Genomic DNA, 57671 nt, shown 5'->3' on the forward strand with positions numbered 1-57671 from the left:
ATTCAAGTTTCCGCAAGGTAACAAAACAGGGAGCATTTCCGAACGAGAACGCATTGCTAAAACTGCTGTATCTGCGAATAACAGAGCTATATAAGAAATGGGAAGGAGGTCATGTACATAGCTGGGCACTGGTGAGAAACCAGTTGGATGTAGATCCGAAAATCCAGCCAAGAATTCGAAAATATGAAAGAGTCTAAGAATCTAACAACCACCATCATATACGGATGGTCTGATTGTGGTACCCTAAAATGGGCCGCCCCCGTTGACGGGGAGAAAGCAAGGCTGAACTCATGAAAATACCGGTGCATGAACACCGGTATTATAAAAAATCAAAATTTACACATTTTACTTGACAAACCCCTTAACGATAAAAAGCCGATTATAATTAAACGTCCAGGGGGCACCTTTGATACAGCGCAATCATGGTGTTGCCCCCACCTATGATTGCAGCTGTGGATAAGATTACTACTATTCGCTTTGATAATAACAGGCGTCTTCAAGTATCATTAATATTATTCTTTACACGGCTTGTTAGCTTTCCAGGCCTCAATCAGTTTTACAGCCTCCGCTTTAGGATCATCGGCTTCGGATATGGCGGATACGACAAAGAATCCGCCCACTCCTGTTCGGGCGAGTTCCGGAATATCGCAAAGCGTTACCCCGCCGCCTATCACAACCGGCACAGGACTAAGCCTGGCAAGCTTCGAAATATCGGAAAAGCTTCTCGTAATCACTTTCCCATCGGGCCCAAGACCGCAATCCGGTTTTGTCTGCGTTTCGTGCAGCGGACCTGCCCCGAAATAGTCGATTTGGCCGACATCGGTCGTTTTGATGTAATCAAATAATTCATGGGTTCTGGCCGACAGCCCGATGATAGAATCCTCACCCAAATATTCCCGGCAGACTTCCACAGGGATATCCGACTGGCCGACGTGTATCCCGTCAACCTTGATCCCCTGTTTTCTGGCTGCTAAAACAACATCCAGACGGTCATCCACAAGAAGAGTCACTTGATCTGACCTGCCAAATTTGGCAAGTATAGCAGCTGCCTCTCGGGTCAGCTCAATCATTTCGCTGGCTGAAGCCGTCTTGGAACGAATCTGCAAGCAGGTAAACCCGGCTTCGACCACGTCTGTGATAATCTGACCGACAGGTCTTCCCTTTGTATTCTCCGGCCCTACTACAAAATAGGCCGATATATCTAACTTTTTTCTGTTTCTCATTTTTGTTCCCCCAATATGTCGTTGACTTTGTTAACTTTTGTATTGATGGTGTTCGTAAACCCGGGGCGTATATCAGCTTTTAGAACAACCTCGGTGCGAATCCCCTTATTAGCAAGTACGAATGTTGCATCTTTTACAACTTTCATCACGGCATCCCATTCACCCTCAATTTCCGTAAACATTGCTGTTGTGCGGTTCGGGAGCCCAGACTCACGAATAACTTTCACAACTTCTGCAACCTCAGATACAAGTTCCTCGCCCACACCAAAGGGCGCAATTGCAATTGCAACTAATACGTTCATACTTTAAACCTCCTCGACATCAAATGGGTTGCCGGCTATATCAGCCGCAGTGGCTTTATATAATTCATTGAGAAACTCAAGTTGAAAGCCTGCCGGCCCATCTGTTTTGCTTTCAGCACGTTTTCCCGCCAAATTATATACAGCAGTGCCGGTGACTGCTGCAATAAACGGCGAAGTCACAGCTGCGTACACCCCCACTACTCCGCCCAAAGAACAGCCCGCCCCGGTGATTTTCTCCATAAAATGAGATCCTCCATGAGAAAAGACCACTGCAAAACCATCCGTAATTAAATCCGTTTTGCCTGAGACGGCAACAGCCCCGCCCGTCCACCGGGCCAGCGCGACCGCTGCATTCTTTGCAGCGATAACAGAATCTGTAGAATCAACACCACGAACATTGGATGCCTTTGTCCCGCCATCCAATCCCCATAAACCAGCTAATGCGATGATTTCCGACGCATTGCCGCGGATTACACTCGGCTTATACGCTTTAAATTGTCTGAGCAGCTCGGTTCTGAGTGAACCGATACCAACGGCTACCGGATCCAGAACCCATGGCTTCCCGTTTTCATACAGAGTTTTAGCCGTCAAAGGCAACGTCTGCCCGTAAATCGGCGTAAGTGTACCGACATTGATATATGTAGCCCCACCAGCTTTCGCCAGAAATTCACCTTCATCGGGCAGATAGACCATGGCGGCGGACCCGCCCACGGCAAGCTGCGCATTGGCCACAAAATTGATGGTCACACTGTTGGTAATTGACCCCGCCATGGGATTAGTCTTTTTCACCTCGTCAACTGCCTGGATGATTTGTTTTTGAATATCCGCTTTCGTTCTCATTTTTTGTAATTCCTTTCTAACTAAATTTCCTTTTTAACTTCGGTTATTTTTAAACATGTTTACTTCTGAACCTTATTCATCAAAAATGGATACAATCTCCCCATCAAGAATACGGTTCATATTCTTAACGGCGCAGAAGTTACCGCACATACTGCAGGTGTCTTCTTTTTGCGGCTGTGAAGATTCTCTGTAGGTTTTGGCCTTTTGGGGATCGATTGCAAGCTCAAACATTCTGTTCCAGTCCAGCTTGTGGCGCGCCTTGCTCATTTCATTGTCCCAGTCTGCTGCGCCGGGCAGTCCCTTGGCAATATCGGCGGCATGGGCAGCAATCCGCACCGCAATGATTCCCTCCTTTACATCGTTTACATCGGGCAGACGCAAATGCTCAGCAGGAGTCACGTAGCACAAAAACGCCGCGCCGTGCTGAGCGGCGATTGCCCCGCCGATTGCTGAGGTGATATGGTCGTAGCCAGGGGCAATGTCGGTAACAATCGGACCAAGAACATAAAATGGGGCTCCGTAGCATAATGTTTTCTGAATCTCCATATTCGCCGCAATCTGGTTCATAGGCATATGTCCCGGCCCTTCAATCATAACCTGAACATCCTTTGCCCACGCTCTTTTAGTAAGCTCCCCGAGTGTAATTAGTTCCTCAATCTGTGCGGCGTCAGTGCCGTCGGCAAGACATCCCGGGCGGCAGGCATCCCCAAGACTCAGAGTAACGTCGTGCTCACGGCAGATTTTGAGAACATCGTCGAAGTGCTCGTAGAAGGGGTTTTCCTTTCCCGTCATTTCCATCCACGCATAGATAATAGAACCGCCGCGGGAAACGATATTCATCATCCGTTTGTTACGCTTGAACTTTTCGGCGGTTTCTTTGTTGATTCCACAATGAATGGTCATAAAATCAACGCCGTCCTCGGCATGCATCCTGACAATATCAAGCCATTCCTCGGTTGTGATTTGCATGAGGGGCTTATGGTAATACACCACCGCGTCATAAATCGGAACCGTTCCGATCATGGCGGGGCAGCTTTTTGTGAGCATTCTGCGGAACTTTCTCGTATCCCCGAATGAGCTCAAATCCATAATTGCCTCAGCTCCCATATCAATCGCACTGTTTACTTTTTCAAGCTCCATTTCCAGGCTTTCCATATCTCTGGATGTTCCGAGATTGACATTGATTTTTGTTTTCAACGCCGCACCCACGCCGTTGGGAGATATGGATTTGTGCCGTTTATTGCACGGAATAATCACCTTTCCCTCCCCCATCAGCTTTACAAGCGCTTGCTCGGAAATTTGTTCCTTTTCGGCCACCACCTTCATTTCCTCGGTAACATAGTTGTTTCTGGCTGCTTCCATTTGTGTTGCAAATTTCATACTTTCCTTCTTTCCCAGAGGAGCGCAAAAGCGGAGAGTTACCGAAATAGGCAGCTCTCCGCATTAAGCAATTTTCTATGCTCCCTACGGCGGCATTACCCGCATCAGGTAAAGGGTCGAAGCACTACAGCTTCCTCTCAGCCTGCTTTTGCAAGCTCCCCTGAATATTTAGTTTATTTACACGCAGATCATAACCCGCAGGAACAACCTGCCGGCCTAATCTGTTATGTATCTTTTCATAATGACTTTTAGATAAAAAAACAGGAGACACCTGATTTGGTGTCTCCGAAAAAAATCACTCTTTGACTTCCTACGGCGGCATTATCCGCATCAGGTTAAAGGGTCGAAGTTCGATGACTTCCTCTCAGCCTGCTTCACAAGCTCCCCTGTTATTTAATAAGTTATAGCACATATAAAAGGAAATGTCAATTCGCTTTCACTTAACTCCGTACTTACCATGTTTTAAGCTTTATTTTCATATCCTCTAAATATGCTTCTACCTCCTCTGGATTTTCTCTGGAAAGCGGTATACCGGGAATGACGGTCCGTTTCTTGATTTCTTTCCCGCGGATGGTATTTATAATGCTCTGCATTGCGACTTTTCCCATAGTATCCGGGTCCTGACCGGTTACAAACTGGAGGATATTATCATCTGCCAGCAGCATTTTGGCAATCTGTTCCCCGGAGTCAGTTCCGAACACAACAATCTTTCCCGCATTTCCGGTGTTCTTAACCGCCAGGGTTGCACTGATCGTACCGCCCTCGTTTGCCGCCCAGATAATATCAATCTCCGGGTTTGCGGAAATCATCTCCGTGGCAGTTGACACACCGCTGGATACCATCCACGCATCCATATCTGCCACTACTTCTACCCTGGGCATTTCTTTTATGGCGCTTAAAAAACCTTTAGTTCTTCTGGCACTCATATCAGCGAGCTGGCTTTTAAACTGCAGGATACCGATTCTGGCCTTACCGCCGAGCTTCTTTTCAATATAGGCCCTACAGGCTTCTCCCGTAATTTTCCCCAGGCCCTCCTGGTCCATCTCGATATAACCCGATTGGAAATCATCCTCCATAGACATATGTACCGAATATATTTTTACGCCTTCCTCGTACGCCTTTTTCAAAGCTGGCATTGATGCCTCCACGCTTACCGGAGATATACAGAGACCATCCACCCTCTTTTCCACATAGGATTCTATTGCATCTACTTCCCTGGCCAACTGACTTCCGCTGTTTGTCATCATCACTTCTGCTCCCTGCCGGTCTGCTTCCCGCTTCATGGCAAGCTGCAAAAGCCTCTGAAATTGATCATCCTGAAGCGCTATGACTCCTATTGTTAATCTATCTCCCTGGCTTTGACTAACCGTATGCGGATTTGAATCTCTATACGCAGATACTGCAAGTATCATCAAGCACACGATGACTGCGCTGATTTCAGCAAACTTCCGTTTCATAACGCATCTCCTCTTATGTGTTCTTAGGTGATTTTATTTGTTTTTCCTTCTTACGTCAATATATACTGCCAATAAAATAATTGCCCCCTGAGCAATCAGCTGATAATACGCCGGTACTTTCATCAGGTTCATTCCATTTGATAAAGTACCTATAATAATCGCTCCAATCAGCACACCCCCAATTTTACCTTCACCGCCGGACATGCTCACTCCGCCTAATACAGTTGCAGAAATTGCATCCAGTTCGCCTCCCTGAGATACTGTAGGCTGACCGGAATACAATCGGGAGGCAGTGATAATTCCTGCAATTGAAGCCATCAGCGCTACCAATATGTATACAATCCAGATGATATTTTTGGTATTAATTCCTGAAAATTTTGCTGCTTCACGGTTCCCGCCGATTGCATATACCGCGCGGCCAAATTTACTTTTGGATAATGTCAGACTCATAATCGCCAGCATAATAAACATGATAATAACCGGAATAGGAATTCCTGCAATATATCCATTTCCCAGTATGCCAAAGCTGTCCGGAGTCCGGACCGGCCGGCCTTGTGAGTAGATATAGGAAAATCCCCTCGCCATTGTCATCATTGCCAGAGTTACAATGAATGGTGGAATCTGTGTTCTGGAAATTACAAACCCGGAGAATGCGCCGCACAACGTACCGGCAGCAACTCCGCATAAGATAGCCACGGCATAAGGCATTCCCGATTGAATCAAGCCGGCGCACAGGGTACCTGACAGCGCTACCACCGAACCTACCGAGAGGTCGATTCCCGCTGTAATAATTGCAAATGCCATCCCAAACGCAATAATTGCATTGGGTGCAATTTGGCGGAGAATGGTAATCAGATTATCTTTCTGCAGAAACTTTCCTGGTGCCACAAACGAAATAATAATAATCATGATAACAAGGCCGATTAATATCCCTGCATTATCTATCAAATATCCCATTCCAGGGACTTTCCTTAATTGTTCATTTTTCAGCCATCTTTCTTCCCTGGTCTGTTTATTTGTTTTTGCCATTTCTATCCCTCCAATGCATATTTGATAATCTTATCCTGTGTGATGTCATCCTGCTCCAGAATGCCTGCCTGTTTCATCTCCCGCATCACTACAACCCTGTGGCTTAAATTTACCACTTCAGGAAGTTCCGAAGATACCAGGATGATACCCACACCGTTTTGTGCCAGTTCGGTAATCAACTGATAAATTTCCTGTTTTGCACCAACATCAATTCCTCTGGTTGGTTCATCAAGTATCAGCACCTTGGGCTCGGTTGCCAGCCATTTTGCCAGCACCACCTTTTGCTGGTTTCCTCCGCTCAAATTGATTACCCGCTGTTTATAGGAAGGTGTCTTAATCCGCAGTCTCTTTCCATAATCCTCTATCAGTTTGTCATGTACTTTCCTGTTTAACTTAATTCCATGAATTATATGCTTTAATATGGCCAGCGTGATATTGTACTCTATGTCCTGAATAAGTACCAGCCCTTCATCCTTTCTGCTCTCGGGGGCCAACACAATCCCGGCGTCAATTGCATCCCTGGGAGTCTTAATTATAACTTCTTTTCCCTCCAAGAATACTCTCCCGTCTGCAATTGCATCTATGCCAAACAACATTCTCATGATTTCTGTGCGTCCGCTGCCCACCAGGCCATAAAATCCGAGTATTTCTTTCTCTCTCACTTCAAAATTTATTCCACTCAGCCTGTCACCCCGTGACAGGTTTTCTACACGCAGCAACTCTTTACCTATATTAAAATTCTTAGGCGGAAAAATACTTTTGAACTCCCGCCCAACCATCATACTCATCAGCCGTTCATTATCCACCTCCAAAACAGGTACTGTTGCAACATACTGTCCGTCTCTGATTACGGTAATCGTATCACACATCTGGAAGATTTCTTCCAATCGATGGGATATGTATATGATAGAGATGTTTTGTTTCTTTAGCCCCTTTATAAAATCAAATAATTTCTTTACCTCTTTTTCTGCCAATGAAGAGGTTGGTTCATCCATAACGATAATCCTGGCATTTAAGGACAGTGCTTTCGCGATTTCCACCATCTGCTGCTGGGCAGTAGTCAGCTCCGACACTTTCATGGTCGGCAGTATGCCTTCCATTCCAAATCTCTCCATAATCTCCCTGGCTTTCCGAATCATTTCGCGGTCATTGACCAGGCCAATTTTGTTCGCTTCCATTCTGCCCAAGAAGATATTCTCAGCCACAGTCATGTTAGCTGCCAGGCACAGCTCCTGATGAATTACACTGATCTTATATTTTTTTGCATCCTGTACCCCTCTGATATCCACTTTCTGACCGTTGATAAAGATTTCCCCCTGATCAGGTGAATGAATGCCGGCAAGAATTTTAATCAATGTGGATTTACCGGCACCATTCTCCCCTAATAAGGCATGTGTTTCGCCCTCCCGTAATTCTAAGGAAATGTCATCTAAGGCCACAACACCTGGAAATTCTTTGCGAATATGTTCCATTTTTAAGATAATGTTTTCTTTCATCCGCCTCTCCTCTTCCCGTCTGTCTTTAGAAAAGCTCCTCGCTGAAAGCAACTAAACTCGAAAGTACCTGGCTAAGTTGCTTTCGGTCAAGGAGCTTCTTTCTAAAGTTCATATCTTGAACGTCAGCCGTTCAAGAAGTATGCTTTGTTAGAATTGTTTTCCGTCATAGTCTGCTGCATTGTCCGCATTGATTTCTTCTACTGGAATAACATAAAGGGAATCGTGCTTTTCTCCCGCAAATATCGCTTTCGCCACTTCTACGGCCTTGGCACCAATCTGATCCGGAAATTGTGCTGCGGTACAGAGCAGATCACCTGCCTTAATCATGTCAATGGCATCCTGGGAACCATCAATTGCTACTACTTTGATATCTTTATTATTTGCTCCTTTGAGAGCGGCAATTGCTCCTGATGCAGTGGGGTCGTTAATGGCAAAAACTCCTGCCAGATCCGGGTCGCCCTGCAAGGAAGTCTCTGTCTGGGTCTGAGCCTCAGTTACATTGCCATTCGCATCCTGGCGGAATACCACTTTTACATCCGGATAGTCTTCCATAATCTCTTCCAGGCCGGCAGTTCTTTCCTGAACACATGCCACAGTTGAATGGTCCAGAATGGCGATTTTTCCTTTGCCGCCGATGGCTTCCATCAGGGCTTTTCCTGCAATACGTCCTGCATCGGTGTTGTCAGATACAATCGTACATGCCACCAGATCTTCATCTGTTACTCTTGTATCTATTGCAATTACCGGAATACCTGCCTTGTCAGCAGCTTCCAGTGCAGGCTTGATACCATCTGAATCAATGGAATCCACCATAATAACATCCACACCTGAACTGACCATATCGCAAATCTGGTCTACCTGTGTGGCAGCGTCAAGTGCCGGGTCGGGAGCGATTACTTCATCATCCGGCCCAATGTTGGCTTTGATTCCTTCTACCTCAGCCACGAAGAATGAATTGTTCATGGTCATAACTGACACCCCATATGTCTTCCCCTTAGAACTGTCATCCTTTTTGGCAGAACCTCCTGAAGTTTCCTCTTTTCCGGAGGAGCACCCCAGTGTCATTGCTGCAACCATAGCTGCACATACCATAATGCTGAGTAATTTTCTTTTCATACTTTTATCTCCTTTTCGTTTATGATAATATTACTATATTACAATATATCCTTTTTCTAAATCATGGATTTTTGTATTTTGTTTGCTGTTTTTGTTTCTTGAAAAGGAGTCTTGTTATGAAGCTCGGACAATTTCGAACGAAGATATTTTTTATAGCTATTATCTGCCTTATCGTGCCCGTAATTATCACCAGTATCTTTCTTTTTTATCAGGAGCAGTCCATTCTCAAAAAGGAAAGTAAACTTTTGCTGCAGGAATCCCTTAAATCTTCTTCCACCAATATTGACACAAATCTCTCGGCAATAAAATCAATCTCCCTTTCATTACAATATACCTTGAACAGAACTCTGTCCTCGTATGATGTCCCCAGTGATGCCCAGGAGCGGCGCCTCTATTATCTAAATCTTCTGGATAAAATGGACACCAGCGCAAAACTCCTTCAGTTTACCTATTCCACTCCAAACTTTGAAAACTATTATCTGTATTTGGACGAGCCGGATGACTTGTTAGTATCCCGGATTTCCTATTTTGAAGACTTGGAGGGGGTTCATTTTAACTTTCTAAATCACCCCAACTATACATTCAAGATATCAGAACCTTATGATTTAGCATTGAATAATATTGTGGGAAGTACAATGGAACGCAGAAGTATTACATATTCCGTACCGATTATGAACTCGGCCGGTTCCAACAAGAACTCCCTCATTGCCTGTCTGCCCGAGAGTTATTTATGTGAACAACTGCAAAATTCACTTAAGTCCACAAAGTCTGACGGCGTGATTATGGATTCCAGCGGCATCATCATATCCTCATTATCCAAGGAACTGTTAGGCACCAATAATGCTTTTTACCGGGGCATTTATAATCGGATTATTAAAGACCGCAACATCACTTACCTGGAAATGACTTATAACGATGTAAAATATTGCATAAACCTTTACCGTTCAGATGTTACAAGCTGGTACTATATTTCTTCCATCGAGGAAGAAACACTGGTTTCCTCTGTCAATATCCTGAAGAAGTCTGTATATACGATTGTAGGCATACTGGCATTAATGGCAATTCTGGTCACCATTATTATTGTCAGATACATATCTAAACCGCTGAATACACTCCAGTCTGCAATGCACTTTGTAAAAAACCGTGATTTTCATTTTCAGATTGAAGAAAAGCGTACAGATGAATTCAGCGATGTATACAAGGGTTTTAACACCATGGTAAATGAAATTGACAACCTGGTGAACAATCTGACAAATGAAAAGATTCTGCGGCGCGATGCTAAAATCATGCTGCTGCAGTCCCAAATCAACCCTCACATGCTGTACAACACGCTGGAGACAATTTATAGTATGGCCAAAATAGAAGGTGCTGAGGAGATTGCAACTTTAGTAATGGCCCTCTCTCATTTCTTTCGGATCAGTTTAAGTGACGGCAAGCAGCAGGTGCCGCTAAGCGAGGCAGTAGAACTTGCCCAGCAATACCTCACAATTCAAAACACCCGGTTCTACCACCGCATTCATGCTGTTTTTGACATTCCTCAGGCACTAATGACAAACAGTGTTCCTAAATTTCTGCTGCAGCCGGTTGTGGAGAATTCCATCAAACACGGCTTTAAAGATCAGTCCGGAGACTGCCGCATTACTACTGCCGCCTTTCAAAGGGAGGGGCTTTTATACATTACAGTATTAGATAACGGCTGCGGTATCACGCCTGATGATCTGAAGGCTGTCCGGAATAAGATTGAAGACTTTAATTTTGAGGAAAACAGTTATAAAAGCTATGCTCTGCGAAACATCAACTACCAGATCAAACTCAGATATGGAAAGCAGTATGGAGTAAAGATTGACAGTCTGGACGGGGAATACACCAAAGTAACCCTGACCCTCCCGGCTGTTGCAGATGAAAGGAGTTCATAATGTACAAATTATTGATTGCAGATGATGAATATTGGGTCCGCAAACGGCTTCTGACCACCATTCCCTGGGATAATTACGGAATCAGTACGGTAAAAGTGGCCCAGAACGGACAGGAAGCTCTGAATCTGGCGCTTGAATTGGAGCCGGATATTATGATAACCGACATCAACATGCCTATACTGACGGGCTTAGAACTGATGCAGGCCCTGAACGAAAGCGGACTTTTTCCCAAAACTATCCTAATCAGCGGATACAATGAATTTAAGTACGCCCAAAAGGCTGTAAAACTTGGTGCAAAGGATTATATACTAAAACCAGTAGATGAAACCAGCCTTATTCAAAAAATCCAGGAGTGTGTTGCCGAGGTGGAGCATGAGCAAATACAAAAGAATCTTTTCTCTTATATAGAAAAAACAATGCCTAAACTACAGACCCAGCTTATGTATGCCTTGCTTCACAACCGTCTGACTTCACCGGAAGACTTTATCCAGGAACTGACATCCTGCGGAATTCAGCTTCCATATACGTCAGGCATTTGTTTTGCCGCCCGGTTCTCAGCACCCTCTGCGACAGCCGAGTACACTACCTGTGAAACTCTGGTAATGCAGACTGCCCGGCAGATAATGGAACGCTCTTTTGACTGCTTCTACCTTCTGCCTACACCACCATTTCTGACAGGCATCCTCTTTTGTCCCGAAAATGCTGATGGGGTGAATCAGGCTCTCTATTATGCATGTGAGGAAATTATGGAACAGACTCTTGCTGCCGGCAAATGTGAAATTTCTATAGGAGTGGGAAGTTTTGCCTCAGGACTTGACCAATTTTCACACTCCTACAATCAGGCTCTTCAAGCCGCAGGTAAATGCGAACAACTGGGGTGGAATGATATTTACACAATCTCCGAATCCGGCAATAAAATCCATCCCCTGATTCAGCAGGCGGAACACTACATACGGAAACATTATTCTCAAAAAATTACACTCTCTAATATATCATCCTATTTTTACATGAATCCTTCTTATTTTAGTAAGCTGTTCAAACAGGAAACAGGTCAAACCTTTACACAATATCTGGCAAATGTACGTATCACTGAAGCAAAAAAGCTATTAAAGAATCCTTCTTTTAAAGTCTATGATGTAGCCTTTGCAGTGGGATATCAGAACGAGCAGTATTTTTCCACACTATTTAAAGAAATCTGTGGAATTTCACCCACACAATTTAAAAATTCATTGTGTGGATAAAGAAGTACGCTTCAACTGTAAGTAAGATTGTGCTGAATTGTAAAACTATTCTGAAAACGAAGAGCAAGGGGGACAGTCCCTTTTGAAAAGGGACTGTCCCCCTTGCTCCTCGTTTCCTCTGCTCTTCCGAATTTCGTATTGACAAAAATGATACTATGTTATAACATAGGAACAAATAATAAAAGGTTAATTTTGCAGAAAAGGAGAGAAGAAAATGAGCACATTGGAAAAGTTATTTTCATTAGAAGGCAAAACTGTTGTTGTTACAGGCGGAGCCCAGGGGATTGGGAAAGTGGTTGCAACAAAAATGGCTGAGGTTGGGGCAGATATTGTAATTTTCGACTTGCAGGAAGAAAAGGCAAAGGAAGCTGCAAAGGAAATTCACGAGTCTACAGGAAAGAGGACAGCAGCATATGGCCTTGATGTCACAAACCCGGCTCAGGTAAAAGAGATGATTGCCAAAGCGGACGAAGACATGCAGGGGCTTGATTTGTTGTTTAATAATGCTGGTATTGTTATTCAGAAATCGGCATATGATGTGACTCCTGAAGAATGGACAAAGGTTATTAATGTAAATCTGAACGGTGAATATTATGTTGCGGCAGAGTTTGCGAGATATCTGAAGGGAAAAGGGAAAAAAGGAGCGATCTGCAATACAGCATCTATGTCCGGCCATATTGTAAACTGGCCTCAGGAGCAAGCTTCTTATAATGCTTCTAAAGCAGGTGTGATTCAAATGACCAAGTCACTTGCAGTGGAATATTGTAAAGACGGGATACGTGTAAACTGTATTAGTCCAGGATATATGTATACTGATTTGACATGCCACGTGAATCCGGAATGGCAGGAAAGATGGATGGATATGACTCCTTACGGAAGATATGGACAGCCGGAAGAATTATGCGGAGCAGTGATTTATCTTTTATCTGATTCCGCATCCTTTACATCAGGAACAGATCTTGTAATTGATGGCTGCTTTACAGCGGTATAAATATTTGATTTTTGAACATAGTTGGTTAAGAAAGAATCTTGCTTGCAAGATTCTCCGCCTGGGTTAGGTTGCCATAGCAACACCTTCTTTACCAACCCAGTGCAATCCCCCGGAGGGTTTTTATGTAATAGGAAACTGCAGTTTCCTATTACATAAAAAGCCTTACTGATTTTCAGAAGTGAAATTCAGTAAGGCTCTTTTTATATTTTGTCTGAACTTTAGTTATTTCTTATCTCATTATTATAGAAAATCAAGTCTTCTATTAAAGCAATAGTCTCTAGCTCCTCCCAGTATTGCTGCACAAACGCATTTGATTTCTAACCGCCTCTGCAAGTGCAGGAGAAACTTGCTCCAAATGCCATAAGACGATGCGCTGGGTATTATGCTGGGCTTCCACAAGTCCCGATGCAATATTACTTGCAAGATTCTTTTTCTCTACCGCAGAAAAAGATTCATACCTCTGGGTCGCTTGTGTATAATCATCAGGATTCGGGATTCCGGCACGCATAATTTCACCGGAGACACATCTGCCGTTTCCACTGGACACCATACATGAAGGGGACCAGTTTGGCTGTTTGTTGACGGGAATATTACGAAAATCCGGGCCAAGTCTATGCCGCTGTGCATCTGGATAAATAAAGGTACGTCCCTGCAGTACCTTGTCATCTGAAAATTCAATGCCAGGAACTAAATTTGCAGGATTAAAGGCCAATTTGTCTACCTGTTCAGCATAATTTTCCGGATTACGGGTTAAAACCATCCGTCCAACGGGTAAGAGCGGATATTGGGTTTCATCCCATAATTTGGTAGGATCTAAAGGATCAAAAGGAAGTGTCTTTGCATCTTCAGGATTCATCAGCTGCACACGCAACTCATATTCTACCGCCCTCCCTTTTGCTATACTGTCATACAGGTCACGTCCGGCAATATCAGGGTCTTTGCATGCAAGCCGCTCTGCCTCCTCCTGGTCAATGTGTCTTGCCCCTGCTACAGGGAACCAGTGGTATTTCACATAGCGGCGGACACCCTGTGCATTCCTCCAGACATAGGCATTCACACTATATCCCTTGATATGGCGGAGGCTCTTTACCGTTCCCAAATCCGAATAAAGCCACATCAGCATATTCGTTGCCTCCGGATACTTGGCAAACAGGCTCCAAAGCCTCTCCGGGTCATTCAGATTATTCACTGGTGAGGGCGACATACGGCTGATTATATCCGGTATATTAATGGCATCCCGTATGAAAAAGACAGGGAGATGATTGCAGAGCAAATCAAAAAATCCTTCATCGGTACAAAATCTGGTACTGAATCCCCGCACATTTCTCAAAGTGTCCGGTGTTCCCAGATTGCTTGAGGCCAAAGAAAAACGTACCGATACCGGAACCTGTTGATTGGGGGTTTGCAAAAATCCGGCTTTTGTATATTGCCTCATTGAGTGGGTAGTGCGGAAATATCCGAAAGCACCGTACCCTTTTGTATGGAGACGCCTTGGCAAAGTAGTAGAGAATACAAAATCTTCTAAAGTTTCATGCAGAACGGTATCCTGCACAAGGACAGGGCCCTGAACCCCCACAGTCTGGGAATGGGATATATCTGAATTCCTTGTTTTTTCGCGCATTACATTTGAGCGGGGTGCCGGGGCATTCATTTGTTTATTGTTTTTATAAGCACCTTGAACAGGTGCTCGGGATTGATTGCAATTATTCTGTTCGTTTTGTCTGCCTGCCGTACTCCGGGTATTTTCTTTTGCTGATTGAGACCATTCGTTATTGTTGTACATTTATAATCCCTCCAAGAGCGTTAAAACTCAAAATAATATAATAGAGTGTATTCTTCACTTTTATAAATTATGTTTATTGAACTACTGGAGTTCAATAAGTGTAACTTCTTACCGTAACGTATTTATATATTGACAACACATGAATGAAGCATTACAATGTTACTATGTAATAACATAATATCTATAGACAAATTACAATAACAATTTATGAAAGGATGGTTTTTACAAATGTCAAATGTATATGAGAAAGCCACTGCTCCGACTTTATACTTCATTGGAGTAACAACAGGGCAGTCCTCTATTATGAAGGTCTTTCCAAAGTGGGCGGAGGCACTTGGTTTAAAGGATGCCGTCATCAAAGGAATTGACTTTGCCCCCCATTCTTCTGCTGAGGAGTACCGTGAAGCAGTTACATTTATTAAGAATGATCCGCTTTCCATGGGAGCACTTGTCACTACGCACAAAATTGATTTATTCAACACCTGTAAGGATTTATTTGAATATGTGGACCCGTATGCTGAAAAGCTGGGAGAGGTTTCCTCCATTTCAAAAAAAGACGGTAAACTGTGTGCACACGCAAAAGACCCAATTTCCAGCGGACTCGCACTGGAAAACTTTGTACCTGAAAACTATTGGACAGATTACGACGGTGATGTACTGCTTCTTGGAGCAGGCGGAAGTACACTTGCAATGTCCGTGTATTTTGCCCAGGAGAAATTTGGTGATAATGTTCCTAAGAAAATCATCATTGCAAACAGAAGTGTTCCCCGCCTGGAGTCTGCAAAAGAAATCCTGGATGGCATTCATCCTGACATTAAATTTGAGTATATACACAACCCTTCACCGGAAGATAACGATAAGACACTGGCTTCTTTAAAGCCTCATTCTCTCATTGTAAATGCCACCGGACTGGGAAAAGACGGCCCGGGGTCCCCTCTTACGAACGACTGTATTTTCCCAAAAGACAGTCTTGTATGGGAAATCAATTACCGCGGAGACTTATTATTTAAACATCAGGCAGAGGCTCAGGCAGCAGAGAAAAACCTTCACGTGGAAGATGGCTGGATTTATTTCATTCACGGCTGGACACAAGTCATTTCCGAAGTCTTCCATATTGATATTCAGGATGACTTACTAAATAAATTGAGCGACATCGCTAAATCATAAGGAGGACAGATTCATGAACAACTTTAACTGGGATACCAGCTTTCTGGTAGACTTTGATTTACAGACAGGACAGTCCAAAACATCCGAGGTTACCAAACGATATCTTTCTCAAATGAAAAATATGTTCAGTGACACAGAAGCCGCCGAAAAAATTTTAGAAAACGACGACCCTGTCATTTATGAATTTCATGAACTTGGATTTCCTGAAGAGGCCGGACATATTGCATTCGGAACCTCTATTGTCCATCCTGGAACGATTGGAAAAGAATATTACATGACAAAGGGACATTTTCACACCATTTTGGAGACCGCTGAAGTGTACTACACATTAAGCGGAGAAGGCTATATGATCATGGAAAATCCCGAGGGAGACACCCTGGAAGTTCCGCTTAGAAAAGGTGAAGCCATCTATGTTCCAAAGCGCTATGCACACAGATCTGTCAACACCGGCAATGCCCCTCTTGTCATGTTCTTTAGTTTCGGTGCTGAGGCAGGACATGATTATGGAACAATTGAAACAAAGGGCTATCACAAACTCATTGTTGAAGAGGACGGAAAGCCGGCAATTATTGACAATCCACACTGGAAATAGGCGGACAGCATATGAAAGAAATTATAACAGTAACAGGTCCCATTACATCAGAAGAATTAGGCTTTTGCCAATGTCATGAACATATTGCATTAAGTAAAGGAAAACCTTATGACATAAATCCGGCCCTGTGTATTGATGATATGTGGAAAAGCCTGGAAGAAATGAAACGTTATAAATCTGCCGGGGGAGATTCTTTCATAGAGGCTCAGCCATGCGGCTGCAACCGTATGACTGAAGAGCTTAAAACTCTCTCAAAAAAATCCGGCGTGCACATTATTGCTTCCACTGGCTTTCATAAGTTCTCCTTTTATCCCGATAAACATTGGATACACTCCATCTCCACACCGGAACTGGAAGAAATATTTGTCCAGGAAGTGACCAATGGGATGTATACAGATGCCGACCGTACATATCCGACCGTACAATGCGAGTCAAAAGCCGGAATCATTAAGACAGCTTACGATGCCGAGGAGTTAAGCCCCCGGTATAAGAAACTATTTCTGGCTGCCGCCGGGGCTTCTTTGAGGACCGGGCGGGCCCTTATGATTCACGTGGAGCAGGATACCTCTCCGGCACTGCTGCTGGATTTCCTTCTCAGCCTGGGAGTAAAACCGGAAAATCTAATATTTTGCCATATGGACAGGGCGTGCAAAGATATTAAAGCCCATGAGGATATCTTAAAAAAGGGCTCTTACCTGGAATTTGATACGATTGGGCGCTTCAAGTATCACAGTGACGAACATGAAATACAGCTTATACAATCCCTTATCCGGCTGGGATTCCAGGAGCAGCTTTTATATTCCCTGGATACCACAAGGGAAAGGCTCAAGTCTTACAATCCCGATGGGACCGGATTAGATTATATATTAACTACATTCAACAATTCCTTAAGACTTTCCGGAATTTCTGAAGATACCATCCATAAGATTTCCGTGGAAAACCCAGCACGTATACTGACCGGAAGTGCTTTTGGAACTTAGAGAAAAGGAGTGAACCGATTATGAGTGAAACAAACTTATTAGCACAAGTTGCAGAAAAGAAGATTGTACCTGTTGTCAAATTAGACCGTACTTCTGATGCGAAGCCCCTTGGCGAAGCTTTATGTGCAGGAGGCCTTCCTGTGGCCGAGGTGACCTTCCGTACAGATGCAGCCGAGGAATCTATCCGAATTATGAAAAATGAATTTCCTGAAATGATGGTCGGCGCAGGTACGGTGGTAAATGTAGAACAGGCAAAACGGGCACTGGATGCAGGTGCCTCATTTCTGGTATCCCCCGGAATCAGCCGCACTGTAGTAGAATTTGCCCTGGACAACAAACTTCCTGTTTTCCCGGGCACCTGCACCCCTTCTGAAGTCATGATTGCAATGGAGTATGGACTCTCCCTTGTAAAATTCTTCCCGGCTGAACAATACGGCGGCCTGAATACAATTAAAGCCCTTGCCGCTCCATTTCCGGCTATGAAATTTATGCCCACAGGCGGAATCAACGCTTCTAATATTCTAAACTACCTGGCTTTTGACAGGATTATTGCCTGCGGCGGAAGCTGGATGGTAAAGGACAGCCTTATTAATGCAGGAAACTTTGCAGAAATCACCCGTCTGACCGCGGAAGCAATTGCACTTGTATCGTAACTGTTCATGGTTCTGAACAGATACCTTGTATCAAAGTAAAATACCTCACGGGCAGCCGCCAAATGGATATGCTGGCATATCCGCCTGACCTGCTGCCTTCGTGAGAATTAACAGGAGGTATTTATTCTTATGAAAATATTAGTAACACCAACTTCCTTACAGCCAAATAAGGGCGGTGAGGCATTAAAAGTGCTGCAGGAATTTTCAAATGACCTTGTATTCAATGAATTGGGCCGACCTTTAACAGAAGACGAGTTAATCCCTCTATTAAAAGACTGCGACGGATATGTGGCAGGCCTGGACTATGTTACAGAAAAAGTCATCAGCTCCTGCCCGAATCTCAAAGTCATCTCCCGCTACGGTGCAGGATATGACCGGGTTGACATTGCTGCTGCCAAAGCCAATGGAATCCCGGTAACGAACACCCCCGGAGTAAATGCAGAAGCAGTGGGGGAACTTGCCTTCTCCCTGATTCTGTCTCTGGCCAGAAGGATCCCCTATCTGAATCAATCCACGCGCAGCGGGGAGTGGGTCCGCTCTACAGGTATGGAGTTAAAAGGAAAAACCATCGGAATCATGGGGCTTGGTGCGATTGGAAAGGTAGTTGCAAGATGCGCCCGAGGATTTGAAATGAACATTCTGGCCTACGACCCCTATATAGATAAGACTTACTGTGCTGAGCACAATATTGGAATCCGCACTTTTGATGAAATGATAGAGGAGGCAGATGTAATCAGCCTTCATCTGCCGCTTACAGATTCCACCAGACATCTTATCAACAGTGATACCATTGCCCGGATGAAGCCATCCGCAATACTTATCAATACTTCAAGGGGTGGAATCATTGATGAAGATGCTGCCTGCCATGCATTAAGGGAAACCAGGCTGGGAGGACTTGGCCTCGACGCGTTCGAGATTGAACCGCCCACGGAATCCAAACTGTTCGAACTGGACAATGTGGTGGTAACCCCCCACACCGGTGCCCACACAAAAGAGGCCACTGAAAACATGGCTTACGGTTCTATCAAGAACCTCATTGATGTTTTAAGCGGAAAAGAATGTCCGTTTATTGTCAACAGATAACTAAAAAGAAGGGCTATTGCTTTCGTAGATTTTTCATCTATCTTTGCAGTAGCCCTTCTTCATACCGTTTATTTCTTCGGATCTTTTTGCAGTAATACTAATATAAGTGCAATCACGCAAGTCACGGCAGCCAGCACGAAAGATGCCGTGTAAACACCGTTTTTGATAAGCTGGTTAGAAATAACCGGGAAGACCAGAGCTGAAGTCCCAAACCCTACCATAACACATCCATAATTAAGCCCTATATGTTTTGTACCAAAATTATCCGCAGTAATTGCCGGGTAAACACCCGCTGCTCCTCCGAAACCAAAGGCAATTGCAGCGATACATATCAAAAACAGCACACCCTGAGCAATAATCATTGTCAAAATTGATGCTATCGTAATAAGAATAATCCCACATACCGCCCGCTTACGGCCAATCAAGTCCGAAATCCAGGATGTAAGCAATCTTCCCGCAGCACTTGCAATTCCTGTAATCATAACCCCCAGAACAGCCAGTTGGCTTGACAGCCCGCGCTCTGCACCAAGGGTAATAAACAGAGGATTCAGTATGAAATAGGCCGGAAGAATACAAAACAATGATAATGCAATCAAATAAAACTGACCAGTTTTCAACATTTCTGATGTTTTATATTGTCTTTTAGTTGCCTGTACCTTTGCTGCAACAAAGCCAGGCGGAACATAACCTATAGGAGGATTGTCAATACGTAATGCGCACAGCACACAAAGAACTAAGAAAATGATTCCATAAGTTCTAAAAGTAAACGGGACACCCGAATTAGCAAGCATGGAGCTTGTAGTCGGTGCAAAGATTACAAGTGAAAATCCAAAAGCTGCGACCATAAATCCTGTGGCAAATCCACGCTTGTCAGGAAACCATTTTTGAATAACGGAAACAGTCGCCGTATACACGGTTCCCACGCCAAAGCCGCCTACGACACCATATGTAATATAAACAAGCCAGGGACTTTCCTGAGTAACAAATGAGGTGAGAATCATTCCGAGGCTGAGCAGCACACTTCCCGCTACTGTGACAATCTTAGGCCCCACCTTATCCTGGGCTTTCCCGCCTATAATAATTCCGAGAACAAATACCGACAGCATAATAGATGATGTTAAAGCTGCCTTGGCCGGATCCCATGCAAGGTACTCTGCTACAGGACCTTTAAAAACACTCCACATATAAATAATACCGGCACAAAGCTGAATCAGCATACCGAATACCAACACTCCATATCGATTCTTAACAGATTTCATATTCCTTTACCCTCTCTTCCTGTGTATTGTTTTGATTATATACTAGACCCCATACCCCGTAAAGCAGTATTTACAGGCATGCAACAATATATCAAGGCTTCTTGACAGGTTTTCCTCCCTCACCTTCATACTGGCGTCCCCATCCGGTCATCACGGATATTAAAAGCACCAGAAACAAAATCTTACAATAGAACATCCCGGCTCCCACTTCTGTCAGTGAAACAGGTTCAACAAAATCATAACCTTTTGTAAGCAAGGCGCCAATGAACACAAAAACACTTAAAAACGGCACGGTTACCACAATTGCATTGGCAAAACCATCAAGCAGATTTGCCCGCCGGTACGGATGTAAGCCTACACGTTTCCCGATCTCATTCTGCACCTTACCAAAGGTAGTCATTGATGCACTGGTCACGCCGCCGAAAAGCAGAGTTGTAAGAGAAATACCAAACATCATAGCAAGTTCTGCACCGCGGACAGTCCTGCCCCACTTACTGTTAAGGATACCATTTGTGATTTTCTCAAGTGTACCCGCACCATTGAGTACACCCATAATGCCATAAACTGAAATAACCAGTGTAACTGTGGACATCATGCCCTGAATACCATCTGTCAGAAATCCCACAGGCGTGCCGTCTGCAACAGAGATAATATCCTTAAATGTGAGCAGATGAAATCCCAAACCTATGCCCGTCCCTAAAATGATACCTATAGTAATGGCCTTATAAATATCACGGGTCTTAATTGAAACAGCGAGCATCACCGCTACAGGAATGAGCATAACCAGAGTGGTTGGATTCATATTGTTTACAAGAATCTCTTCCGCCCCTTCTCCCACGGTTCCGCCCCCGCCAAAAATCCAGAACAGAATGAAAGAAATGGAACCTGCGGCAATGGAATATTTCAGCCTGCTGGAAACACAGCCCCCAACATCGGCAAGCCCGTCCCGCTTTGTATATTCCTGAGTTCCCGCAGAAATAATCGTAGTGTCCGATATTGGTGCCAGGTTGTCACCAAAAACCGCTGCACTTACAAGTGCACCTGCCAGGACAGCAGGATTACATCCGAGCAAAACACCTGCAGGGTAGAAAATTGGGAAACAGGTAAACATAGTTCCAATAGATGATCCGGTGGCAGTAGAAATAATGCAGACAGTTAAAAATGTAAACGCGGTAAACAGCCCACCATTCACGCCCAACAGGTCTGCAAGCCATACAAAGCCTGCTGAAATATTAGTAGATTTGATAAGCTGCGCAAAAATTCCGATAACAAAAAGCAAAACAGCAATCGGCACGGCTTCCTTAACCCCTTCATAAACCGAATCCCAAAAGAGGTTGTAGTTCCCTTTCTTTACAAAGACTGCACCAATCATAAGTGCAACAAAGGCCCCCATAGCAAGTGCATACATTTCAAATGCCTTAAACACTATAAAATACAGTATGCAGAAAAACAAAAATATAGCTACCGGAATAAACGAAACTCCCCATCCCCCTCTAAATTCAAGCTTTTTACTCTTATCCATAAACATCTCCTTTTTGATATTTAATGTATATCATTTCTCATTTAAATTCATCTTCATAATATCTCTGTATTTCGAACCAACAGTGCGCTCCAATTCAAAAGGCTCTCCGTCCAAAATTTTATAATTTTCCAGGAAACTCCTGATTTCTTCAATATCAGTATCCTCAAGTTCAAAGTCAAAGATTTGTGCATTTGATTCCACATGCCGGCTGTTTCTGATTCCGACAATCGCAGCTCCTACCCCTTCCTGACTTAATATATACTTTGCCGCGATGTGGGCAATTTTTACAGAGTATTTCTTTGCAATTTTATCCAGCAATAGCAGGAATTCCTGATAGCCGTTCCATCCCATTGTATCCTCAAGAACCTGGAAATATTTCACCTGAGAGCGTGTATCGGGCTGAGGCGGTGTCTGCCCTATCCATTTTTCTGCTAAAAAGCCGCCTGATAAGGTACCATAACATAGCAGAGGAACACTTTTACTTTTGCAATATTCTAAAAGGCTTTTTTCCGGACGTCTGTCAAAAACTGAATATTGGGTTTGAAAAGATGCTATTTGTATACCGGCATCAACGATTTCGGCAAAATGCTTTGTATCAAAATTCGTAACAGCAATATTCCGTATTTTTCCCTTCTCTTTTAGTCTCTGCAGATAGCCCGCTGTTTCAAGGCAGCCGGGTACACTATAGTCCCACCAATGAAACTGCACCAAATCCAGTACATCCCGGTTCAGCCGTTTCAGGCTTCTGTCGATGATTTTCTCTGTGTACTCTTCATCTACCTCACTCAGCAAATTAATGTCAGGCACATACTTTGTATGAATCTGGATTTTATCCGGCGAGATGCTGCTGCACTTAAGCTCGTTTACAAATTTACCAAGAAATTCCTCAACACCTGTATAGATATCCGCACAGTCAAAGGTTGTAAATCCTTTTTCCACAAGCATATGGAAGGCTCTCATGACATCTTTCATATCCAGCTCAGTTTTTAAACTATGTCCCTGGGATAGCTGCCAGCACCCGTTGATAACCCGGCTAATCGTATAATCCTTTGCTAATTCAAATCGTTCCACCATTATTTTTCATCTCCTTTATATATACTTTCTGTTGTGCAGGCGGCGTGGCTGAATTCTCTGGTTCCCGTTCGGGTAATCTTAAATTTAGCGCCGCAATTTGGATCTGGGCAGGCAATCACACTGTCAGACAACATCCAGTCATTGGGATGCAGTTGGCGCTGCTTTGCGGGCAGCAGCGGTAAAAGTGCGCTCAATGCATACATAGAGAATGAATTGTTTTCCGGAAAAACAATATCCTCTCCGGTTACTATAAAATAGTCCCCTTCTTTGTGTCCGCATACCATTGGCTTCTCAGAAGCAATAACCTCTACCTTTAAATCATAAAGGGTAAACTTATCATCCATGATACAACCTCCTTTTCTTCTTCACCGCAGTACAGTGTCCTATTAAAAATAAAGAGTCTGGCAAGCCAGACCTTCGCGCCGAAGCGCGGTCGCTTTAGCGGCCATTTTCCTTTAAAGTAAAAAAACACGCACCCTGAATAAAATTCAAGGACACGTGTTAACCTGCGGTACCACCTTGTTTGGTATGACTCATGCATACCCACTCTATAGAGTGCCATTACACCCTTAGCCCTATAACGCCGGCTGTGCGTCTAAGCTACTCGGCTGCACTTATCAAACATGAATTATTTCATAAGTATGTATTCTTTCACTTCGCCCTCGGAGGCCCACTTGCTGTCGCTGCATCTGTCCGGCTTACACCATCCCGGATTCGCTGAAGACCGTTTAACAGCCTAACTTCCTCTTCTTCGGTTTATAAGAATATATCATAACCCCTTTTTATTGTCAATCTCTAATAGTCTTTACACCAAAGATAAAATAGATCATATGGCCGACCCAGACAATGGATAAAATGATTCGTCCTACCGGAACCCTGCTCATCATAATAAATCCCACCGACATCGTTAGTGTAACGACTAACATAATGCGGATTTTGGCTTTCCATGTCATTCCCTTCCCTTTTACATAGCTTTCAAGATTATTCTTATAAAGTTTGGTGCCAATAAACCAACTATGAAGTCGTTCGGAGCTTTTAGCGAAAGAAAATGCTGCTAATAATAAAAAGGGAAAGGCGGGAAGCAGGGGTACCACCGCTCCGACTGCACCCAGCCCCACACCTACACATCCAAGTATAATGAATGCTATTTTCTTAAGTCTCATTTTATCCTCCAGTCCTAGTACGCATTCTTCGCACTATTCCTCCAATCTTTTTTTCTCTTTTTTTGATTCAATTACATGACGAATAGCTGCTGCCGGGTGATACAAGATCATCCTTGGTCCGGAAAACCTCATGACCTTACGGATTTTTTCCCTCATTTCTGGTTTGTAGCAATGCACCTTACAGTTAGCACAAAATGTCTTTGACTCCATAAACGGGCATTTTTCGCTGCGTTGTCTGGCATAACAAGAAAGTTCTTCACATTCCGGGCAAAGTCCTTTCTTTGTATGGTGCTTTTTTCTGCAGTACAACTCAATCATTTGGGAAACCATCTCCTTTTCCCGCTCCCTTTTATTTTCTATGTTTCTTGCCATTAACTTATTCTCCCATGTTCTACAGAATAAACGGTGTCTACAATTCCCATGGTGGATTGTCTGTGGGAAACTAATATCACCGTTTTTCCCTGTCTCTCCTTTTGCAGAGATTTTAGAATCACACCTTCATTCAAACTATCAAGATTGCTGGTAGGTTCGTCTAACAACAGAAACGGTGCATCATGGAGAAATGCTCTTGCCAGTCCAAGCCGCTGCCTCTGACCGCCGGACAGAGTGTCTCCAAGCTCACCTACCAGGGTATCATAACCTTTTGGAAGGCTCATAATAAAATCATGAATCGACGCTTTTTTACAGGCAGTCTCCAGTTCCTTCTGAGAGGCCCCCCGCTTTGCAATTCGAAGATTATTCGCAATACTATCGTGAAACAGATGAGTTTCCTGTGTCACAAAACTTTCCATATTACGAAGATTGTCTGTGTTTACTTCGTTAATGGGTGTGCCAGAAATCCGAATATCTCCTTCATTAACATTCCAAAACCGCATCAGCAGCTTAAGTAAAGTGGATTTACCGCTTCCACTTTGTCCTACTATACCCACGATATCATGCTCAGGAATAGTAAGCGATACATTTGATAAAATTCTTTCCTGTCCATAAGAAAAATTTACGTCCCTGGCAGCAGCACAATGAAAAGTAATCACCGGCTTTTCTACTACTTCCTCCACCACAGGATTTTCATCCAGAATATCCAGTACCCGGTTTCCAGCCGCAAAAGTGTTTTGCAGAGTACTTCCCAGATATGCCAGTGCAATCACAGAACCAAAGGAACTCATTAAAGCTATGGTGGGAATCAGGACACCGTCAAACCCTACTGCTCCCTTTTGATATAATAATGCACTTGCAAACAGCATTGCAATATCAAACAACAAAATGATGTTATTAGTTACCCCCATATTTCGCCCCGTTGTTTTCTTCATACGTTCCTCGTATTTTGAAAGTTCATCCGTCTTATGATTCATCTCACTGAGTCGTTTTTTTCCCTGCCCATACTGGATGGTTTCCATAAGACCGCGCAGACTATCCAAGACAAACCCGCTTAAATCTCCGGATTTAGAGCGGAATCTCATGCCGTCATCACCGCTTGCCCTGGATATAAGCAGTGGAATAAGAATTCCTACTATCAAGTAAGCTGTCAAAGCCAGCAGTCCCAGCACTGGGTGAAAACTTCCAATAAACAAACACATAAAGAAAGTCATGAAAAACGCAATGGCTGCGGGAGAAATAGTATGGGCATAAAATACCTCTAAAAGTTCAATATCCGAAGTAATAATTGAAATCAAATCTCCTTTATCTCTTCCTTCTAATTTCGCCGGGCATAGCTTTCTCAGTGCACGAAACACTTTGTTTCGGATGAGCGCCAACAGTTTGAAGGCAATATAATGGTTAAACGCCTGCTCCGCATAACGTAAGATACCCCTAAGCAGAGCAAATGCAATAAGGCAGACAAAGATAGTCTTCAGTGTAAAAAGTGTATCGAACTGCAGCAATTCAAGAATGGCATACCCACCAAGAATGGTAATAAAAGCAGCGCACAGATTTCCAATAAGCCCCATTAGAATTGCCAGAATCATAAATCCCGTCAAAGGCTTCACCAATACAATAAGATTTGCCATAACTTTAAAACCATTTCGTCTTTTCATATTAGTTTCTGTCCTTTCCATAGTTTTCAAGGTCTTGCTGAGTGTTCCACATCTTTTGATACAAACCATGGTTTTCCAGCAGTTCTTTATGGGTGCCCTCTTCTGCAACAGATCCTTCTTCCAGCACATAGATGTTGTCTGCATGTACCACATTGGCAAGCCTGTGAGAAATGAGTATCACTGTTTTACTTTTTGCAAGAGCATGAACTTCCTTCATAATATCATTTTCACTCTCCACGTCAATATTGGAGGTGGCTTCGTCAAAGATGTATACTGGACTGTCATGCAGCAATGCCCTTGCCAGTGCCAGCCTCTGACACTGGCCGCCGGACAGATTTTCGGCTTTCTCTAAAAGCAGTGTATCCAGTCCATTTTCGTTTTTTAGAAAACCCGAAAGATTTACCCGTTCCAATACGGACCACAGTTCTTTGTCTCCGGCCTCAGAATTTCCCATTAAAAGATTGTACCGTACAGTGCCCTTGAACAAATAACTCTGGTTACTAATGTAGGTTATATTGTTCATTAAGCTACTTTCCGGGATACTCTTTAGCTCCGTTTTTCCAATGGAAACCAAACCGGAATAATCTTTATTACGCCCCATTAAAACCGAAGCAATGGTAGACTTTCCACAACCGCTTTCACCTACAATTGCGGTAAAACTCTCCTGAGGAAAAGAAAGATGGATTCCATGAAGAACTTCCTGGTCTTTTTCATAGGAAAAATGCAAATCCCTGCAGGTAATTGTACCTATTTTAGAACCTGATTCTATTTTTGTTGAATAAGCCTGTGATTTGTCCAGGGTACCAGACTTTATTTCATTCTCAGGAACATCTAATAGCTTGAAAATCTTATCACTGGCTGCCATACCATTCATTGCAATATGGAAAAAGCTGCCCAACTGCCTCATGGGAATAAAAAATTCCGCTGACAATAAGATAATAAGCATACAGCCTGCAAGAGTAACATTACCTTTCGCATACTGAGTGACAGCCATAATGATGCCCAAAGCTGCACCTCCATAGGCAATCAAATCCATAAGAATAATGGAATTAAGCTGCATCGTCAGCACCTTCATGGTAACCTTACGGAACTTCTCCGCTTCTGCGTTCATTTCTTCGTTTTTGAATTCGTCTGCCTGATAAATCTTTAATGTTGTCAGCCCCTGCAGGTTTTCAAGGAATGTATCGCCTAAAGCTGTATACTTCCCCCAATATTTGGATAGAATTTTTTTCGCTATGGTCTGTACTGCGGCAATGGAAATGGGAATCAGCGGGACACAAACGAGCAATACAATTGCCGATGGAACATTTATAAAACTTAGATAAGTAAATAAGGTCAGCGGGGCCAGCATGGCATAGAAAAACTGAGGTAAATAAGAGCCGAAGTAGGTCTCAAGCTGATCTACACCCTCTACCGCCACTTGTACGACTTCAGAAGTTTTGACCGCCTCCTTATAGGAACCCCCCAGACTCAGAAGTTTTTCGTAGATTTTTGCCCGCAAGGTTTTCTTTACCTCTTTTGCCGATAGATATCCCATCCGGGAAGCTCCTGTTGAACAGACAAAACGAATCACTACAGCAATAACCACCACAATAAATGTAGTAATCATACTGCCAGTATCCCCTTTGCCGATAAAAAGAAGTGCCAGCAGGCTTGTGATGCTTGTCATTATAACCATATTTGCCACAAGTGAACACCACTGCAATACAACATTCCCTGCTATGTATTTTTTACTTTCGCTTATTGTTCCAATCAATCTTTTATTTATAATCATGAAATTAAACCGCCTTTGTCATTCGCTTTGTATGATGTCAATAAGTGCCTTAAAATGTTATCCCCAATGTTATATTGGAATAACGAAAGGCTTCCCGTCCACATTCTGAATATTAAGCTCCACATCATACACCGTACGCACCAGTTCAGAAGTGATAATCTCCTCCGGCCGTCCCTGGGCAATGATTTTCCCATCCTGCATAGCCACGATTTCATCGCTATAATAAAGAGATTGGTTGATATCATGGAGAACCATGACGATGGTAATACCGTATTCCCGGTTCAACTGACGAATGAGTTTTAAAATCTGCAGTTGATACCGGATATCCAGATAGGTGGTCGGCTCATCCAAAAAAAGTATTTTCGTGTCTTGTGCCAGCGCCATAGCAATCCAGACTCTCTGTTTCTGTCCCCCGGAAAGCTCTGCTGCCGGCTTATCTTTATGCTTAAGCGTATGGGTAATTTCCATCGCCCAGCGGATTTTTTCTTCGTCTTCTTTCGTATCCTGAGAAATTCCCATCCTGTGATAAGGAGTCCGCCCATAAGAAATCAGTTTTTCTACGCTCAAATCTGCCGGGGCTGTATTATACTGATGAACAATGGCCGCCTGCCTCGCAAACTTCTTTAAGCGGATATTTGCAATATTTTCGTCATGGAGCGAAATCGTTCCGTCATCCGGTTTCAGGTTCTTGGTCATTAAATTGAATAACGTACTCTTTCCGCATCCATTGGCGCCAATCAATGTAGTTATTGTTCCTTCGTGGAGTGTGAGATCAAGTCTTTTTATTACTTCGTACTTTCCATACGAAAAAGAAAGATCCTTGATAGTAAAAATATTATCCGCCATAATTCTGTTTTGACCTCCTCAGCAAAAGAATGAAAAACGGACCGCCCGCCACCGACATAATAATTGACGCACTGATTTCATAAGGTGATGCAATTGTCCGCCCCACTGTGTCTGCAAGCAGCAAGGTGAATGCCCCCAGAATCATACTATAGGGTACCAGCACCTTATGATTACTGCCTACTAAAAGCCTTGCAATATGCGGAACGATGAGCCCCAGAAAACTGATAGGGCCAATCACCGAAGTGGAAATACTCGCGAGCAAAACCGCAATAGCGGAAATCATAATCCGGTTTCTTGTAACATTTACGCCGAGGCTTCTCGCTGTCTTCTCCTCTAACGCCAGCAGGTTACACTGCCCAAGCACAAAGATGGAGAGAATGAGACCAATCATTACATAAATAAAAAGAGTGAAAAAGTCATTCCAGATCTTCATGGTGATATTGGCATTGACTATGCTTGCCACACCTGAATAGTTACTTCCGGTACCGCTGTTAAAAGCACTCATAATACCCATGAACATGGCATTTACTGCTACGCCGACGAGAATAATTCTAAGAGGAGAAAGACCGCCTCTCCATGAAAGACTGTATACCAGCAAAAAGGCAGCCATACCGCCGAGAAATGCAAAAAGTGGTGTAACGAAGTAGAGTGTTGGGAAAAAAGCAGTAATGAGGACCGCTGCAAGACTTGCACCTGAGCTAATACCGATAATGCCGGGGTCGGCAAGAGGATTTTTCAGAAGTGCCTGCAGCAAAACACCGGAAACAGCGGTTGCCGTACCACCGAATATCGCGATGAAAATCCGGGGAAAGCGCAGGTCATAAATGGTTGCCACATCTGGGTTGTATTCTATGAATAATCCTTTGAACAGCTCTATGGGGGAAACCTTTAAGCTGCCAGTATTAACAGCAATCAGGAATAAAAATAGAAGTCCTATTGCAGTTATTACAAAGGATAGTACCTTTTTTCTTGTGCTTATCACAAACTTTCCTCCTTATTGACTATAAAGAATTGGATATAAGTCCTCCAATGCTTCTTTATAACGAAAAGTAGCGCTCATGCCAAACTTTTCATTATCCAGGTCATACACTCTGCTATTTTGTACAGCAGTAAAATGTTTCCATATATCATTTGTTTCAAATTCTTCTGCAAACATGATTTTTACTTGTTCCGGCATAGCATGGGAAGTACGCAGAATAATATCCGGAGCTTTTCCAAGCATATCCTCCGTATTAATGTTCAGAAAATCCTGTCCGTCTCCGTCACCATAAACATTTATCCCGCCTGCCAGCTTTACTAAGCTGCCCACATAACTGCTTTCCGTTGCAACAACATAAGAACCGGGAAGTCCCATCAAAATCAGAACAGTGGTCTCTTCTTGTTCAGCACGGTCATTCGAATAAGTCGTTTTAAAGGATTCAAAATCCCTGTAAAGCTGCTCTGCCGGCTCTTCTTTGCCAAACATTTCTCCCAGCTCCCGGATGGACTGATACATCCCGTCTACACTTTTTAGGTTCAGGAAGTAGCTGTCTGCCTCAATCGCATCGTATTGAGGCTTCAGCTCTCCTTCCAGCGAATTTGGCGATAAAATAATGGATGGATTCAGAGATTTCACGATTTCCATATTGGGTGCCATAGGGGAACCAACACTTTTCACTCCCTCATACCGCTCTGGAATCGCATAGTTTTGTGTTTCAGGCACACCTACTACAAAATCAATTTCTAGCTTATCTAAAATCTCACAAGTGGCTACCGATGTAGCCACAATACGAGGTTCATTTTCCTTACTATCCGTTGAAATATTGCCTCCGGACTGATCTACACATCCTGTCAGCAGAAGAAAAGTAAATAACGGTATAAGTAGTTTGATTTTCTTCATAGCCTATTTCTTTCTCCTTTTGCAGATAAGAACTATACCTGTTCCCGCCGCAATAAGAACTGCGGCGGCAATTCCAATTATCACATACCTGACGCCAGGTTGTGTTTCTGTTTCTTCTATAACCTCTTCGGGCTGTGCCTCCGTCTCTTCTATGACCTCCTCGGGCTGTTCTTTCGTTTCTTCTGAATGAGAGCCGGTACTGTTATTTTCCTCTTCGTATTTCTCTGCCTGACTTTCTGCCGGAATCATCTCACTCAAAAAAATTCCGGTTCCTGGTTTTGCAGTCTCCATATTCAGCTTTACAAAAAACTGGACATCTCTTCCCATTGGGTCTACATAAAGAATCGGACTGATGTATTTATCTGTGGAATCTACTTCAAAGCGATAGTGATTACAAGTATCACCATTTGTTTCATGGCTTCCGGTTTGTGTAATTTCAACATCGCTGTATGTACCGTCTTCCTTCTGTATCTGCACTTTTACATTGCTGATATTAGACATCAGCCCAATTCCCAGAGTCACATAAGTTTTCTCCCTGGATTGTTCTACCAATACTTCTTTTTCAACAATACTTTCGCTCATACTGTCTCCCAGAGCAATATTGGTTCCTCCATCTGCCGTTTCCCCGGTTTCAGGGTTGGCATAGGAAGTTGTCCTTGATACCGTATAGGCTCCATCCTCGAAGGCAAAAACCGGGAGAGGGACAGCCATCAGCAAGATAGCTGTCATCAACCCGTAAAAGAGCTTTTTTAATCTTCGGGACATTTGTATCTTTTTATTCATTTACATTCTCCCTGCGTTTTCTGGTAAATACCATCAAAAGGATGATACTTGCAAAAGCGGATGCCAGCAGGCCATACATGAGAACATCAGAATTATCACCAGTTTTCGGAGCACTGCTATTTCCACCTTTTATATCTGTGCCTGTCAGATCTATAGAAGGATCATCGGGATTATCGGATTCCTTTTCCAGAGAAGCATAATCAACACGGATTCTTGCATCTAAGTCTTGATTCCCCATCATTTCAACATGAGGATTTACCTTTACCATAATGTATTCCTGAGTATGGGGAAGTCCGAATGAAAAGGAGGTGGGGTTACCGGAAGCATCTTTACTCCCAACACTTGCCACTGCATAATTTCCATTTAAATCGGCAATCTTTAGTTCCTGAAGACTGGCTGTAATACTTCCAAATGTCATAGGCTGGGTATATACATACATGGTAGGTACACCGTTTTTAACAGTGATTCTTGCACTTTCTTTCATGGAAGCTGCTGCCATGGAAGGATTGTTATTTGTTGCATGCCATAGTTTAACAGAAACTTTGTATATTCCGTCTGCCAGATTATCCTTGTCCAAAGTGCCGTCTGTGTTACCAGGAGTATCTTTCCCTGTGTTGCCAGATGTGTTTTTCTCTGTCAGAGCTTTTACGGCAGCATTAATGTCGCTGGCCATTTTGTCAACTCTTGCCTGCTCATTGATTTTAAGATCACGAACCACTCCATCAAGGGCGTTTTGCAAAGTTTTTACAGATTCGTCTGTATATTTGCTTAAATCTTTAGGTACACCGGCAACAGCCTGATCTACCTTGGCATAATCGGCATCTCTATAGACTAGAGCTGCAATTTTCCCTTCGATTTCAACTGCCCAGGCATCAATTTCCTCTTGTCTGTCTGGTGTCAGCCCCCGCTGTACGGCATCTTTTGCTGCCATAAGGGCATTCCAGGACTCCTCGGTATAAAGACTTGAATCCGCTGGAATTTTAGCCAGCGCAGCATCTACTTTACTATAACTTCCACCTTTCCATTCAAGGTTATCTTTTGCTGCCTGTAACTGTGCAATCATAGCATTAATATCCGCCATAGATGCTCCATTTGCTGCCATTTCCCTGGCCTGTACAAGTACAGCCTGTAAAGCTGACCATGTCTCTGCTGTATAGTCTTCTTCGTTTAACCCTTCATAAGAAGCAATCAAGTTGCTTAATCCGGTTGTATGAGCTACGGCATTTACAAAATCAAGTGTCAAAGTAACACCCGTCGGATAGGGATTTCCACCTCCCATAAACACATCCATAAAATCCACCGTAAGCGTTATAGCATAGCTTCCATCTCCATTTGCTGCAGGCAAAGGAAATGATATCTCGTCCGGAACTTCAATCGCCTCTGTCACAGAAGGATCACCGAATGCAGGGGAATACAATTCTGTTTTGTAGGAGTGATAGGTCGCTCCATCTATTGTCTTAATATTTGCATGGTACTCTCCGCCAAAGTTGATTATCATATGCTGTGCACGGACGGTAGCAACTTTATTGCCGCTTTCATCAACAGTAACTTCAGCACTATTTCCAAATGCTCCAGCAAAAGCACTTTGAACAGCCGGAAGAGGTGCTTTACTTACCAGCGATTCAATCGGGACTGTATAAGTACCAGGTTCTGTAGGAGCATCCCCTGCTGCGAACACTTGCATTATATTGGTGTTCAAAGTCAAGGCTATTGCCAGAAAAAGGGTTAAGCCGCGTTTTAAAAGTGACCCACCTTGTTTTGTACTTTTTGTTGCCATTGTTAAATTCCTCCTTTTACTTCTCCCTCATCCCAGGGTAGTTGAATTTCGGTTAGAACAAACTAACCGCATTGCCTAAAATAAAGAGTTTGTAAAACAAACTCTTGTGGCGGCCGCATAGCCACATCTACCACTTACGCCGCAGTGCGGTCTCCCATGAAGAAGTGTTTTCTTCTTCTTTTCTGCAGAGCTGCCTTTCATTATAGGTGTTAGCTACAGCTAACCCGTAAGGCAAAATAATATGCCCACAGGCACACATCTCTTTTCAGAACAAGGAAAGTATAGCATACTTTTTTTCTTTTGGTACTACGAGTTTGTCTCACGCCTGTGACAAAAAGGCTGTTTTTGCAAGTCAACAAATTAAAAAAGCTGTTTTTATACGGCTTTTCAAAGTCACACATCTGCGACAAAAATACATAATTCTAATGCAGTCGTTAATTAAAGCACCTGATTCTATATCAGTATGGTAAATATTGCCGTTGAATTTGGCATATGCACAACGTCAACATTACTCTTCATTTTTACACATGCGATTCCATGCAGAAGTTGTCCCATCCCTTCGCCTATATTTATAAAACTCAAAATACTTGCCGGAAAGGATAGAAGGTTTCCGTTTTTTTCTGCTCCAATAAAATTGCCGCTGTCAAAGTATTTCAGGCTTTTAATTATACCGCGCATCTGCTTTCCGGTTGCAGCAGAATTCTCCGTAAGTTCCAGTGCCTTTAGCTGGACTGTTCCCACACCATTCTTCACGCTGAGTGTGCAGGGATGTTCAAATCCCTCATTTGCCATTGAGATATTGCTTCCGTTATGTACATGCTCCCGATAGATTATAAATGGAAAACGGTATTCACCATCTTTCAGCTTTTTGCAGAGGTCCGTTCCAGTAAACCGATATTGCTTCCGCAGTTCATACTTGACGCGGTACTTTTCCTCCGCACTGCGAATTACTTCCATTGTATCATCGGTATTGTACAGTGCCCAACGATAGGCATCTCTTTTTGCGCTTTCTACATTTACACCCTCGTACATCAGATGATTCAGAGATATATTGATCCGTTCTCCATATAAAAGCGCCATCCTCTGCCCCATATCGGTGAGGACCGGACGCCGTTGGTTGCTTCGGTCAATCAGCCCTTCCTTCTCCAATGATATGATGATTCTACTGATCGTTTGTTTTGTTTCATTCAGCGTTCGGGAAATTCCCATCACGGTACAGGTTTCGTCATCTTTCAAAAAGGTCAGCAGTACCCGCAGTCTCAGAATATCAGCCGAATCTGACATAATCCATTCCCCCTTCTGTTATAAGATTTGCGGGGCAAAGTTTCTCGTCCTTTTGAACTGCCCCTCCCCGCAAGAAGCCCTATTGCAGACGAATATTTTAATTTGCATATAGGTTAGTTTTGGCTAACTATGATGTGTAGTTTATCATTCATTTTGTAGGATGTCAACTTGCCAGCCACCTTGTTGTCTTCATTTCTTCAGCCTCATTCTTGGCCAAATGCATTTTTCTATACGAAACAAAAACAGAGCATATATTCCCATGGACTCTGTTTTTATTTCATAAAAAATTTTTATCTTTCAGCTTGACGCTAATCCCAGCATTTGGGCCTCTCATCCGACTGAATTCTGACCGGCCCGGGAAATCCCTGCCCGTATAATTTTACCTCTACTCTCAGAATCCTCTGAGGAACCTTTGGTTTATTTACTTTTACTCCCGGATATGGATAATCCGTTACCGACTCCAATTCCAGGTTCTTCAACCGCTCTAACTCTTCCCGGCCATGCAGTATCCGCCCAAACACAGGATAAATTCCTTTGTGTTCCGGGCATTCCCGCAGAGGAAAAAAGAATTCACATCCGGACTGTCCGATTTTACCATATCCGCCCATGCATACGCATCCAGGCCCGGAATCCAATGGCTCAATCTCGGGGTGCAGTTCATACTCATAAGGGATTAAATATTGCCCTTCCTTTTTCCCAAACCCTGAATAACTTACGTCAATCCAGTCTTCGGGTACAATACGTTCTATGTCATGCTGGTTAAAAACTCCCATCTGTACGGCGTAGATGAAGCTGTTTACAGTATTCGGGGCCACATTAGGAAGAAGTTCTATTACAATTTTATTTCCGCTGTCCATATAAATGACTGCCTTGGGGTTCATGATACTTTCTCCAAAAACTTCTTTCTTTTCTCCGTAATGCCTAATACGGAAAATGTTTCCGAATCCAGAAGAACACCATAAATTTTTTCAGCCGCGTCTATAGTAACATATTCATTTTTCACATCCATAGCCACTTTTTCAGCAGGCCGGGCAAATGGGTTCCCATACCCCCCTCCGGTGCCAGTCACCATACGGGCAATATCGCCTTTCTTCATTTCTATTTTTGATCCTGTACCGCGCTGAGGCACATAGGTCCCATCTTTCAGAAGAAAATCAAATCCGCTGGGGGACCCTTCCTTTCCTCCGTCAAAGCCCCAGGCCGGATACTCAAATCTACCGTAAGTCCCGGAAAAAGTCATACCTTCATTCAATGCCTCATGTCCCAGAATAATTCCATAACCTCCACGGTGTTCTCCTGCGCCGGCATCTGTCGTATTTAAAGCATATTCCGTTACGCGATATCCAAACTTTGCCTCCAGAACCTCTGCGGGAATATTGTATGTCTCACCGTCACCTGTACAGAACTGTGCACTGTCTCCATCTCTGTCATAGCCGGCTCCCCACCCGCCCAGAGTCGGCCCCACATCTACAAAAGTTTCTCCGGTGACAGAGTGAGTGCCGGAAATAGAATATGCACCTACTGTAATAAAATGTCCTGCCGTCAGTTTCCCTTTTTCTACGATAGGCTCCATGGCCTGCCACACCAGGTCCTGGGCATACTGCATAGATTCATAATAACAGGAAACCGCCGCCGGGCGGACAGCGTTGAAGATACTTCCCTTTTCAGCCTTTACATGCAAGTTTTCAAATACTCCATCATTGACATTCTGTGAGGAATCCGTGCAGGCCAGGAAAATACTTCTGATTGCGGACACCAGCCCGTCATAGGCCACATTAATCGGGCCTTTTGTCTGCGGCGCACTTCCTGTAAAGTCTACATACATCTGATCCCCTTCAATCGTTACCTTTACCTGAATCGGGAATGGACCATTACCCAGGATATCTTTATCCATCATACCTCTAGCTGTATAAACTCCATCAGGGAGCATACCCACCTGGCTGCGCGAAAACTCGGCACTGCTCTGGATCAGCCTTTCAATAGCCTGATCTACTGTCTGTGTGCCGTATTTTGCACATATTTCATTCAAACGCTTCTGCCCTGTCCTAAGGCCGGAAATCTGGGCCCACATATCTCCGATGGACATATCAGGCAGGCGGACATTGCTGCGGATAATCTCAACAATTGTTTCATTAATTTTTCCTTCTTCAAACAGTTTCAGACAGGGGAACTGAAGTCCTTCCTGATAAATCTCACTGGAATCCACTGCATAGCCCGGATCTTTTCCCCCCAGCTCTGACCAGTGGCATTTATTTACACAGTAACCAAAAAGTTCACCGTCAATAAAAACCGGGAGCACCAGCCCTACGTCCTGCAGATGGGATCCACCCCCGCCGTAAGGGTCATTACAGATAATCAAATCCCCTTCTTTGAGGTTTTCCTTTTTTGTATATTTTTCGATTACAGAGTGAACCAGTGAGGTCAGCATTCCAAGAAATCCACATGCGCCGTTTCCCTGGGTGAGAAGTCGTCCATTTTTATCGGTAATCCCGGACGCAAAATCCAGGCATTCATAAATAATTGGACTTTTGGAGGTTCTTGCCACAGCAATAAACATCTCCTCTCCAATAGCCAGCAACGAATCGCGGATAATATCCAGTGTAATTAAATCTACGCTTTTACTGCTCATTTTCAAACCCCCGTTTCAATTAAAATATTTCCAAACTTGTCAATAGATGCTTTCATACCAGGATAAATAACTGCTGAAGAACTGGTTTCTTCAATAATCGCCGGGCCTTCCAACTCCATTCCCGGAGATATTTTTTCTCTGTCGTAAATTTTCGTATCAAGGGTTCCGGCTTCCTCAAAAATAACCGGACGTACTTCTTTCACCGTTTCTTTCAGGCTGTATGGAAGAGCTGCAATCTCTTTAATTGGTGTTTTTTCGATTTTTCCGAAAGATGCCAGGTGCATATTTACAATTTCCACACCACTTTCTTCCAGACGGAAGGAATAGTTCTGCTCATGCTCCTTATGGAATGCCTTGATAAATTCGCCGATATTTTCCGGCGACATATCCTCATTAGGTACTTTTACCTTTACAGTGTGGTCCTGTCCCACATAACGCATATCCAGATAATGCTGGAAATATACGTCCTTCTTTGGGATTCCTTTCTTTTCATTATCGGTATAGGCCTTTTCTTTTAGTTTTTTCCATTCTAAATTAATTTCGTCAAAATCTGGATTTTCCAACTTCACCTGGTAAGTCTGGATATCATCAGAACGCAAGTCTGTCATCAACATCCCCCATGCAGAAAATACAGAAGCAGCCAGGGGAATGATAACCTTTTTAATGTTCAGCTCTTTTGCCAGCGCCGCCGCATGCATAGGCCCCCCTCCTCCAAAGGCAACCAGCACAAATTCACGGGGATCATAGCCCTTTCTTATGGATACAAGCTTCAGCGCATTGAGCATGTTGGAATTTGCCACACGGATGATTCCCATTGCTGCCTCCAGAACATCAATTCCATACGCGTCTCCTATTTTTTCCCGGATTGCTCCGCGCACTTTTTCCATATCCACATCCATATCGAAATTCTTTGGTGATAATCGTCCTACTACCAGATTTGCGTCTGTTGTAGTGGGCTCTGTTCCGCCCTTTTGATAGGCAACCGGCCCCGGCAGTGCTCCCGCTGATTTCGGTCCTACACGAAGGGAATTTGTATTATCAATCCAGGCTATAGAACCGCCCCCATTTCCGATTTCCACAATATCTACTACCGGTACCCGGATAGGATATCCCGGGAAACGGGCGTTCTTTTCGATTTTGTACTCTGTTGTCGTCTTCACCTCACCGCCATCAACCAAAGAACACTTTGCTGTAGTCCCCCCAATATCAAAAGCAATGACCTTATGCTCACCCAGCATTTCTCCCAGCATTGCAGCTCCGTAAATACCGGCAACCGGTCCCGACTCCACCATATTAATAGGAACTTCTTTAGCATTTTCAAATGTAGTAGTCCCACCATTGCTCTGCATAATATATTTGGGGCACTTAATTTCCATCTCTTCTAATCTGTTGTACAGCTTGTCTATGTAAGTTTTAGCCGACGGTTTTACATAGGAATTCAGGACCGCCGTTGTCGTCCTTTCATATTCCCGCCATTCCTTAGAAACTTCATGGGAAGCCGTAACGGCAATTCCAGGCCATAATTTTTCTACCAGGGCTTTTGCCTGTTTTTCATGCTCCGCATTTACATAAGAATGAAGAAATATAATTGCAATGGCTTCCACGCCTTCTTTTTTAAAAGTATCAATACAGGTCTTAATATCCTCTTCCTTCAGCACCGTCAGCTCATTCCCCTGATAATCCATCCGTTCTTCCACTTCCAGCCGTAAATACCTGGGAACAAATGACTTTGGTTTTTTAAAGTTAAAATTAAATAAATCCGGCCGGTTGCCGCGGCCGATTTCTAAAATATCGCGGAATCCCTTCGTGGTAATCAGACCTGTTTTGGCTCCCTTCCGCTCTGTTAGTGCATTGATAACCACCGTTGTTCCGTGAGTCAGATCCTTTATTTCTTCCGGTAAAATATCACACTTCTGTATGACATTCAGCACACCCTGTTCATAGTTAGGCGGTGTGGTATGACTTTTGTTTACACACACTTTTCCTTTCTCGTCTATGTATACGATATCTGTAAACGTGCCTCCTATATCTGTCGCAACTCTCATTTTCTACCTCCTTTTCGTATGAAATTCTTCAGTCAAAGCGGATATTCGCAATCCACCACTTAATGCTTTCCACATTTGACGTAGGGACTTCCTTGATTCGGTTAAAAAATCACAATAATGTGGGCGTAATCACAGCAATCATTTCCAGCTCTTCATCTTCTTTATTAATAATTTTATGTGGATGGGTGGACGGAAAATGTATAGATTCTCCTTCACATGCGGTATGCTCAATCCCATCTATAACTACCGTCATCTGCCCCTTCAAAATGTAGTAAAACTCTTCTCCGGGATGATCCAGCTCTTCAAATTTTTCAAAGTGGGGGGCCATGGTCATTCGAAATGCATCCTGAACACGATTATCGAATCTACCGCTAAGTATGCTGATGCTTTCGTAGGCCCTCTGCATTCCTTCCAGCGCATGCCCGGAACCATTCCTTACATACTCCTCCTTTTCTGTGCCTTCCTCAAAAAACTCCTTCATAGGTACGTTAAGTGCATTTGCAATCTTATTGAGGGTAACAACTGTCAATGCTGATTTTCCATTTTCAATCTGTGACAGGAAGCTCACAGAAATCCCGGCCATCCTGCTTAATTCCATCAGTGTAAATCTCTTTGCTTTTCTCAGTTCTTTTATTTTGATTCCAATATTCTTTTCCATTTTATCACCTGCTTCACTTATTTTTGCCGTATACCCGGCCATCATCTCCTCTCTATATTACTCCCTGACAGTGTTTATTTGCCAGCAATTTTCATAACCAGCTTATCTTCATAGCTTCGTATGCTGCGCCGTCCTTTTATAATCTCCTCCAATTTCCCATTACTTCCCCCACATTCCTGATACCTGAAAATATTCCTCAATTCCCCACTTCTTTATTTCTTCCTGCTGCGGGCCTTCATATATTCCTCTCTTACTGAAATACCATCCTGCTTTTTCTTTCAGTTCACAAAGAAATTCAGCATATTTTAAGGGTGCGATATTAGCATCAATCACAGGGACCTGAAATTCTTCCTGCAATTGCCTGAAAAACCCCATCTGTATGGTGCATCCCAGCAGAACAACTTCTGCCTGATCCTCCTCCACCGCTTTTTTAATTTCCTGTCTCATTCTTTCCTTTGTATACTCCGGATCTTCCTGCAATTTCTGGACACCTATTTCAAGACTTCTAAAAGAAGCCAGATAATTTCCAAACCCGTGATGATACACGTTAACTTTCATTTCCGGCATTGTTTTATTTCTCACAACCAGTACAGAAAAAGAACTTCCCAGAGTTGAACCAATATGCATAGCCGCTTCTGCCGGAGCCGTCACAATCATTTTTTCACAGATTTCTCTGGCCGCCTGCAGAAAGGGATCATAATAGCATCCAATTATGCAGGCATCATATCCTTCGTTTTCCGCCTTCTTGATACGATGCAGCAGTTTTTCGGCAATTAAGACCTCATAATAGTTGTATTCCAAATGCTCGGGAAGCCCCGCCTCCAGGCTGGTCACCTCAAGCTGCGTTTCCTCGTCTTTATAGCTGCTGAGATACTCCCCTACCTCTTTATTCCATGTATCGTGACCTACCGGGTTGATAAACAAAATTTTTCTTTTCACTAGAATCTCCTTTCATCCGCTTTGCTTTATTCACACAAATGACAGCGGACGCCATGACTATCATCTGACATTTGTATGACCGGATCCTCCGTTCTGCAGATGTTCATAACATAAGGACATCTGAGATGGAAACTGCATCCTGGCGGAATATTTACAGGCGACGGAATTTCTCCTGTAGACTCCACTTTTTTTGGTTTCAGCGCCTCCTCTTCTTCCGAAACAACAGGAATGGAGGAAATCAGCATCTGGGTGTAAGGATGCTCCGGTTTATAGAAGAATTCCTCTGCCGGTGCTATCTCCGCAATTTTCCCAAGATACAGAATCGCTACCCTCGTTGCAATATTGCGCATCAGACTCAGATCATGTGTAATGAACAAATAAGTAAGATTTCTTTCTTTTTGAATTTTCAGCAGCATATTAATAATTTTTGCCTGAATGGAAACGTCCAGCGCTGACGTTGGTTCATCCAAAATCAAAAACTTTGGTTCACAGGCCAACGCTCTTGCAATTGCTACCATCTGTCGCTCACCGCCGCCGATAGCACCGGGAGTTTTGTACATGTAACTTACAGGAAGCTCCACCATTTCCAGCAATTCCTTTATTTTTACTTCTCTTTCAGTCCTGTCTGCACACATTTTATGAATCTTTAAAGGCAGTTCCAGAATCTCTTTGATTGTCTGATGTGGATTCATAGAGGAACCTGGGTCCTGAAACACAATCTGAATATTTTTTTTCATTTCCAGCGCTCTGTTTTTTGAGGCGTTCAGGTCCTTTCCTTCAAACAGAATTTCCCCTTCTGTAGGACGGTACATTCCAACCACAGAATAAGCAATGGTACTCTTTCCCGAACCACTTTCTCCAACCAGTCCAATCACTTCACCTTGTCTGATATCCAAAGAAACATCATCTACAGCTTTTACAAAAAGTGGCTTTCCATCTTTGTCCTTTTTATTTACCGGAAAATATTGTTTCAGATTTTGAATTTGCATAATTATATCTGACATCTCATAACCTCCTTTTATAGATTAAAGCAGGCAACTTTATGTCCACCACCTACATCCTTCAATTCTGGTTTGCAGTTTTGGCATTGTTCTGTAACCCTGGAACAGCGGGGAGCAAACCTGCATCCATTTGGAGGGTACTGATAATCCGGTATTGCCCCGTAGATGCCCGATTGAATTCCTCCTCCTCCCAGTCTGGGTACAGCTTCCATTAAGCCGACTGTGTAGGGATGAAGTGTGTCTTTGAACACATCTGCTGTTTTCGCGGATTCTACCACCATACCGGCATACATGACATGAATACTGTCCGTCAGCTCTCTTGCCACTCCAAGAGAATGGGTAATCATAATCAAAGACATATTCCGCTCTTCCACAAGCCGGTTCAGAGTTTTATGCACCTGATCCTGAATCGTTACATCCAGTGCAGTACCCGGTTCATCTGCAATCATCATATCCCTCTGGGTCATAATTGCCATGGCGATGCAGATTCTCTGTTTCATTCCCCCTGAAAGCTGATTGGGATAATAGTCAAAGATTCTCTCTGGATCGGGTATAAATACGTCCCTGATAGCCTGCAGGACCATCTCCTTTTGTTCTGCCTTGTTTTTGCCTTTTCCCTGTTTCGAATAATTTACAACATCCATCATCTGCTGCCCGATTGTGAACACCGGGTTCAGAGCACTTGCCGGTTCCTGATATATCATAGAAATTTCTCCGCTGCGAACCTGGTTTATTTCTTTCGTATTCATCTTAAGAATATCTTTTCCTTTATAAAAGATCTCTCCGTCGGGTATAATATACTGATGTTCGGGTATAACATTCAGAATAGATTTTACGGTTGTTGTTTTCCCGCATCCGGCTTCACCGACAATTCCGACTTTTTCTCCCTTATGTACACCTATATTGACTCCGTCCAATACCTTGGAATAACCTTTATATACTTTATACCAAAGTTTCAGATCCTTAATTTCGAGTATCTTATCATCAGCCATTTTTTCCATCCCCCTTTGACAGCATATCTCCGATGCCATCTCCCATGAAGTTAAATCCAAGAATAATGATAACAATTGCGAGTGACGGGAATACCGTCATCCACCATGCATCGGGCATATACCTGGAACCATCTGATACCATCTGCCCCAGTGACGGAGTCGGAGGCTGTTCTCCCAGGCCCACAAAACTTAGTGTTGCGCCAATTAGAATGACCCAGCCTACATCGAGAGCCATTTTTGTAAAAATAGAGGACATACAGTTGGGTAAAATTTCTTTGAATATAATATGCATTTTTCCTGCTCCCATCAGGCCCGCTCCAATTACAAAGTTTTCCTGCCGGCAGGACGTGGCAGATCCATAAACCAAACGGCAGTACCAGGGCCACCACATAACCGTAACTGCGATCATAGAGTTAGTCAGGTTTGGCTCCAGCACAGATGCCACTGCCAATGCCAGAAGCATGGCCGGCACAGACAGAAAGATATCTGTGATACGCATGATAATGGTATCTACAATAGTCCCTTTCATATACCCCGCCAGGATGCCAAGTATAGTTCCAATTGGTACCGCAATAGCGAGCACCAGAATGGACATATACAATGCTCCCCGGAAAGAGTAGATAATTCGGGTAAGAATATCCCTGCCCATGTTGTCCGTGCCCAGCAGATATTCTTTCCCCGGTGCCTTACAGACATTTGCAAAATCTGTAAATGCTCCTGCATGTTTTGGATACGGCGTAATGCAGGGAGCCAAAATTGCCGCCAGTATCACTATCACGACTGTAATCAGTCCCACCACCGACAGTTTATTTCTGGAAAATTTATACCATGCTTTTTTCAGGTTTTCCAGCCGGTTATCTTTTGCATTCAGAATCGGCCGCTTCTCCACTCGTTTTGCTTCAAATGCCAGTGCCTTCTGAATTTCTTTTTCTATGTTTGCGGCCATTAATTCCCACCTCCTAAACGAATTCTGGGATCCAGGTATGCCACCACAATATCCACGATAATATTAATCGCTACAAATACGACGCCGAATACCATGATTACCCCTGAGATTGCATTCAAATCTTTTGCCAGCATGGCGCTCAGACCATATTTAGAGATGCCTGGCCAGCTGAAAATAGTTTCAATCAAAAATGCATTTCCCATCAGTGATGCAATATCCATTCCCATACAGGATACTGCCGGAATTAGAGACGGCTTCAGCAAATATTTATTATTCATGACCTTCTCCGGAACACCATACCCCTTCATTGCTACCAGATAGTCTTTGGAAGAATTCTCAACCATCGCATTTCGGACCAGTCTGGCATCCTGGAACATACCGCCTAATGCCAGTGCAACAGCCGGTATACTTATATGAAGAAATGCATCCCAGGCCACAGCAAACTTTCCGGTCAACAAAGCATCCAGTATATATAGCCCGGTTATATGTGCCGGAGCAGTCATTCCAGGACTCAGACGCCCTAATACCGGAATAACCTGCCACATATATCCAAACAAAAGCAGTAACAGAATAGCCACTACAAATCCAGGCATGGCCACACCTGCATAAGAAAATACTCGAAGAATCCCGTCAATTACTGTATCTTTATGCTTTGCGGCCAGTTTTCCAATCAGGATGGAGCCAAAAATCAGCAGAAGTGTTGAGAAAAACACGATCTCAACCGTAGCCGGCAGAAATTGAAGAATATCTTTTGCCACTGCTCTATCCGTTGTTGTTGACATTCCGAAATTCCCCTGCAGTACACCGGTAATCCAATAAAAGTATTGCACAGGCAATGATTTATTCAAATGATTTTCAATTCTGAAATTCTCCAGAGCCTCTTTTGTTGCTGTCGCACCCAGGGCCATGCGGGCGGGGTCCCCCGGTACAATCCGGGCAATACTGAAAATGACAATGGATAGTCCGAAGATGACTACAATCGATAACAAAATTCGATGTATAATAAATTTTTTCAGGTTCATTTATTATCCTCTTTTCTTTCTGCCGGGCTGCATTAATTCATACGGAAATCGCGGAACAAATAATTGTATCCCAAAGGCAATGCCACTGATTCTCCCGCTTCTGCACGTGTGATAGCCGGTATCTCAATATTGTCATAATAAGCATGCTTTTCCGCCTGCTCTGCTACAGCAATTCCCCAGCATTCTTCAGCTGCCTTTTTCTGGATTTCTGCATATGCTGCCGCCCTCTCGTCATCATTTAATGTTGTCAGGGCCTTTTTAATCATATTGTCCACATTTTCATCTTGCAGCCATTCTGTCTGCTGCCAGGTTCCTGCGGTATCAGAATGAAATCTCTGGTATAGCATTGCTCCTGCCTCCGGATATTCACTGGATACAAAACAGGTAGATGAATTTGGAGTTGTATCTACGCTTCCGCAGTTATCAACGTGTGTTGCCCAAGGTACTTTTGTCACTTTTACATTTAACCCCAACTCAGAAGCAGTAGACTGTATAAGCAACGCCAGTTTTTCTTCATCCGGAACATCTGAAATCCATTCTACTTCAACTGCAAGGCTGCCTGATGTCAGATCTTTATAATATTTTGACTGCTTCAGTTCCTCTTCCGCCTTTTTTAGGTCATATTTATACTCATAGCCTTCATCACTGTATCCAAATACTCCTTCCGGCACTACAGAGCTTACTTTTTTGTAACCGGGAAACAAAGTCTCGCATACCTGGTCATAATCTATCAGGTAAGCCATTGCACGTCTTACATGCACATCATCCGTAGGCTGTTTCTTTGTATTCAGCATAAGATATAAAAGCTGCCCATTAGAGAAGCTCCCCACATTTACACCGTCAATGGCATCCAGTGCGGTATATGACTCACTGGTCTGCCACTGGTCGGAAACCTGCAGCTCCCCGTTATTCATCATAGTCCTGATGGTAGCCGTTTCTGTGTTCATAACAATTTCTACATCTTCAGGCGCCTTTTCATCCCACTCCTGCATGTAATCATCAAATCTTGTCATACAGATTCTGTCCTGGGTTTTCATTTCCGTCAGATAATATGCACCGCTGCCGGCATCATTTTCAGCAAGAAACGCTTTCCCATAATCTCCATAATCACCGTAGGAACCAGCTTCCAGATTATCCATAATCAAATCTTCATTCAAAACATACAGCCTTGGCAGAATAGATAAAAATGGGGCAAAAGACTCCTTCAAATGAAAGATCACTGTATCATCTGCCGTTGCTTCGCAGGAATCAACATAAGCGGAAAACAGATATGCAAACCCTTCTCCCATTGTAAGAAGACGGTTCATAGAAAATACGACATCACTTGCTTTTAAATCGGAACCGTCATGGAATTTCACTCCCTGTTTCAGCTTAAAAGTCCAGGTAAGTCCATCCTCCGACGTTTCCCAGCTGTCTGCAAGAGAAGGGGTCGGATTATTATCCATATCCGGGTAAACTAAAGAATCATATAGGTTAGCATATGCAATACAGGATGTGCAGTCAACGGATGTAGCCGGATCAATCACTCCTCCTGAAGACTGTGATATACGAAGTATCTTATCACCTCCTGACTGTGAACCTCCACTTTCCTCTGAGCTTTCGCTCGTTGCCGCATTACTGCTGTCTGAACATCCGGTGATAAGAACACCAATCATCGTCAGTGTCAGTAACAGAGAAATTAATTTTTTCTTCATAACTTTTCCTCCTTTTTAGGTTTCATGGGTTTCAGACAAAAAATTTATATAAAAAAGCGAGGACGTTGTATAAAAACGTCCTCGCTTTTTTAACAGATACCTGCTGGTATGTGAAATTATGCAATTATAGTTATTGAACTTCCTTCATAACCTTTAGCATGATATATTTTTATCAAATGTATCACAACATTTTTTCGTTGTCAACATATTTTTTCACTCACAGTGAAATTTTTGTTGTAGATTTCTCCAATTTTGCCTGCATAAAACAAGGGCACCGCTCTATCACTCCAGTCCAGTGATTTTACAGCACCCTACTTTTTCTTTTATATACGCTTTGCCATTTTTTTGAACACATTTTCCAATGCAAAATAACACTCTTCAAAAGTTTCTTTCACCGGTGCATAGGCTTTTACCGCCTCTGGCTCGGGAGTGTGTACGGATTCAATGTTAATAAACCGGTCAATCGCTGTAAAATCTTTAAAAATACCGGCTCCAACTCCGCCTATTACAGCCGCGCCCATAGAACTTCCTTCTTCCAGCAAAGAAGGAACCTGTATTTTCGCATTATACACATCAGCCATAATCTGGCGCCATACCGCACCTTTTGCTCCGCCTCCTACTACAGTAATCTCATCAATCTCTATCTGCGTGCGGAGAATGTCAAGGCAAATGGACAGATTCATGGTCACACCTTCCAGTACGCTTCTCAAAATATCTCCCCGTGTCGTTTCCGGCTTCATTCCAATCCAGGCCCCTTTTGCATCCGGATTCCAGCGGGGAGCACGCTCTCCCAAAAGATAGGGGAGAAAAATAGTTCCGTTGGCACCTACCGTGCTTCCTGCAATTAATTCATTCATATAGAGATAAGGTGAGGTATCCTCTTTTTCTGCCTTATACGCTTCCATAGTGCAAATCGTATTCTTCAGCCAATTATAGGAACCTCCTGCATACTGCATTGTTCCATTTGGTGCATACAATCCCGGAATTACATGTGCCCAGGTCACTGTCCGCATCTGCTCATCAAAAATTGGCTTTTCCGCAGTTGTTGTAATCCATGCAGAGGTCCCCATACAGCAGTAAGTTTTTCCCGGAGCAATAGAGCCACACCCAATATTTGCAACTACTCCGTCACCGCCGCCCATAACAACCGGCGTGCCTTCCATAAGCCCGGTCTCCGCTGCTGCCCTGGCAGTCACGCCACCTGCAATGAAAGTAGAAGGTTTTATCTCGGGCAGTTTATCCGGATCAATATCCGCATATTTCAATATCTTTTCCGACCATTGGAACGTATTTAAATCAAAACAGGTCATACTATTTGCATCTGACGGCTCAGTATAAAACTTTCCCGTCAGTTTTAATACAATATAGTCTTTCGCATTCAGCACTTTATAAGTCTGCTCATAAATATCAGGTTCATTATCCCGTATCCACATCAGCTTTTGAACACCATATGAGGCTGTATTGCGGTGCCCTGCAATATGATAAAACTCCTGCTGGCTCATATGGGCTTCAATCTGAGCCACCTGGGCCTGCGCCCTCTGGTCGGCCCATATGATAGATGGCCTGAGTGGTTTTCCCTCTCTGTCTACGCACAAACATCCCATCATCTGACCGCTGAAACTGATGGCACCGATTTCCCCAGGGTCAACACCTGTTGATGTAATCAGACTATTGCTTGTCTTACATACGGCATCCCACCAGTCATCCGCATTCTGCTCCACCCATGTATCATTAAAATAATGGGTATCATAAGAGAACACCTCACTTTTTATCAGCCGGCCATCCTCTGAAAATAATGTAGCCTTATTGCCCGAAGTACCAAGGTCGTGTGCCAAAATATATTTCGCCATCCTTCTGCTCCTCCTCTATCCAGAGCGTGTTTGAACTTGGGGCAACGGGTTTCCAAACATGCTCTAATTCTTATTCTCCGGAAACACAGTTACTTCAAACTTGTTTCTGTCTCCGCGGTATCTGGATAAGGTATATTCAATGGGCTTGCCATACGCATTATAACCGATGGATACAAAATATTGTATTGGTTTTCCCCGCTTTATCTCCAAAAGATTCACATCCTCTGTTTTTGCCTCAACAGCTTCCACAATTCTCTCAATTCTGAAGATTCTAGTCTCTTCTTTCTGAGAAAGAATGCTGTACAACTGCTCTGTTCTAAGATCATGAGTCAGCAAAAATTCACATTCAGCAAGGGGAAGATATGTCTTAGAAGTGACAATAGGGTCTCCATCTGCCAATCTCTTTCTGTACAGGAAAATAACAGAATCATTCGCTCCCAGTTCCAGTGCTTTAATCACTGAATCTCCTGCTTCCGTTCCTTTCATCGTCTTCAGCTCCAATACCTCCGTAGTCGGTGCTACCCCCATACGGTACATTTGGTCATTAAAGCTTTCAATCTTGCGGATATATTCCTGAGAGATCTTAGGCTGGGACACAAAGGTCCCTTTACTCTTCACCCTATACAGCCAGCCTTCCTGTACCAGCTCAGTGATTGCCTGTCTCACTGTGGTCCGGCTAATCTGAAAGGCATCGCTAATATCCTTTTCTGTAGGAATTAAATCCCCGCTTCTGTAATTCCCTTCTTTGATTTCCGATAAAATGAGTTCTTTCAGTTGAAAATACAACGGAATAGGAACTGACTTATTGATCCTTTCAATTTTATCTAACATTACAATATCCTCCTGCCTACGGCATCATTATTTACAAATATTGTAACATAGAGGTTTTTCTCCCGCAAGAGCTTAGTGCGTACTTTGTATAAATATCCTTATGTAACTATATAATAACATAGTATAGTGAAAAATCAATAGTTTTTCTATTTTTTGTACGCACAGTTTAGTCGTACATATGTTACACTTGTACATTTCTGTCTCCTGTGCTACTATAATGATATTACATTACTACATAGAATCAAAATATAAAGGAGATGTGCATTATGAGTAAGATGACACAGGCAATCATGACCGAACCAGGAAACATCGTATACCAGGAAGTCGATATTCCAGAAGTACAGCCAGATCAGATTAAGGTTAAAATGAAACGTATTGGCATCTGCGGCTCTGATATACACGTAAATCACGGAAAGCATCCGTATACCAGCTACCCAGTCGTCCAGGGACACGAAGTATCTGCAGAAGTGACAGAAACCGGAACCGAGGTTACAAATTGCAGGGTCGGAGACAAAGTAACCATTCAGCCCCAGGTTGTATGCGGAAAATGCTATCCATGTACCCACGGAATGTATAACGATTGTGAAACCTTAAAAGTAATGGGATTTCAGACAACCGGTATGGCCAGCGAATATTTTGTTGTAGATGCTAAAAAAGCCCTTGTCCTTCCTGAAGAAATTTCCTGGGATCACGGCGCGATGATTGAACCTCTGGCAGTTGCTGTGCATGCAGTGCGCCGTTTTTCTGAAAATATGCATGGCAAAAAGGCAGTTGTTTTAGGAGGCGGCCCTATCGGCAACCTGGTTGCACAGACTGCCAGGGCAATGGGAGCAGAAGTGGTCCTGTTATCAGAATTAAGTTCTTACAGGCTTGCAACAGCACAAAAATGCGGCATTGCCACTGTAAATCCCAGTGAGAAAGATTTATTAGAAGCAATTATTGAAGTCTGCGGAGAAGACCGGGCCGACGTTATTTTTGAATGCATCGGCATCAATCCTACCATGAAGCAGGCAATCGCATATGCAAGAAAAGGAAGCCACATCATTGTTGTGGGCGTATTCGGAGATATTGCTGCTGTTGATATGGCTGCCGTACAGGATCATGAGCTCGCGCTTCTCGGCAGTGCCATGTACCGTGAAGAAGACTACATCAAAGCCATTGAACTGGTATCTGACGGAAAAATCGAATTTGAATCATTGATTACACATCGTTTTGGATTCAAAGAGTTCAAGAAAGGTTATGACACCATTGATCAGGAAAAAGACAAAGCAATGAAAGTTATGATTAATATGGAAGAATAGTATATAGCCTTTGATATTGCAAACTTGAAATACACCTTATTCTGGTTTATAATTTATACTTATTGAAGTGCTAATGTTTAATGAGGCATATTATATCTTTTAAACCATACAAAAAGAATGGAGTAATAAAAAAGTGTGTATTGAAAACGTAGAAATTATTTGCATAGGCCAGGCTCTGCTGGACTGTATCATAAAAGGTCAAAATATAAATTCACACCATAGCACTGCTGGAATCGCAGACTCCATAACTCTGTCTCCCGGCGGCGACGCTTTTAATGAGTCGGTTATTTTATCCCGCTTAGGACATCATGTTCAGATAATGTGCGGGTTGGGATGTGATTCAGCGGGCGATATTGTAACGAATACACTAAAAGAAAATGCTGTAAATACCGATGCGGTTATTTACAGCAATACGGACCAGACTCCAGTGGCTGCCCTTTTAGTAAATACGGATGGAAGCCGGAGATCAATTAATTCTCCGGCTTATCTGGTCAAATTCTTCAAACCAGATGTTTCCTTATTGAAAAGAACCCAAGTGGTTTCACTTGCCAGCCTTTTCCGCGCCCCTCTCAACCGGCCTGATACAATTTTATCTATCTGTCAGACCGCCAAGTCCACCGGGGCACTTGTAGCTGCTGATACAAAACTGGCCCATTACGGGGAGCTTTCACTGGAAGATATTAAGGAATCACTGCCATATATAGATTATATTTTTCCAAATGAAACTGAAGCCGAGTTTTATACTCAAAAAAGCACTTACTCTGAGATGGCCGATGTTTTTCTTAATTATGGTGTCAAAAATGTGATTATCAAGACTGGAGCGAAAGGATGCTTTGTCAAGAATGGGCAAGAGTGTTTTTCTGTGCCTGCTTACAACCTGACAGCCATCGACGCAACCGGAGCCGGGGATAATTTTGTTGCTGGTTTTATTTCTTCAATCCTCCAGGGAGCTGGTCTACGGGATGCTGTTGAATTTGCCATGGGCTGTTCCGCGCTGTGTGTCCAGTCCATTGGTGCTGTTTCCGGTGTGCAGAACCGCGCACAAGTGGAGGAGTTTATAAGTAAACAATGACAAAACAAACCATTTAAGTTTTGAAAATTCCAAAGCCTAAATGGTTTGTTCTATAAAATTAAATTGTCTCTGCATCACTAAGGCAGCCGCTCCTATAGCCCCTAAATCTTCTCCCTCATTAGAAGCCTCTACTGAAAACCCCTCAATGTTTTCAGGAATCACAACTTCTTCTATATTCCTTCTCACTTCATCAATAAATAAGGAGCCGATTTTCGCCAGTTCGCCGAATATAATAATTTTCCTGGGGGCTAATAGATTCACCGTAAATCCCAATGCATTTCCCAGATGCATTGCTATCTCCCTCATAAGTGTGGAAGAATCTTCATGGCGCAGTAACACAGATTTCACAAAGGTATTTACCGTGATTGCCTCCATGTCACCCTTTACCATTTCTTTAATTTCCTGAAACCTCCCAATACGAATTCCTTCCCTGATCTTAGCAGCTATTGCAAAATCCGAAACTTCTGTGTTCAGACATCCAAACTTTCCACAGGTACAAATATCATGTCTCGGCGCAATCTTCACATGGCCGATCTCTCCCGAAAAACCAGTCTCACTAAAAACCAGCCTGTTATTTATTACGGGAACCAGTCTGGCCCCGGTTCGAATGGAAAGAAAGAGAAAATCTTCATAATCCCCTTTAAAGTACAGCCATTTGTAGGCAAAAGCCATAACGTCTACATTATTTTCGATATAACAGGGAATATCAATCTGTTCTTCAATAATTTCTTTAATAGGGACATCTTTCCAATCTGCAAAATGTGTATAGCCTTTTGCAATGCCCTCTTCTTTATTCACGTAACCCGGTACTCCAATTCCGACCCCAAGCGCTTTATCCTTCTTTTCCCCCAACTGTTCCCGGGCCATCTTAATATTATTCACAATTTTTCCCACAATGACCGCGCGGCTATCTTCCCGATGCATTGCTGTTTCGTTTCGATAAATAACATTTCCGGAAAAATCCACCATATCACAGTGCATCATTCTCCCGTTGAATTCAATACCAATAAAATATCCGCCCTCAGGATTCAGTTTTATCCACACAGGCTTTCTGCCCACCCGGTTCTCTTCACATTCTACTTCATACACATAGCCCTGACTGATAAGTTCATCTATCATACTAATCACTGTAGTCATACTATAAGAAGTTATCTTTTTAATATCATACCGGGATACATTTTTATGAAACCGTATAATACTAAGCATTTTATTTCTTTGATAATACTTTCGATTTTGTATAATGGAATCACTCTCTTTTACCATAATGCTATCTCCAAATTTCTTTTTGCACCCTATACATTTTACTGTATTTTACCAAACTATGCATGTATTGTCCATACATTTCCTTATCTGGAACCACCACATACTCCGGCTTTTCACCTTCAAATGCGAATGTATTTCCCCGGCCGCTGACTGTGCGCCCAGCTAAATACGCCGCCCCTTTGCATGCAGCCTCACAGTCCTTTGGGATTGATAAACGCACCCCAAGAACATTTGACTTTAACTGCATGAGTTTTCTGGATTTTGCCCCTCCGCCTACAGCAATCAGTTCTTTTACTTCTACACCCTGCTGTTTCAGTATCTGAAGGTTCAGCAGCATTTCCATCGTAACGCCCTCTTGCAGCGCACGGATTAACTCTCCTCTTGTTGTACTCAAGGTAAGCCCGGAAATCATTCCGCGGCTTTCCGAATCATTCCAGGGGGATCCTGTTGCTGTGAAGTGAGGGAGCAAGAGTATTCCGCTGGGATAATCGGCCATCTCTTCCATCATCTTGTCATAATTGTAGCCTTCACACTGTGATATTACAAGGATATTTTTAAACCACTGGAGCAGGTTTCCTCCCGTAAAGTTCCCTGGCAAGGTAATGTATTGCCCTTCCAGTACATGAGGGCAGCAACAAAGTCCCTGATCATACAATTCTCGCTTAAACTCCTTCATGCTGCATATAAGGGTTTCCGTGGTCCCCATAGAATACACAGCTTCTCCCGGTTGAAAAGCACCTGCTCCAATCATAGCGCAAGGCTGGTCATGACCTCCCGCAATGACAGCAGTATCAGCAGAAAGCCCCAGTTCCCGGGCACATCCTTTATGAACATTCCCTATTACACCCCCGCTTTGAACAGGCACAGATAACTGATTCGGAGAAATCCCGGCATATTCCATCAGTTCATCATTCCAGGCCTTTTCATGTACATTCAGGAGCATGGTTCTCGATGCTAATGAGAAATCAATAACTCTGTTGCCAGTGAGCTGAAAACCAACATAATCTCCCGCACATACAAATGCATAAGGTTTTTGCACCAAATGATTTGTATGCTTGTTCATCCACATTATTTTACTCAAAGTGCCTGTTGATGATAATAACTGCCCTCCCTGTTCAAAGAAATACTTCTTGCCAAATTTCTTCTCTAATTCCTTGGTTTCCTCAATAGAACGGCAGTCAAAAGAAACAATTTCCGCACCCGTCACTTCAAGTTTCTTATTCAGAGGTATTACTCCCTCACCATGACTTGAAATTGCCAGCGCTTCCACTTTCCGTCCGCTGCTTTTAACAGTATCACGGATACATTTTTTTACAGCACTCCACATTTCCCATGGATTTATTTCTGCCCATCCGTTTCGGGGATGATACAACTTATATTCTTCCCTGGCAGAATTCAATACTGCTCCTTGAAAATCATACAGAACTGTTTTACACGCTGTAGTTCCCACATCTATCCCCAATAAGCCCATAACAGCCTCCTATCCCTTTACCGCTCCCGCAGTTAAGCCCTTTACAAACTGTTTTTGTACAATTACATAGAAAATCAACGTAGGTATTGTAACAATAGTCAGCGCCGCAAACAGTGCTCCCGGCTGACTAAAATATGCCCCGTTATACTGCTGCGCTACCAAAGGAAGTGTTTGCTTTGTTACGTCTGTCATCGTACATAAAGCCAGGAAAAATTCATTCCACGAGGTCAAGAACTGCCAGATTACAATTACCACAATTCCTGGTTTTAGCATTGGACAAATAATTTGTATAAACAACCGGACCGTCCCGCAGCCATCCACAATTGCCGCTTCTTCCAACTCCTGAGGTATAGCCACCATGAAGCCTTGTAAAATGGTAATTGCAAATGGAATCCCCAGAGCCACATAAGGGAAAATCAATCCAAAGTAATTATCAATCAATCCCAGCTTATTGTTAATCTGAGTTAAAGGAATAACCAGCCCGCTGATAGGTACCATCAGCGTACATAAGAGCATGTTATAAATAAGCACTTTTCCATGAACATTTTTCCTGGAAAATCCAAATACAGCCATTGTAGAACATATTGTAACCAGTACCACTGTTGTTGCCGTAACAAACCCACTGGAAAAGAAGTTCTTGATTAAATTAGGGTTTTCTTTGATTACCTTTACATAATTATGAATTGTCATTCCCTTCACAAACAAGGACGGGCTATACATATTGTCTGCTGTACGAAAAGACATGCTCAGCATATAAAGCAGAGGAACCAGAAAAACAATCATTATGAGGATTAAAATAAGGGACCATACTTTACCTTTACTTTTTTTCACGATTTCTCACCTCTCTTCATAAAATCACCTGAGCCCAGAAACTTGATCTGTATAATGGTCAGTGCCAGCGCGAATATCAGGAAAGCAACAGATAAGGCGGATGCATATCCCATTTGCTGGTTGGTGAATCCCATCTTAAATATATACGTACCAGGCATTTCGGAGGCATAATTCGGTCCTCCATTTGTCATAGTGTATACTAATGCGAAAGTCTGAAGAGAGCCAATAATGCCCAACATCAAAAGTGATTTATGAGTGGATGCAAGTGACGGCAAAAACACATATTTCACTTCCTTCCATTTCGTTGCCCCGTCAATTTTAGCAGCTTCCTTCAAATCTTCAGGTATCTGAGAAATACCTGCAACATACATAATCATGGACCATCCTGTCCATTCCCATACATTGGTAAAGATAATTCCATAAATAGACGCTGCAGGACTGCCTAAAACATTAACCGAAAGATGCAGCCCCATACTTGATAAAATCATCTGAAACAGTCCGTTATAAGGAAGATACATTTTGCCCCATATAATTGCTACTACAGATACTGAGGTAGCTACCGGCAAGAAAAATACTGTCCGGAAGAATCCTTTTCCCCTTCTCAGGCGCTCCTCTATTAAATATGCCAGAAAGAAGCCAATACATGCCTGTACCGGAACTGTAATTAAAATCCACAAAATAGAATTCCTGAATATTTTTATCATGTTTCCGTCTTTTACAATTGCAGCAAAATTACTCAGTCCTACAAACTCCATGTTCCTTAAATTGGTCCAGGAAAATACACTCCCCCAACTTACAAACAATATCGGATAAAGAATATAAACGCAAAAAAAGAGAAACGCCGGCAAGATAAACAAATAGCCTGCTGTGTTATACTTCTTTTTTTGCTGTATTATATTAGGTTTAACAGATGCCTTCGTCATGGTCATTCCTCCTAATGTTCATCAACATTCCTGCACATTTTCACTCTCAATTCAGGAATGCGAGAGAATCAGCTGCTGATTCTCCCGCATATCCCCAAAACATTTTGGCACCCTCTGTGTTACAGGGCATCCTGCGCATCCTGCACAATCTGCATTGCTTCCTTTGCTCCCATTTCTCCGCTTGCAACTGCCTGAAGAGCTGATTTTAATGCCGTATCAACTGTAGGATTGGCAACACGTTGGTTCATTGCACCGGCCAAATCTCCTGAAGCCCGGTTGAACTGGGAAACCACATCATCCGGCAAATCCGCCGCCTTCGGCTCTATTCCTTTAAATGCAGGCAGGTTATTCAAGTCATCTGCACATGCCTGTATTCCCGCTCCTGATACCATGGATTCCAATACTGTCCACGCCGCATCAACATTTTTACAATTTTCAGTAATACCCATCCCAAAATCCACGCCGCCTACCGGTGTACTTGCCGTAAGGCCATCCTCCATCGGAGGCAGATAGAAGTAATCAAAATCCCAGTCTGCTACTGCCTGGGCTACGTCCTCTCCAGTAAACTCCTGTGTCCACCATGACCCAAGAGCAATCATTCCTGCCTGCCCTGCGGTAAACGCGGTAGTTCCATCGGAATAACATGTAGCAGATAATGCACCTGTTTGGAAGATACCATCATCAAACATCCTTTTCCAGGTGTTCATTGCTGATACAAAAACATCATCTGTCCACTTCATTTCGCCATTTTGGGCTTTGTCAAAGTTTTCCATTCCATACTGTGAGAGCAGCATTAAATATACATTTAAATTCTGCCAGTCACTGGCTCCGCCCTGAAATAAAGGTGCATATCCTTTTTCACTCAAGGTATCGCACACGTTTTTTAACTCGCTGTAAGTTTCAGGTACCTTCAGACCCAATGATTCAAATAATGTCTTATTGTACTCAACACTTATGACCTGAGCTTCAATAGGAAGGAAATTCAGCTTTTTATCTCCTTCCTTGTTTCCCAGATATACCTGGTCTAATACCACATCTGCAAAGTTGGAGCCCCAGTCATCTCCCCATGATTCTGCCGCACGATCACTAAGATCAATGAGATAATCCGCGTACTGCTGTGTCAGTGAACCCGGCTGTGTTGCAATAATATCAGGCAGGCTGTTTGATGCTGCCGCTGCCGATAATGCAGACAGGTATTCCGGGTCATAATTGTAATATGTAAAGTCAATTTTAATATCCGGGTGTTCTGCTTCAAATGCTGCAATCATCTTATCCATAGTCCTGCTTATAGGTGACCATGACCAGATTGTAACAACCTTTTTGCCGTCGTCCTTAGAAGATGGCTTATCTGAACCTGTATCGGACTTGCCGTCAGAGGAGCCACCACATGCAGACAGACTAAGCGTCATCGCTGCTGCAACTGCTAAACTAATCAATTTCTTCATTTTCATATTCTTCCTCCTGCATTTTTAATTTATATAAAACAGCCGAGCTCTGAACTGTTCTATATTTTAAAGAATTTTTACATTATTCTTATTAAAAAACATTTCACATTCCTCCGGG

51 protein-coding genes, 1 pseudogene and 2 riboswitches (1 of these 54 running past the window's edge) are annotated in these 57671 nt (G+C 43.2%); of the genes and pseudogenes, 11 read left to right on the forward strand and 41 right to left on the reverse strand.

Features of this window, described 5'->3' with window-relative positions:
* Positions 1 to 197, forward strand: a pseudogene (locus A8805_RS15675) (IS256 family transposase); the annotation flags it as partial.
* Positions 198 to 512: 315 nt separating this feature from the next.
* Here the strand turns inward: A8805_RS15675 and A8805_RS15680 are convergent.
* The 8 genes from A8805_RS15680 to A8805_RS15715 form a co-directional block, all read right to left on the reverse strand.
* On the reverse strand, positions 513 to 1223 hold the full coding sequence (locus tag A8805_RS15680) for a thiamine phosphate synthase (protein ID WP_109712851.1): 711 nt from the start codon (positions 1221 to 1223) through the stop codon (positions 513 to 515).
* The gene (locus tag A8805_RS15685) at positions 1220 to 1525 is read right to left on the reverse strand and encodes a thiamine-binding protein (RefSeq protein ID WP_109712853.1); all 306 of its coding nucleotides are present in this window, start codon (positions 1523 to 1525) and stop codon (positions 1220 to 1222) included. Before A8805_RS15685 ends, A8805_RS15680 begins: the two co-directional genes overlap by 4 nt.
* A 3-nt stretch (positions 1526 to 1528) precedes the next feature.
* Complete coding sequence (gene thiM / locus A8805_RS15690; RefSeq protein WP_109712855.1) at positions 1529 to 2365, reverse strand: hydroxyethylthiazole kinase; 837 nt, start codon at positions 2363 to 2365, stop codon at positions 1529 to 1531.
* A gap of 72 nt (positions 2366 to 2437) precedes the next feature.
* Positions 2438 to 3745: a phosphomethylpyrimidine synthase ThiC gene (gene thiC / locus A8805_RS15695; RefSeq protein ID WP_109712857.1), complete on the reverse strand. Its 1308-nt coding sequence runs from the start codon at positions 3743 to 3745 to the stop codon at positions 2438 to 2440.
* Positions 3746 to 3809: 64 nt separating this feature from the next.
* Positions 3810 to 3917: riboswitch (TPP riboswitch) on the reverse strand.
* A 118-nt stretch (positions 3918 to 4035) separates the two neighbouring features.
* Positions 4036 to 4143, reverse strand: a riboswitch (TPP riboswitch).
* Positions 4144 to 4197: 54 nt separating this feature from the next.
* Positions 4198 to 5202: a substrate-binding domain-containing protein gene (locus A8805_RS15700; RefSeq protein WP_109712859.1), complete on the reverse strand. Its 1005-nt coding sequence runs from the start codon at positions 5200 to 5202 to the stop codon at positions 4198 to 4200.
* A 33-nt stretch (positions 5203 to 5235) separates the two neighbouring features.
* Positions 5236 to 6231 (reverse strand): ABC transporter permease, encoded by a 996-nt coding sequence (locus tag A8805_RS15705; RefSeq protein ID WP_109712861.1) that lies wholly within the window; start codon positions 6229 to 6231, stop codon positions 5236 to 5238.
* Between the two features lie 2 nt (positions 6232 to 6233).
* Positions 6234 to 7727, reverse strand: a complete 1494-nt coding sequence (locus A8805_RS15710) for a sugar ABC transporter ATP-binding protein (protein ID WP_109712864.1) — start codon at positions 7725 to 7727, stop codon at positions 6234 to 6236.
* A gap of 147 nt (positions 7728 to 7874) precedes the next feature.
* A complete protein-coding gene (locus A8805_RS15715; RefSeq protein ID WP_109712866.1) occupies positions 7875 to 8843 on the reverse strand; it encodes a substrate-binding domain-containing protein in 969 nt (322 codons plus the stop codon).
* Positions 8844 to 8959: 116 nt separating this feature from the next.
* Between A8805_RS15715 and A8805_RS15720 the strand changes: the two genes are divergently transcribed.
* The 3 genes from A8805_RS15720 to A8805_RS15730 all read left to right on the forward strand — a co-directional run bounded on the left by A8805_RS15720 (position 8960) and on the right by A8805_RS15730 (position 12991).
* Positions 8960 to 10759, forward strand: coding sequence for a sensor histidine kinase (locus A8805_RS15720; protein WP_109712868.1), 1800 nt, complete (start codon positions 8960 to 8962; stop codon positions 10757 to 10759).
* A complete protein-coding gene (locus A8805_RS15725) occupies positions 10759 to 12000 on the forward strand; it encodes a response regulator (protein WP_109712870.1) in 1242 nt (413 codons plus the stop codon). Before A8805_RS15720 ends, A8805_RS15725 begins: the two co-directional genes overlap by 1 nt.
* Before the next feature lie 214 nt (positions 12001 to 12214).
* Positions 12215 to 12991, forward strand: coding sequence for a glucose 1-dehydrogenase (locus tag A8805_RS15730; RefSeq protein WP_109712872.1), 777 nt, complete (start codon positions 12215 to 12217; stop codon positions 12989 to 12991).
* 277 nt (positions 12992 to 13268) lie between these two features.
* Here A8805_RS15730 and A8805_RS15735 read toward each other — a convergent pair whose 3' ends face one another.
* Positions 13269 to 14774, reverse strand: a complete 1506-nt coding sequence (locus A8805_RS15735) for a catalase (protein ID WP_242992433.1) — start codon at positions 14772 to 14774, stop codon at positions 13269 to 13271.
* Between the two features lie 228 nt (positions 14775 to 15002).
* On the opposite strand from A8805_RS15735, the gene A8805_RS15740 reads away from it, so the two are divergent.
* From A8805_RS15740 to A8805_RS15760, 5 genes are all read left to right on the forward strand, one after another.
* Positions 15003 to 15941 (forward strand): shikimate dehydrogenase family protein, encoded by a 939-nt coding sequence (locus A8805_RS15740; protein ID WP_109712874.1) that lies wholly within the window; start codon positions 15003 to 15005, stop codon positions 15939 to 15941.
* Between the two features lie 13 nt (positions 15942 to 15954).
* Positions 15955 to 16533, forward strand: coding sequence for a glucose-6-phosphate isomerase family protein (locus A8805_RS15745; protein ID WP_109712876.1), 579 nt, complete (start codon positions 15955 to 15957; stop codon positions 16531 to 16533).
* A gap of 11 nt (positions 16534 to 16544) precedes the next feature.
* Positions 16545 to 17513 carry a phosphotriesterase family protein gene (locus tag A8805_RS15750; protein ID WP_109712878.1) on the forward strand — a complete coding sequence of 323 codons (969 nt, stop codon included), beginning with the start codon at positions 16545 to 16547 and terminating at the stop codon, positions 17511 to 17513.
* A 20-nt stretch (positions 17514 to 17533) separates the two neighbouring features.
* Positions 17534 to 18166, forward strand: a complete 633-nt coding sequence (locus A8805_RS15755; RefSeq protein ID WP_109712880.1) for a bifunctional 4-hydroxy-2-oxoglutarate aldolase/2-dehydro-3-deoxy-phosphogluconate aldolase — start codon at positions 17534 to 17536, stop codon at positions 18164 to 18166.
* A gap of 129 nt (positions 18167 to 18295) precedes the next feature.
* Positions 18296 to 19249 carry a phosphoglycerate dehydrogenase gene (locus A8805_RS15760; RefSeq protein WP_109712882.1) on the forward strand — a complete coding sequence of 318 codons (954 nt, stop codon included), beginning with the start codon at positions 18296 to 18298 and terminating at the stop codon, positions 19247 to 19249.
* A gap of 68 nt (positions 19250 to 19317) precedes the next feature.
* On the opposite strand, the gene A8805_RS15765 is transcribed toward A8805_RS15760, so the two are convergent.
* The 26 genes from A8805_RS15765 to A8805_RS15890 all read right to left on the reverse strand — a co-directional run bounded on the left by A8805_RS15765 (position 19318) and on the right by A8805_RS15890 (position 49247).
* Positions 19318 to 20508, reverse strand: coding sequence for an OFA family MFS transporter (locus A8805_RS15765; RefSeq protein ID WP_109712884.1), 1191 nt, complete (start codon positions 20506 to 20508; stop codon positions 19318 to 19320).
* Between the two features lie 91 nt (positions 20509 to 20599).
* The gene (locus A8805_RS15770; protein WP_109712886.1) at positions 20600 to 22030 is read right to left on the reverse strand and encodes a Na+/H+ antiporter NhaC family protein; all 1431 of its coding nucleotides are present in this window, start codon (positions 22028 to 22030) and stop codon (positions 20600 to 20602) included.
* A 30-nt stretch (positions 22031 to 22060) separates the two neighbouring features.
* Entirely contained in the window at positions 22061 to 23104 is a 1044-nt protein-coding gene (locus tag A8805_RS15775) for an aldo/keto reductase (protein ID WP_109712888.1), read from the reverse strand.
* Complete coding sequence (locus A8805_RS15780) at positions 23104 to 23448, reverse strand: TIGR04076 family protein (protein WP_181392871.1); 345 nt, start codon at positions 23446 to 23448, stop codon at positions 23104 to 23106. Before A8805_RS15780 ends, A8805_RS15775 begins: the two co-directional genes overlap by 1 nt.
* A gap of 444 nt (positions 23449 to 23892) precedes the next feature.
* Entirely contained in the window at positions 23893 to 24267 is a 375-nt protein-coding gene (locus A8805_RS15785) for a YbaN family protein (RefSeq protein WP_109712892.1), read from the reverse strand.
* Positions 24268 to 24300: 33 nt separating this feature from the next.
* Positions 24301 to 24639, reverse strand: a complete 339-nt coding sequence (locus A8805_RS15790; RefSeq protein ID WP_109712894.1) for a nitrous oxide-stimulated promoter family protein — start codon at positions 24637 to 24639, stop codon at positions 24301 to 24303.
* A complete protein-coding gene (locus tag A8805_RS15795) occupies positions 24639 to 26297 on the reverse strand; it encodes an amino acid ABC transporter ATP-binding/permease protein (RefSeq protein WP_109713098.1) in 1659 nt (552 codons plus the stop codon). Before A8805_RS15795 ends, A8805_RS15790 begins: the two co-directional genes overlap by 1 nt.
* 1 nt (position 26298) lies before the next feature.
* Positions 26299 to 28071 (reverse strand): ABC transporter ATP-binding protein/permease, encoded by a 1773-nt coding sequence (locus A8805_RS15800; protein WP_109712896.1) that lies wholly within the window; start codon positions 28069 to 28071, stop codon positions 26299 to 26301.
* Positions 28072 to 28140: 69 nt separating this feature from the next.
* A complete protein-coding gene (locus tag A8805_RS15805; protein WP_109712898.1) occupies positions 28141 to 28917 on the reverse strand; it encodes an ABC transporter ATP-binding protein in 777 nt (258 codons plus the stop codon).
* Positions 28907 to 29899, reverse strand: coding sequence for a FecCD family ABC transporter permease (locus A8805_RS15810; protein ID WP_109712900.1), 993 nt, complete (start codon positions 29897 to 29899; stop codon positions 28907 to 28909). The genes A8805_RS15805 and A8805_RS15810 overlap by 11 nt, the downstream gene beginning before the upstream one ends.
* Positions 29900 to 29911: 12 nt before the next feature.
* The gene (gene isdE / locus A8805_RS15815) at positions 29912 to 30796 is read right to left on the reverse strand and encodes a heme ABC transporter substrate-binding protein IsdE (protein WP_109712902.1); all 885 of its coding nucleotides are present in this window, start codon (positions 30794 to 30796) and stop codon (positions 29912 to 29914) included.
* A gap of 3 nt (positions 30797 to 30799) precedes the next feature.
* Positions 30800 to 31579, reverse strand: a complete 780-nt coding sequence (locus A8805_RS15820; RefSeq protein WP_242992435.1) for a heme-binding Shp domain-containing protein — start codon at positions 31577 to 31579, stop codon at positions 30800 to 30802.
* Positions 31572 to 33356: an NEAT domain-containing protein gene (locus A8805_RS15825; RefSeq protein ID WP_109712904.1), complete on the reverse strand. Its 1785-nt coding sequence runs from the start codon at positions 33354 to 33356 to the stop codon at positions 31572 to 31574. The genes A8805_RS15820 and A8805_RS15825 overlap by 8 nt, the downstream gene beginning before the upstream one ends.
* A gap of 453 nt (positions 33357 to 33809) precedes the next feature.
* Positions 33810 to 34640 (reverse strand): hypothetical protein, encoded by an 831-nt coding sequence (locus tag A8805_RS15830; protein ID WP_109712906.1) that lies wholly within the window; start codon positions 34638 to 34640, stop codon positions 33810 to 33812.
* A 308-nt stretch (positions 34641 to 34948) separates the two neighbouring features.
* Positions 34949 to 35521, reverse strand: a complete 573-nt coding sequence (locus A8805_RS15835; RefSeq protein ID WP_109712908.1) for a peptidylprolyl isomerase — start codon at positions 35519 to 35521, stop codon at positions 34949 to 34951.
* On the reverse strand, positions 35518 to 37269 hold the full coding sequence (locus A8805_RS15840) for a hydantoinase B/oxoprolinase family protein (protein ID WP_109712910.1): 1752 nt from the start codon (positions 37267 to 37269) through the stop codon (positions 35518 to 35520). Before A8805_RS15840 ends, A8805_RS15835 begins: the two co-directional genes overlap by 4 nt.
* A 2-nt stretch (positions 37270 to 37271) precedes the next feature.
* Positions 37272 to 39314: a hydantoinase/oxoprolinase family protein gene (locus A8805_RS15845; protein ID WP_109712912.1), complete on the reverse strand. Its 2043-nt coding sequence runs from the start codon at positions 39312 to 39314 to the stop codon at positions 37272 to 37274.
* A 109-nt stretch (positions 39315 to 39423) separates the two neighbouring features.
* Complete coding sequence (locus tag A8805_RS15850; protein ID WP_181392872.1) at positions 39424 to 39972, reverse strand: helix-turn-helix domain-containing protein; 549 nt, start codon at positions 39970 to 39972, stop codon at positions 39424 to 39426.
* Positions 39973 to 40131: 159 nt separating this feature from the next.
* Positions 40132 to 40911: an aspartate/glutamate racemase family protein gene (locus A8805_RS15855; RefSeq protein ID WP_109712916.1), complete on the reverse strand. Its 780-nt coding sequence runs from the start codon at positions 40909 to 40911 to the stop codon at positions 40132 to 40134.
* A 26-nt stretch (positions 40912 to 40937) separates the two neighbouring features.
* Positions 40938 to 41915, reverse strand: coding sequence for an ABC transporter ATP-binding protein (locus A8805_RS15860; RefSeq protein ID WP_109712918.1), 978 nt, complete (start codon positions 41913 to 41915; stop codon positions 40938 to 40940).
* A 14-nt stretch (positions 41916 to 41929) separates the two neighbouring features.
* The gene (locus tag A8805_RS15865) at positions 41930 to 42904 is read right to left on the reverse strand and encodes an ABC transporter ATP-binding protein (RefSeq protein WP_181392873.1); all 975 of its coding nucleotides are present in this window, start codon (positions 42902 to 42904) and stop codon (positions 41930 to 41932) included.
* Complete coding sequence (locus A8805_RS15870) at positions 42897 to 43850, reverse strand: ABC transporter permease (protein WP_109712922.1); 954 nt, start codon at positions 43848 to 43850, stop codon at positions 42897 to 42899. The genes A8805_RS15865 and A8805_RS15870 overlap by 8 nt, the downstream gene beginning before the upstream one ends.
* Complete coding sequence (locus tag A8805_RS15875) at positions 43850 to 44872, reverse strand: ABC transporter permease (protein ID WP_109712924.1); 1023 nt, start codon at positions 44870 to 44872, stop codon at positions 43850 to 43852. The genes A8805_RS15870 and A8805_RS15875 overlap by 1 nt, the downstream gene beginning before the upstream one ends.
* Before the next feature lie 32 nt (positions 44873 to 44904).
* Positions 44905 to 46566 (reverse strand): ABC transporter substrate-binding protein, encoded by a 1662-nt coding sequence (locus tag A8805_RS15880; protein WP_109712926.1) that lies wholly within the window; start codon positions 46564 to 46566, stop codon positions 44905 to 44907.
* A 323-nt stretch (positions 46567 to 46889) separates the two neighbouring features.
* Positions 46890 to 48416 carry a xylulokinase gene (gene xylB, locus A8805_RS15885; protein ID WP_109712928.1) on the reverse strand — a complete coding sequence of 509 codons (1527 nt, stop codon included), beginning with the start codon at positions 48414 to 48416 and terminating at the stop codon, positions 46890 to 46892.
* Positions 48417 to 48479: 63 nt separating this feature from the next.
* Positions 48480 to 49247, reverse strand: coding sequence for a GntR family transcriptional regulator (locus A8805_RS15890; protein ID WP_109712930.1), 768 nt, complete (start codon positions 49245 to 49247; stop codon positions 48480 to 48482).
* Positions 49248 to 49522: 275 nt separating this feature from the next.
* Here A8805_RS15890 and A8805_RS15895 point away from each other — a divergent pair, with 275 nt between their 5' ends.
* Positions 49523 to 50548 carry a zinc-dependent alcohol dehydrogenase gene (locus A8805_RS15895; RefSeq protein ID WP_109713102.1) on the forward strand — a complete coding sequence of 342 codons (1026 nt, stop codon included), beginning with the start codon at positions 49523 to 49525 and terminating at the stop codon, positions 50546 to 50548.
* 133 nt (positions 50549 to 50681) lie between these two features.
* Positions 50682 to 51620, forward strand: a complete 939-nt coding sequence (locus A8805_RS15900; RefSeq protein WP_181392874.1) for a carbohydrate kinase family protein — start codon at positions 50682 to 50684, stop codon at positions 51618 to 51620.
* Positions 51621 to 51656: 36 nt separating this feature from the next.
* Here A8805_RS15900 and A8805_RS15905 read toward each other — a convergent pair whose 3' ends face one another.
* The 6 genes from A8805_RS15905 to A8805_RS15930 all read right to left on the reverse strand — a co-directional run.
* Entirely contained in the window at positions 51657 to 52883 is a 1227-nt protein-coding gene (locus A8805_RS15905; RefSeq protein WP_109712934.1) for an ROK family transcriptional regulator, read from the reverse strand.
* A gap of 4 nt (positions 52884 to 52887) precedes the next feature.
* Positions 52888 to 54354: an FGGY-family carbohydrate kinase gene (locus tag A8805_RS15910; protein WP_109712936.1), complete on the reverse strand. Its 1467-nt coding sequence runs from the start codon at positions 54352 to 54354 to the stop codon at positions 52888 to 52890.
* A 9-nt stretch (positions 54355 to 54363) separates the two neighbouring features.
* Positions 54364 to 55185 (reverse strand): carbohydrate ABC transporter permease, encoded by an 822-nt coding sequence (locus tag A8805_RS15915; RefSeq protein ID WP_109712938.1) that lies wholly within the window; start codon positions 55183 to 55185, stop codon positions 54364 to 54366.
* Entirely contained in the window at positions 55182 to 55940 is a 759-nt protein-coding gene (locus A8805_RS15920) for a carbohydrate ABC transporter permease (RefSeq protein ID WP_207657713.1), read from the reverse strand. Before A8805_RS15920 ends, A8805_RS15915 begins: the two co-directional genes overlap by 4 nt.
* 287 nt (positions 55941 to 56227) lie before the next feature.
* Positions 56228 to 57559, reverse strand: a complete 1332-nt coding sequence (locus A8805_RS15925; RefSeq protein WP_109712942.1) for an ABC transporter substrate-binding protein — start codon at positions 57557 to 57559, stop codon at positions 56228 to 56230.
* Positions 57560 to 57619: 60 nt separating this feature from the next.
* On the reverse strand, positions 57620 to 57671 hold the end of the coding sequence (locus A8805_RS15930; protein ID WP_242992436.1) for a class II aldolase/adducin family protein. 611 nt of this gene lie beyond the right edge of the window; 52 of the gene's 663 nt are visible here — the last part of the coding sequence; its start codon lies off the right edge, out of view — the gene reads right to left on this strand; its stop codon occupies positions 57620 to 57622.

This window comes from Faecalicatena contorta (genome assembly GCF_003149105.1).
Classification (GTDB): Bacteria; Bacillota; Clostridia; order Lachnospirales; family Lachnospiraceae; genus Muricomes; species Muricomes contortus_C.

Excerpts from the sequence above, each read along its gene's own strand:
- A8805_RS15680 (WP_109712851.1), bottom strand. The coding sequence starts at position 1,223 with ATGAGAAACAGAAAAAAGTTAGATATATCGGCCTATTTTGTAGTAGGG.
- A8805_RS15685 (WP_109712853.1), bottom strand. The coding sequence starts at position 1,525 with ATGAACGTATTAGTTGCAATTGCAATTGCGCCCTTTGGTGTGGGCGAG.
- thiM (WP_109712855.1), bottom strand. The coding sequence starts at position 2,365 with ATGAGAACGAAAGCGGATATTCAAAAACAAATCATCCAGGCAGTTGAC.
- thiC (WP_109712857.1), bottom strand. The coding sequence starts at position 3,745 with ATGAAATTTGCAACACAAATGGAAGCAGCCAGAAACAACTATGTTACC.
- A8805_RS15700 (WP_109712859.1), bottom strand. The coding sequence starts at position 5,202 with ATGAAACGGAAGTTTGCTGAAATCAGCGCAGTCATCGTGTGCTTGATG.
- A8805_RS15705 (WP_109712861.1), bottom strand. The coding sequence starts at position 6,231 with ATGGCAAAAACAAATAAACAGACCAGGGAAGAAAGATGGCTGAAAAAT.
- A8805_RS15710 (WP_109712864.1), bottom strand. The coding sequence starts at position 7,727 with ATGAAAGAAAACATTATCTTAAAAATGGAACATATTCGCAAAGAATTT.
- A8805_RS15715 (WP_109712866.1), bottom strand. The coding sequence starts at position 8,843 with ATGAAAAGAAAATTACTCAGCATTATGGTATGTGCAGCTATGGTTGCA.
- A8805_RS15720 (WP_109712868.1), top strand. The coding sequence starts at position 8,960 with ATGAAGCTCGGACAATTTCGAACGAAGATATTTTTTATAGCTATTATC.
- A8805_RS15725 (WP_109712870.1), top strand. The coding sequence starts at position 10,759 with ATGTACAAATTATTGATTGCAGATGATGAATATTGGGTCCGCAAACGG.
- A8805_RS15730 (WP_109712872.1), top strand. The coding sequence starts at position 12,215 with ATGAGCACATTGGAAAAGTTATTTTCATTAGAAGGCAAAACTGTTGTT.
- A8805_RS15735 (WP_242992433.1), bottom strand. The coding sequence starts at position 14,774 with ATGTACAACAATAACGAATGGTCTCAATCAGCAAAAGAAAATACCCGG.
- A8805_RS15740 (WP_109712874.1), top strand. The coding sequence starts at position 15,003 with ATGTCAAATGTATATGAGAAAGCCACTGCTCCGACTTTATACTTCATT.
- A8805_RS15745 (WP_109712876.1), top strand. The coding sequence starts at position 15,955 with ATGAACAACTTTAACTGGGATACCAGCTTTCTGGTAGACTTTGATTTA.
- A8805_RS15750 (WP_109712878.1), top strand. The coding sequence starts at position 16,545 with ATGAAAGAAATTATAACAGTAACAGGTCCCATTACATCAGAAGAATTA.
- A8805_RS15755 (WP_109712880.1), top strand. The coding sequence starts at position 17,534 with ATGAGTGAAACAAACTTATTAGCACAAGTTGCAGAAAAGAAGATTGTA.
- A8805_RS15760 (WP_109712882.1), top strand. The coding sequence starts at position 18,296 with ATGAAAATATTAGTAACACCAACTTCCTTACAGCCAAATAAGGGCGGT.
- A8805_RS15765 (WP_109712884.1), bottom strand. The coding sequence starts at position 20,508 with ATGAAATCTGTTAAGAATCGATATGGAGTGTTGGTATTCGGTATGCTG.
- A8805_RS15770 (WP_109712886.1), bottom strand. The coding sequence starts at position 22,030 with ATGGATAAGAGTAAAAAGCTTGAATTTAGAGGGGGATGGGGAGTTTCG.
- A8805_RS15775 (WP_109712888.1), bottom strand. The coding sequence starts at position 23,104 with ATGGTGGAACGATTTGAATTAGCAAAGGATTATACGATTAGCCGGGTT.
- A8805_RS15780 (WP_181392871.1), bottom strand. The coding sequence starts at position 23,448 with ATGGATGATAAGTTTACCCTTTATGATTTAAAGGTAGAGGTTATTGCT.
- A8805_RS15785 (WP_109712892.1), bottom strand. The coding sequence starts at position 24,267 with ATGAGACTTAAGAAAATAGCATTCATTATACTTGGATGTGTAGGTGTG.
- A8805_RS15790 (WP_109712894.1), bottom strand. The coding sequence starts at position 24,639 with ATGGCAAGAAACATAGAAAATAAAAGGGAGCGGGAAAAGGAGATGGTT.
- A8805_RS15795 (WP_109713098.1), bottom strand. The coding sequence starts at position 26,297 with ATGAAAAGACGAAATGGTTTTAAAGTTATGGCAAATCTTATTGTATTG.
- A8805_RS15800 (WP_109712896.1), bottom strand. The coding sequence starts at position 28,071 with ATGATTATAAATAAAAGATTGATTGGAACAATAAGCGAAAGTAAAAAA.
- A8805_RS15805 (WP_109712898.1), bottom strand. The coding sequence starts at position 28,917 with ATGGCGGATAATATTTTTACTATCAAGGATCTTTCTTTTTCGTATGGA.
- isdE (WP_109712902.1), bottom strand. The coding sequence starts at position 30,796 with ATGAAGAAAATCAAACTACTTATACCGTTATTTACTTTTCTTCTGCTG.
- A8805_RS15820 (WP_242992435.1), bottom strand. The coding sequence starts at position 31,579 with ATGAATAAAAAGATACAAATGTCCCGAAGATTAAAAAAGCTCTTTTAC.
- A8805_RS15825 (WP_109712904.1), bottom strand. The coding sequence starts at position 33,356 with ATGGCAACAAAAAGTACAAAACAAGGTGGGTCACTTTTAAAACGCGGC.
- A8805_RS15830 (WP_109712906.1), bottom strand. The coding sequence starts at position 34,640 with ATGTCAGATTCGGCTGATATTCTGAGACTGCGGGTACTGCTGACCTTT.
- A8805_RS15835 (WP_109712908.1), bottom strand. The coding sequence starts at position 35,521 with ATGAACCCCAAGGCAGTCATTTATATGGACAGCGGAAATAAAATTGTA.
- A8805_RS15840 (WP_109712910.1), bottom strand. The coding sequence starts at position 37,269 with ATGAGCAGTAAAAGCGTAGATTTAATTACACTGGATATTATCCGCGAT.
- A8805_RS15845 (WP_109712912.1), bottom strand. The coding sequence starts at position 39,314 with ATGAGAGTTGCGACAGATATAGGAGGCACGTTTACAGATATCGTATAC.
- A8805_RS15850 (WP_181392872.1), bottom strand. The coding sequence starts at position 39,972 with ATGGAAAAGAATATTGGAATCAAAATAAAAGAACTGAGAAAAGCAAAG.
- A8805_RS15860 (WP_109712918.1), bottom strand. The coding sequence starts at position 41,915 with ATGTCAGATATAATTATGCAAATTCAAAATCTGAAACAATATTTTCCG.
- A8805_RS15865 (WP_181392873.1), bottom strand. The coding sequence starts at position 42,904 with ATGGCTGATGATAAGATACTCGAAATTAAGGATCTGAAACTTTGGTAT.
- A8805_RS15870 (WP_109712922.1), bottom strand. The coding sequence starts at position 43,850 with ATGGCCGCAAACATAGAAAAAGAAATTCAGAAGGCACTGGCATTTGAA.
- A8805_RS15875 (WP_109712924.1), bottom strand. The coding sequence starts at position 44,872 with ATGAACCTGAAAAAATTTATTATACATCGAATTTTGTTATCGATTGTA.
- A8805_RS15880 (WP_109712926.1), bottom strand. The coding sequence starts at position 46,566 with ATGAAGAAAAAATTAATTTCTCTGTTACTGACACTGACGATGATTGGT.
- xylB (WP_109712928.1), bottom strand. The coding sequence starts at position 48,416 with ATGGCGAAATATATTTTGGCACACGACCTTGGTACTTCGGGCAATAAG.
- A8805_RS15890 (WP_109712930.1), bottom strand. The coding sequence starts at position 49,247 with ATGTTAGATAAAATTGAAAGGATCAATAAGTCAGTTCCTATTCCGTTG.
- A8805_RS15895 (WP_109713102.1), top strand. The coding sequence starts at position 49,523 with ATGACACAGGCAATCATGACCGAACCAGGAAACATCGTATACCAGGAA.
- A8805_RS15905 (WP_109712934.1), bottom strand. The coding sequence starts at position 52,883 with ATGGTAAAAGAGAGTGATTCCATTATACAAAATCGAAAGTATTATCAA.
- A8805_RS15910 (WP_109712936.1), bottom strand. The coding sequence starts at position 54,354 with ATGGGCTTATTGGGGATAGATGTGGGAACTACAGCGTGTAAAACAGTT.
- A8805_RS15920 (WP_207657713.1), bottom strand. The coding sequence starts at position 55,940 with ATGGAGTTTGTAGGACTGAGTAATTTTGCTGCAATTGTAAAAGACGGA.
- A8805_RS15925 (WP_109712942.1), bottom strand. The coding sequence starts at position 57,559 with ATGAAAATGAAGAAATTGATTAGTTTAGCAGTTGCAGCAGCGATGACG.